Source organism: Actinokineospora xionganensis, from assembly GCF_014323725.1.
GTDB lineage: Bacteria > Actinomycetota > Actinomycetes > Mycobacteriales > Pseudonocardiaceae > Actinokineospora > Actinokineospora xionganensis.
This window is the reverse complement of the sequence record NZ_JABVED010000001.1, coordinates 1-57,671: the sequence shown is the minus strand read 5'-3', so window position 1 is coordinate 57,671 and position 57,671 is coordinate 1. Positions and strand designations below refer to the sequence as shown.

At 69.2% G+C, this 57,671-nt stretch carries 42 protein-coding genes and 3 pseudogenes; 14 read left to right on the top strand and 31 right to left on the bottom strand.

The features are described 5' to 3' along the window. The first annotated feature begins 115 nt into the window (after positions 1 to 115). Positions 116 to 745 (top strand): hypothetical protein, encoded by a 630-nt coding sequence (locus GPZ80_RS00210; protein WP_187217676.1) that lies wholly within the window; start codon positions 116 to 118, stop codon positions 743 to 745. A 151-nt stretch (positions 746 to 896) separates the two neighbouring features. Here GPZ80_RS00210 and GPZ80_RS00205 read toward each other — a convergent pair whose 3' ends face one another. Both GPZ80_RS00205 and GPZ80_RS00200 read right to left on the bottom strand, forming a co-directional pair. Continuing rightward, a complete protein-coding gene (locus GPZ80_RS00205; protein ID WP_187217675.1) occupies positions 897 to 1,676 on the bottom strand; it encodes an ATP-grasp domain-containing protein in 780 nt (259 codons plus the stop codon). 227 nt (positions 1,677 to 1,903) lie between these two features. Further along, a complete protein-coding gene (locus GPZ80_RS00200) occupies positions 1,904 to 2,698 on the bottom strand; it encodes a crotonase/enoyl-CoA hydratase family protein (RefSeq protein WP_187217674.1) in 795 nt (264 codons plus the stop codon). A gap of 103 nt (positions 2,699 to 2,801) precedes the next feature. On the opposite strand from GPZ80_RS00200, the gene GPZ80_RS00195 reads away from it, so the two are divergent. Beyond that, positions 2,802 to 3,629, top strand: a complete 828-nt coding sequence (locus GPZ80_RS00195; protein WP_312880031.1) for an SDR family oxidoreductase — start codon at positions 2,802 to 2,804, stop codon at positions 3,627 to 3,629. A 32-nt stretch (positions 3,630 to 3,661) separates the two neighbouring features. Here the strand turns inward: GPZ80_RS00195 and GPZ80_RS00190 are convergent, their stop codons facing one another. Beyond that, a complete protein-coding gene (locus GPZ80_RS00190) occupies positions 3,662 to 4,177 on the bottom strand; it encodes a MarR family winged helix-turn-helix transcriptional regulator (RefSeq protein ID WP_187217673.1) in 516 nt (171 codons plus the stop codon). A 60-nt stretch (positions 4,178 to 4,237) separates the two neighbouring features. Beyond that, positions 4,238 to 4,693, bottom strand: coding sequence for a hypothetical protein (locus GPZ80_RS00185; protein WP_187217672.1), 456 nt, complete (start codon positions 4,691 to 4,693; stop codon positions 4,238 to 4,240). A 494-nt stretch (positions 4,694 to 5,187) separates the two neighbouring features. On the opposite strand from GPZ80_RS00185, the gene GPZ80_RS31945 reads away from it, so the two are divergent. The 4 genes and pseudogenes from GPZ80_RS31945 to GPZ80_RS33945 all read left to right on the top strand — a co-directional run bounded on the left by GPZ80_RS31945 (position 5,188) and on the right by GPZ80_RS33945 (position 6,146). Next, a complete protein-coding gene (locus tag GPZ80_RS31945) occupies positions 5,188 to 5,622 on the top strand; it encodes a helix-turn-helix domain-containing protein (protein ID WP_222718727.1) in 435 nt (144 codons plus the stop codon). Beyond that, positions 5,579 to 5,900, top strand: a pseudogene (locus GPZ80_RS33560) (transposase). Before GPZ80_RS31945 ends, GPZ80_RS33560 begins: the two are co-directional and overlap by 44 nt. Beyond that, positions 5,788 to 6,015, top strand: a pseudogene (locus tag GPZ80_RS34195) (zinc ribbon domain-containing protein); the annotation flags it as partial. The pseudogenes GPZ80_RS33560 and GPZ80_RS34195, both read left to right, overlap by 113 nt. Continuing rightward, entirely contained in the window at positions 6,015 to 6,146 is a 132-nt protein-coding gene (locus GPZ80_RS33945; protein WP_222718724.1) for a zinc ribbon domain-containing protein, read from the top strand. The pseudogene GPZ80_RS34195 and the gene GPZ80_RS33945, both read left to right, overlap by 1 nt. Positions 6,147 to 6,268: 122 nt before the next feature. On the opposite strand, the gene GPZ80_RS00175 is transcribed toward GPZ80_RS33945, so the two are convergent. The 6 genes from GPZ80_RS00175 to GPZ80_RS00150 form a co-directional block, all read right to left on the bottom strand. After that, the gene (locus tag GPZ80_RS00175; RefSeq protein ID WP_187217671.1) at positions 6,269 to 6,616 is read right to left on the bottom strand and encodes an STAS domain-containing protein; all 348 of its coding nucleotides are present in this window, start codon (positions 6,614 to 6,616) and stop codon (positions 6,269 to 6,271) included. A gap of 107 nt (positions 6,617 to 6,723) precedes the next feature. Next, positions 6,724 to 9,081 carry a SpoIIE family protein phosphatase gene (locus GPZ80_RS00170; RefSeq protein WP_187217670.1) on the bottom strand — a complete coding sequence of 786 codons (2,358 nt, stop codon included), beginning with the start codon at positions 9,079 to 9,081 and terminating at the stop codon, positions 6,724 to 6,726. Between the two features lie 25 nt (positions 9,082 to 9,106). Then, positions 9,107 to 13,051: a HAMP domain-containing protein gene (locus GPZ80_RS00165; RefSeq protein ID WP_246476620.1), complete on the bottom strand. Its 3,945-nt coding sequence runs from the start codon at positions 13,049 to 13,051 to the stop codon at positions 9,107 to 9,109. A 17-nt stretch (positions 13,052 to 13,068) separates the two neighbouring features. Then, the gene (locus GPZ80_RS34190; protein ID WP_446678417.1) at positions 13,069 to 13,857 is read right to left on the bottom strand and encodes a HAMP domain-containing protein; all 789 of its coding nucleotides are present in this window, start codon (positions 13,855 to 13,857) and stop codon (positions 13,069 to 13,071) included. A gap of 196 nt (positions 13,858 to 14,053) precedes the next feature. Beyond that, positions 14,054 to 15,172, bottom strand: a complete 1,119-nt coding sequence (locus GPZ80_RS00155; protein WP_246476647.1) for an RNA-guided endonuclease InsQ/TnpB family protein — start codon at positions 15,170 to 15,172, stop codon at positions 14,054 to 14,056. Between the two features lie 131 nt (positions 15,173 to 15,303). After that, positions 15,304 to 15,978 carry a DUF6766 family protein gene (locus GPZ80_RS00150; protein ID WP_187217669.1) on the bottom strand — a complete coding sequence of 225 codons (675 nt, stop codon included), beginning with the start codon at positions 15,976 to 15,978 and terminating at the stop codon, positions 15,304 to 15,306. Positions 15,979 to 16,341: 363 nt separating this feature from the next. On the opposite strand from GPZ80_RS00150, the gene GPZ80_RS00145 reads away from it, so the two are divergent. From GPZ80_RS00145 to GPZ80_RS00130, 4 genes are all read left to right on the top strand, one after another. Then, positions 16,342 to 18,288, top strand: coding sequence for a glycosyltransferase family 2 protein (locus tag GPZ80_RS00145; protein WP_187217668.1), 1,947 nt, complete (start codon positions 16,342 to 16,344; stop codon positions 18,286 to 18,288). Further along, positions 18,285 to 19,463 carry an acyltransferase family protein gene (locus GPZ80_RS00140; RefSeq protein WP_187217667.1) on the top strand — a complete coding sequence of 393 codons (1,179 nt, stop codon included), beginning with the start codon at positions 18,285 to 18,287 and terminating at the stop codon, positions 19,461 to 19,463. The genes GPZ80_RS00145 and GPZ80_RS00140 overlap by 4 nt, the downstream gene beginning before the upstream one ends. 156 nt (positions 19,464 to 19,619) lie before the next feature. Then, complete coding sequence (locus GPZ80_RS00135; protein WP_187217666.1) at positions 19,620 to 20,564, top strand: ABC transporter ATP-binding protein; 945 nt, start codon at positions 19,620 to 19,622, stop codon at positions 20,562 to 20,564. Next, complete coding sequence (locus GPZ80_RS00130) at positions 20,561 to 21,412, top strand: ABC transporter permease (protein ID WP_187217665.1); 852 nt, start codon at positions 20,561 to 20,563, stop codon at positions 21,410 to 21,412. Before GPZ80_RS00135 ends, GPZ80_RS00130 begins: the two co-directional genes overlap by 4 nt. A 245-nt stretch (positions 21,413 to 21,657) precedes the next feature. On the opposite strand, the gene GPZ80_RS00125 is transcribed toward GPZ80_RS00130, so the two are convergent. Next, complete coding sequence (locus tag GPZ80_RS00125; protein ID WP_187217664.1) at positions 21,658 to 22,212, bottom strand: hypothetical protein; 555 nt, start codon at positions 22,210 to 22,212, stop codon at positions 21,658 to 21,660. A 444-nt stretch (positions 22,213 to 22,656) separates the two neighbouring features. Between GPZ80_RS00125 and GPZ80_RS00120 the strand changes: the two genes are divergently transcribed. Together GPZ80_RS00120 and GPZ80_RS00115 are read left to right on the top strand one after the other, a co-directional pair. Next, complete coding sequence (locus GPZ80_RS00120) at positions 22,657 to 23,895, top strand: PucR family transcriptional regulator (RefSeq protein WP_187217663.1); 1,239 nt, start codon at positions 22,657 to 22,659, stop codon at positions 23,893 to 23,895. Positions 23,896 to 24,153: 258 nt separating this feature from the next. Beyond that, positions 24,154 to 25,404, top strand: a complete 1,251-nt coding sequence (locus GPZ80_RS00115) for a PucR family transcriptional regulator (RefSeq protein ID WP_187217662.1) — start codon at positions 24,154 to 24,156, stop codon at positions 25,402 to 25,404. Positions 25,405 to 25,762: 358 nt separating this feature from the next. Here the strand turns inward: GPZ80_RS00115 and GPZ80_RS00110 are convergent, their stop codons facing one another. From GPZ80_RS00110 to GPZ80_RS00025, 18 genes are all read right to left on the bottom strand, one after another. Then, positions 25,763 to 26,455 (bottom strand): hypothetical protein, encoded by a 693-nt coding sequence (locus GPZ80_RS00110; RefSeq protein ID WP_187217661.1) that lies wholly within the window; start codon positions 26,453 to 26,455, stop codon positions 25,763 to 25,765. 10 nt (positions 26,456 to 26,465) lie between these two features. Continuing rightward, positions 26,466 to 26,978 carry an Rv1363c family protein gene (locus tag GPZ80_RS00105; RefSeq protein ID WP_187217660.1) on the bottom strand — a complete coding sequence of 171 codons (513 nt, stop codon included), beginning with the start codon at positions 26,976 to 26,978 and terminating at the stop codon, positions 26,466 to 26,468. A gap of 39 nt (positions 26,979 to 27,017) precedes the next feature. Beyond that, the gene (locus GPZ80_RS00100; protein ID WP_187217659.1) at positions 27,018 to 28,151 is read right to left on the bottom strand and encodes an MlaD family protein; all 1,134 of its coding nucleotides are present in this window, start codon (positions 28,149 to 28,151) and stop codon (positions 27,018 to 27,020) included. Further along, positions 28,151 to 29,194, bottom strand: coding sequence for an MCE family protein (locus GPZ80_RS00095; RefSeq protein WP_187217658.1), 1,044 nt, complete (start codon positions 29,192 to 29,194; stop codon positions 28,151 to 28,153). Before GPZ80_RS00095 ends, GPZ80_RS00100 begins: the two co-directional genes overlap by 1 nt. Then, positions 29,191 to 30,195 carry an MCE family protein gene (locus GPZ80_RS00090; protein ID WP_187217657.1) on the bottom strand — a complete coding sequence of 335 codons (1,005 nt, stop codon included), beginning with the start codon at positions 30,193 to 30,195 and terminating at the stop codon, positions 29,191 to 29,193. The genes GPZ80_RS00095 and GPZ80_RS00090 overlap by 4 nt, the downstream gene beginning before the upstream one ends. After that, entirely contained in the window at positions 30,195 to 31,184 is a 990-nt protein-coding gene (locus GPZ80_RS00085) for an MCE family protein (protein WP_187218273.1), read from the bottom strand. Before GPZ80_RS00085 ends, GPZ80_RS00090 begins: the two co-directional genes overlap by 1 nt. A 26-nt stretch (positions 31,185 to 31,210) precedes the next feature. Next, the gene (locus GPZ80_RS00080; protein WP_187217656.1) at positions 31,211 to 32,245 is read right to left on the bottom strand and encodes an MCE family protein; all 1,035 of its coding nucleotides are present in this window, start codon (positions 32,243 to 32,245) and stop codon (positions 31,211 to 31,213) included. Further along, complete coding sequence (locus tag GPZ80_RS00075) at positions 32,242 to 33,468, bottom strand: MCE family protein (protein ID WP_246476619.1); 1,227 nt, start codon at positions 33,466 to 33,468, stop codon at positions 32,242 to 32,244. Before GPZ80_RS00075 ends, GPZ80_RS00080 begins: the two co-directional genes overlap by 4 nt. Further along, positions 33,465 to 34,304, bottom strand: coding sequence for an MlaE family ABC transporter permease (locus tag GPZ80_RS00070; protein WP_187217655.1), 840 nt, complete (start codon positions 34,302 to 34,304; stop codon positions 33,465 to 33,467). Before GPZ80_RS00070 ends, GPZ80_RS00075 begins: the two co-directional genes overlap by 4 nt. Before the next feature lie 4 nt (positions 34,305 to 34,308). After that, positions 34,309 to 35,091: an MlaE family ABC transporter permease gene (locus GPZ80_RS00065; RefSeq protein ID WP_187218271.1), complete on the bottom strand. Its 783-nt coding sequence runs from the start codon at positions 35,089 to 35,091 to the stop codon at positions 34,309 to 34,311. Between the two features lie 8 nt (positions 35,092 to 35,099). Beyond that, entirely contained in the window at positions 35,100 to 36,290 is a 1,191-nt protein-coding gene (locus tag GPZ80_RS00060; RefSeq protein ID WP_187217654.1) for an ABC transporter ATP-binding protein, read from the bottom strand. 259 nt (positions 36,291 to 36,549) lie between these two features. Further along, positions 36,550 to 38,625 carry an AMP-binding protein gene (locus GPZ80_RS00055; protein WP_187217653.1) on the bottom strand — a complete coding sequence of 692 codons (2,076 nt, stop codon included), beginning with the start codon at positions 38,623 to 38,625 and terminating at the stop codon, positions 36,550 to 36,552. A gap of 193 nt (positions 38,626 to 38,818) precedes the next feature. Beyond that, positions 38,819 to 39,961 (bottom strand): glycosyltransferase, encoded by a 1,143-nt coding sequence (locus GPZ80_RS00050; RefSeq protein ID WP_187217652.1) that lies wholly within the window; start codon positions 39,959 to 39,961, stop codon positions 38,819 to 38,821. A 70-nt stretch (positions 39,962 to 40,031) separates the two neighbouring features. After that, positions 40,032 to 40,847: an alpha/beta fold hydrolase gene (locus tag GPZ80_RS00045; RefSeq protein ID WP_187218270.1), complete on the bottom strand. Its 816-nt coding sequence runs from the start codon at positions 40,845 to 40,847 to the stop codon at positions 40,032 to 40,034. Positions 40,848 to 40,858: 11 nt separating this feature from the next. After that, positions 40,859 to 41,206, bottom strand: a complete 348-nt coding sequence (locus GPZ80_RS00040; RefSeq protein ID WP_312880027.1) for a phosphopantetheine-binding protein — start codon at positions 41,204 to 41,206, stop codon at positions 40,859 to 40,861. Further along, a complete protein-coding gene (locus tag GPZ80_RS00035) occupies positions 41,203 to 43,902 on the bottom strand; it encodes an acyltransferase domain-containing protein (protein ID WP_187217651.1) in 2,700 nt (899 codons plus the stop codon). Before GPZ80_RS00035 ends, GPZ80_RS00040 begins: the two co-directional genes overlap by 4 nt. 4 nt (positions 43,903 to 43,906) lie before the next feature. Beyond that, positions 43,907 to 51,133, bottom strand: coding sequence for a type I polyketide synthase (locus GPZ80_RS00030; protein ID WP_187217650.1), 7,227 nt, complete (start codon positions 51,131 to 51,133; stop codon positions 43,907 to 43,909). Between the two features lie 44 nt (positions 51,134 to 51,177). Continuing rightward, positions 51,178 to 52,041: an SDR family oxidoreductase gene (locus GPZ80_RS00025; protein WP_222718722.1), complete on the bottom strand. Its 864-nt coding sequence runs from the start codon at positions 52,039 to 52,041 to the stop codon at positions 51,178 to 51,180. Positions 52,042 to 52,303: 262 nt separating this feature from the next. Between GPZ80_RS00025 and GPZ80_RS00020 the strand changes: the two genes are divergently transcribed. Both GPZ80_RS00020 and GPZ80_RS00015 read left to right on the top strand, forming a co-directional pair. Further along, positions 52,304 to 53,749, top strand: a complete 1,446-nt coding sequence (locus GPZ80_RS00020; RefSeq protein ID WP_187217648.1) for a DUF2079 domain-containing protein — start codon at positions 52,304 to 52,306, stop codon at positions 53,747 to 53,749. Between the two features lie 278 nt (positions 53,750 to 54,027). Further along, positions 54,028 to 55,248 (top strand): DUF6801 domain-containing protein, encoded by a 1,221-nt coding sequence (locus GPZ80_RS00015; RefSeq protein WP_187217647.1) that lies wholly within the window; start codon positions 54,028 to 54,030, stop codon positions 55,246 to 55,248. Between the two features lie 699 nt (positions 55,249 to 55,947). Here the strand turns inward: GPZ80_RS00015 and GPZ80_RS00010 are convergent. Both GPZ80_RS00010 and GPZ80_RS00005 read right to left on the bottom strand, forming a co-directional pair. Beyond that, the gene (locus GPZ80_RS00010; RefSeq protein WP_187218268.1) at positions 55,948 to 57,117 is read right to left on the bottom strand and encodes a lipase family protein; all 1,170 of its coding nucleotides are present in this window, start codon (positions 57,115 to 57,117) and stop codon (positions 55,948 to 55,950) included. Positions 57,118 to 57,282: 165 nt separating this feature from the next. Next, positions 57,283 to 57,671, bottom strand: a pseudogene (locus GPZ80_RS00005) (hypothetical protein); the annotation flags it as partial.

Sequence of the window (57,671 nt, the reverse complement as noted above, 5' to 3'; positions counted from 1 at the left end):
ACCCATCGAGACGAGTGGGCGTTCGAAAAAGTTGCGCGCCGACGACAGAACTTTTCCGATCGTCCAACCCGTCTTTCCCGGCGTAGGACAACCACACAGAACAGGGGAACACCACATGTCACGTGTGCACCGCCGCACGCTGGTCGCGATCGCGATCACCGTCGCGGCAGCAGCGGCGACCACCGGGGTCGCCATGGCCACCGCGGCGCCCAGCGCGGCGCAGGCGCCTGCCGCCGCCGTCCAGCCGGTCGCCAAGGCTGACGCACCCCGGGCCGACAGCTCCGAGCCCGAGCACGTCTTCCTCGGACAGCCGGTGGCCACGGGGTCAACCGGCCCCGGCGGGGAGCTTGTCTTCCGCTTCATCAAGATCGACGAGCCGCAGCACCTGCCCGACGTCCACTTCGGCCTGCTGGGCGGCCGCACCGACGCGAAGGGGGTCTTCACCGGCCACTACGCGACCAACGAGACCGTGGGCTCCGACAAGGCCCCCGGCTTCCACGGCGCCAGCGTCGCCTCCGGCAACGGCCGGATTCCCGCGTTCGGCTATTACGCGGGCCCGGCCGCGAAGATCACCGCCACCATCGGCGGCAAGACGGTCCAAGCCAAGCAGGCCGACTGGAGCGAGGACCCCACCATCAAGGTGTGGTGGTTCGACTACTCCACCAAGGAGCCGTCGAGCCTCGCCGCGTTCGACGCCGCGGGCGCCCCGCTGCCACTGGGCAACAACTCGTTCGGCCGCGGCTGACCGAGTCGGCGCCGGGGTCCCACAGCGGGGCCCCGGCGCTACAGCGCACCGCATGCGCCTCGAGGACACGTGGCTGACACATTCCAACCCTAGACCGCAACGCCAGACGCGCCTCGAGGTGCCATGTGGCAACACGAACCACCAGCGCTAGCTAGCGCAGCGCCAGGTGGGCCTCGATGTACGGCGTGGCGAACGACTCCTCGACGGGGATCGAGGTGTTGAACGCGGGATGCACGTTGACCTCGAACACGACGCCACCGTTCACCAGCGCAAGGTCCACACCGCCCAGGTTGAGCCCCAGCGACTTGGTGGCCGAGACCGCCAACTGATGAAGTTCCGGAGGTAGTTCATCAAGTGACAACCTGGTCGACACCGCACCCCGGGTCTCGTTGCACGGCGCGTCGGGTTGGGCCTGCACGTGCTCACAGGCGTAGACCACGCGCCCGTCGAGCACGACGACGCGGAACTGCTGGCGGACGCCGTCGGGGGTGAAGTTGTTCGCGTCGCGAGCCATCAGCCAGCCGAGGCCGGATTCGCCGTAGTAGCGGGTGGCGGCGTTCAGCTGCTCGTCGGTGGTGACATGGAAGACGTCGTTGCCGCCCATGCCGACGACCGGGCGGGCCCAGACGTCGCGGCCCAACCGCTCGAAGACCGCGGCCGGGTTCGCGTCCGCGGTCACGCTGATGGTCTCCATCTGCGCGATGCCGTCGCGGGTGAACCGCTCGACAGTGAGGTCCTTCTCGGTGGCCACCCGCCAGGCCTCGACGTCGGTGCCCAAGGAAGCGGCCCCGAACGCGTGCAGCTGCCGCTGGGCAGCCTCGAACCCTCGGCGTTTCTCCGGTGGTATCTCGTAGATGACCAGGGCCGAAGGTCTGACCACCAGGTTCTCGGCGGGAACCTCAATCTGGAGTCCGCCGTCGACGGCGGTCACCTTGCCGCTCCCACCTGGGAAGAAGTGTCGTGCGTCGATCGAAACCGGAGGTTTTCCGGTGAGCCTCTCGGCGGCGCGGGACAGAACCTTGCGGCTGCCCTCTCTCGAGCTGTGATCCGTCATCAGCACCAAAACGCTCGAGTCCATACCGACATGGAACAGCACTGGTGTCGACGGACCTGCGGCGGCCTGGTAAAGCGCCCATTCCGCCGCCGATTCCGCAGTGTCTACAGTGGACTTTCCGGGCCATCGAAAGTGCCATGCCGTCCGGCGCCCTCAGCGAAACGGGTCGCGCCCGCAAGGGTGTCGGCGGCCAGGGACACCAAGCCGTGGCTGAACTCGTTGGTGAGGGCCACCCGTTCGTCAAGTCCCTCCTGTTCCAACACCGACAGTCGGTCCTGCCGCATGCAGGTCTGTGGGAACGCGGCGATCCGCGCCGCCAACTCCTGCGCCTCGGCCAGCACACGGTCGTCCGGCACGACCCGGTTCACCAAGCCGATCCGCAGGGCTTCCGCCGCGTCCACCGGGCGACCGGTCAGGATCAGGTCCATCGCGACGCTGGTGCCGATCAGCCGCGGCAACCGCACCGTCCCGCCGTCGATCAGCGGCACTCCCCAGCGACGGCAGAACACCCCGAGCACGGCCGATTCCCCAGCCACCCGCAGGTCAGCCCACACCGCCAGCTCCAACCCGCCCGCCACCGCGTGCCCGTTGATCGCCGCGATGACCGGTTTGGACAGTCGCATCCGAGAGATCCCCATCGGGCCGTCGCCGTCGGGCGCGGCCCGGTTTCCCTGTCCGGTACTGATCGCCTTGAGGTCGGCGCCGGCGCAGAACGTCCCGCCTTCGCCGTAGAGGACGGCGACCGATGCCGACGGATCCGCGTCGAAGGCGCGGAAGGCTTCGGCGAGCGCCTCGGCGGTGGGGCGGTCCACGGCGTTGCGCACGTGGGGCCGGTTGATGCTGATCGTGGTCACCGCGACGTCCCGGGTGACCTGTACCGCCCCTGCCGTCTCCGCCACCGTCGCCTCCTCGTCGCGAACCGCAGACTAGCGCAAATTGACATAGCGAAACATATCATTTGTAATACGTACGATTTGGAACGCACACATCTGGAGGTCGGCCGTGGTCAGGACCCTTGCGGGCAAGACGATCGTCATGTCCGGCGGCAGCCGCGGCATCGGACTCGCCATCGCCCTGCGCGCGGCCCAGGACGGCGCCAACGTGGTCCTGCTCGCCAAGACCGCGACACCGCACCCGAAGCTGGAAGGCACCGTCTTCACCGCCGCCGAGGAGATCGAGAAGGCGGGTGGCCAGGCGCTCGCCGTGGTCGGCGACGTCCGCGAGGACGCCGACGTCAGCAGCGCGGTCGAGCAGGCCGTGGACCGCTTCGGCGGTATCGACATCGTGATCAACAACGCCAGCGCGATCGACCTCTCGGGCACCGAGAAGCTCGACCTGAAGCGCTACGACCTCATGCAGGACATCAACACCCGCGGCACGTTCGTCCTGAGCCGGGCCGCCATCCCGCACCTGCGCGCCGCGGCGAACCCGCACATCCTGACGCTGTCGCCGCCGCTGAACCTGGCCCCGCACTGGGTCGGCGCGCACCTTGGCTACACGCTCGCCAAGTACGGCATGAGCCTGTGCACGATCGGGCTGGCCGAGGAGTTCAAGGACGACGGCATCGCCGCCAACTCGCTGTGGCCGCGCACCCTGATCGACACCGCGGCCGTACGCAACCTCCTGGGCGGCGCCGACCAGTCCCGCAGCCCTCAGATCGTCGCCGACGCCGCGCACGCCATCCTGGTCCGCGATTCCCGCGAGTGCACCGGCAACCACTTCGTCGACGACGAGGTGCTCGCCGAGGAGGGCATCACCGACTTGTCGCCCTACCGCGCCGCGGGCGCCACCGGCGACCTCGCCCTCGACATCTTCCTCGACGCGTTCTGATCCGAGCCCCCGCGTCCCCGCGCGCGGAGCGGCTACGCGGACGCCTGCTGCGAACCCGACAGCTTCCGTGACCCGGGCTGGTCCCGGATCGCGTCGAAGGCGGCGGGCAGGGTGGTGCCGGAGGACAGCTTCGACAGGATCCGGTGCAGCGCTTTGCGGTCGGCCGACGACAGCTCGGCGAAAGCCTGGTCGTCCAGCTCGCCAAGGCGCTCGTTGGCGCCCGCGAGCGCCGTCCGGCCGCTCTCGGTGATCCTCACCAGGTACCGCCTGCGGTCGCCCGGGTCGCGCACCCTGGCGGCGTGGCCCGCGTTCTCCAGGTCGTCGAGGCTGCTCACCATGGTGGCCGGGTCGATCCGCAGGTACGCGCCGAGGGCGAGTTGGGGCGTGGGGCCGTTGTCGGCGAGGGCCTGCAGGATGCTGTAGTGCCGCACCCGTAGGCCGGGCAGTTCCTCCTCGGCCAGCCGGAACATGACCTGTCCCAGCTTCACCAGCAGGCAACTCGTGTGGTCGCCCACCGTCCCGGGGACCAGCGGCTGCGGCTCCGTCATCGTTCACCCTGCTCATCGTTCGGCCTGCGTACGGTCTGATCGTACGTGGCGCCGAACCCTTTACCGACGAAACCTCTGGTCGTCGTCGAGTGTCGTCGAGCAGGTGATGGGCTGCCCGGCCGCGGGCGCCCTGTTCTCGGTGAGGGTCTTCGTCTTCGGGCTGCCCAGGTCCTTGTCCAGGACGATCTTGCACCCGACGACCGCGCCTTCCGCCGGGGTGACGGTGAGCCTGGCCTGACGGCCCGCCGGGATGATCACGTCGCGGCTCCACGGCTGCGCCGTCGGGGTCTCGTCGGTGCGGGTGGTCGGGTCGGCGGTCCGGTGCTGCCCGTCGGGCACCGCCGTGTACTCGACCTTGCGGATGCCGCCCGCCCCCTCGACCGTCACCTCGTAGGTGATCGCGTAGGAGTCGATCTTGCGGGTCCGGAACGCGTCGTAGGCGAGGACGACACCGACGCCCAGCACCGCCACCCCGAGGAGGACGAGCACGGTCGTGATCACGGATTTGCGAGTCATGGTTCCCTAATCAACCGGGCATCGCCGCAGGTCACCAGCCGAGAACCGGATCGACACCCGAAGGGGTTCGAAACCGGTGGAGATTTTTTCCCGAACCACGTGTGAGATCGGGCAAGCCCGGGTACATACCCGCTGGACCTCGTCCCAACCGAACTTATTCGGCCCGCCGCCGGGCACCCCGGGCCCCGACTGACCGTCATGGTCGTCGGGGCCCGGTGTATGTCCGGGCTTGGCATCTGCCGGGGCCTTAATCGGCGATCGTCGGTGTTCATTTGACGTTCTTCATCATGGCTGTCGGATCGCGGGGGGCTGGGTTGTCCGGTCGCGTGCGCGTCGGGTCACCCATTTTGTCGGTGGGTGGTCGGAGCGTGCTTGTGGTCGCCCCGGGAGGGTGTCAGCAGCGGTGCAGAGTGATCTGGGATGGTGTGTGATCTGCGGTCTGCGCGGCGAGCGAGGGTGCGCGCACGAGTGCGTTGCCCCGGTGGGGTTCAGCGGTGAGTAAGCAGGGGTTTCGGGTGGAGTTGGCCCCGACCGAGGAGCAGCGGGTCCGGTTGGGGCAGCACGCCGGGTTGTCGCGGTTGGGGGAGAATTTCGCGTTGGAACGGGTCAAGGCGGCCCTTGATCAGCGTGCGGCGGAGCAGACCTACGGGATACCCGAGGACGAGTTGACCTTGGTGCCGTGGTCGGCTCCGGAGTTGGAGTCGGCGTGGCGTGTCGCGCACCCCGACCGGTTCCCGTGGTTTGTCGAGGCCGGGTTGTCCTCCCGGGTGCCGAAGGAGGCGTGTCGAGTGATGGCGGCCGGGTTCCGCACTTTCTTCGACTCCCGCAGGGGCAGACGCAAGGGACGCGAGGTCGGGTTCCCGTCGTGGCGTAAACGCGAGCACGGTGGACCTCGGTCTGACCACCTTCGCAACCATCGTCGACAGTGACGGCACGCTCACCGAAATCCACGCGCCGAAGCCGCTCAAAGCCGGGCTGCGGAAGCTGCGGAGGGCGAACAAGGCGCTGGCCCGGTCCCAAATGGGGCCGGCGAACCGAGCCAAACGGCGCGCGGGTAGCCCGGGTGCATCTGCGGGTCGCCAACCGGCGCACTGATTTCCTGCACAAGACCACCACGGGGCTGGCGAGAACCAAGTCGGCCATCGCGATGGAAACCCTCAACATCATCGGGATGGAGGCAACCGCAGGTTGCCCGGGCGATCTCTGATGCCGGGTGGGGCGAGTTCGCCCGCCAACTCGACTACAAGACAGCGTGCTACGGGTCGCGGATGTGGAAAGCCGACCGCTGGTTGCACAGTTCCAAAACCTGCTCCACCCCCGGATGTGGGCAGCGCCATGGTGGGCTCACCTCGCCGACCGGGCCTGGACCTGCGGTGGGTGCGGTGCGGTCCACGACCGCGACCGCAACGCCGCCACCAACCTGCTCGCGGCAATGCTCGCCAATGCCGGTTGAGCTGGTCTTCTCGCCGGGAGGTTCCCCGGAGAGACAAAACGCCTGTGGAGACCACATCAGGCTCCGGCCCGCCGGAGCAACGGTCAACGAAGCAGGAAGAATCACTGAGATTCAACGAACGGTCAGCTGATGGCCGAGTCCACCGAGTCGGCCGTGGTCAGCACCTCGAGCATCTCGGTGATCTCCAGGATTCGGCGGGCGGAGCTGTCCACACCCGGGACGACGACGAACGGCACACCAGTCTCACAGCCGCGCTCGTGCGCGGTGAGCAACACGGTCAGACCCGCGGACCCGAAGAACGTCACATCGCTGAGGTCGGCGACGAGGACGCGGGCATCGCCCAGATCGGCCGCCGCGGCGAGCACACCTTTGAGTTCCGCGGCCGTGGCGAGGTCGACTTCACCCACGACCCGCACGAGGACCGAGTCGCCTGCGCGTTCGGTGGTCGTGTTCATCGGAGCCTTGGTCATCGCGGACGCCTCCAGCGCGCTGGAACCAGCAGTCGTGCCTGTGTTCGGGACACACGATCCTGGCAAAGCGTATAGGTTCCGCCCCCGTCCGCCCCTTCAGCGGGTGATCACCGCACCTGGATGCCGACGATGCAGGCGTCGTCGTCGGTGTCGGCGTCGCAGTGCAGCAGCAGCCGGTCCAAGCGCTGGTCGAGGTCGATCGCGGAGGTGCTGACGATGTCGAGCAGATGGTCGAGCGAGTCGTCGAGGGACGCGGTGCGCCGCTCGATCAGCCCGTCGGTGTACATCACCAGGACGTCGTCCTCGCGCAGCCGCACCTCGCCCAGCTCGTACTCGGCGTCGGCCTTGACACCCAGCAGCAGCCCCTTGAGCATCGGCAGCGTGTTCGCGTGCCCGTCGCGGACCAGCACCGGCGGCAGGTGCCCGGCCCTGGCCCAGCGCAGCACGCGCGTCTCCGGGTCGTAGAGGCCGCACAGCGCGGTGGCCAGCACATGGTCGGCGAGGTTGCCCGCGACGTTGTTGAGCCAGGTCAACAGCTGGTTCGGCGCCGCCCCCGTGGCGGCGAGGCCGCGCAGGGCGTTGCGGAGCACGACCATGCCGGTGGCCGCGTCGATGCCGTGGCCCGCGATGTCGCCGACGGAGATCAGCAGCTGACCCGACGGCAGGACCACCGCGTCATACCAGTCGCCGCCGACCAGGTGGTCCTTCTCCGCGGGCCGGTACCGCACGGCGATGCGCAGGTCGGGCAGCTCGATCGGGTCGTGGGTGGACGGCATGATGGCCCGCTGCAGCTGCAGGGCCAGCCGGTTGCGCTCGGCGGACTCCTGCTCGGTGAGGACGAGCTGGTCACGGGTGGCCGCGAGCGCGACCTCGGTCCAGTGCTGCGCGGAGATGTCCTGGTAGGCGCCGCGCACGGCGACAAGCCCGGAGCTGGGATCGAGCAGCGGCTCGGCGATCACCCGGCTGTGCCGGTAGGCGCCGTCGGGCCTGCGCATCCGGAACACCGTCGACGCCGGGCGGCCGTGGTGCAGCAGCGTGCGCAGGAACCGCGTGATGGCCGCCGAGTCGTCCGGGTGGGCGTGTTCGGCCAGGTCGGCCAGCGGAATCGGCCCCTCGGTCTCGGGCAGCCCGTAGAGCGCGTACAGCTCGCTGGTCCAGGTGATCTCGCCGGTGATCTTGTCCTCGTCGAAGCCGCCGACCTGGCTGAGCCGCTGGGCGTGGCTGAGCAGGATCGTCGACTTCGCCGACTCGTCCTGGGGCCGCCAGGTGATCAGTACTCCCCCGCCGATCCGGCTGACGCTCAGCGCCTCCAGCTCGGTCAGCGGCGGCTGGTCGATCGACACGCTCAGCGCGAGCCGCTCGGCGCGGAATGGCGCGCCGGTGGCGTGGACCTCGGCGACGGTGTCGTACAGGGCCGACTTCCCCGCCGCCACCGGGTAGGCCTCCAGCAGGGTCGCGCCGACGACGGAGGCGCGCTGCCTGCCCTCCGGGTCGACGAACCGGGCGTTGGCGTGGTGGACGCGGAAGTCGATGACTGCACCCCCCTCGTCCAGTTCGGGCACCAGGACCATCGCCGGATCCAGCATCGCGTCGGCGAGCGCGGTCAGGTCTGCGCGCGGCGCCTGGACCGCGGACTCCGGCCGGGTCTCGATGGCGTGCCCGCACAGCTCGGCCAGCGCGTCGATCTGGCGGACCACCTGCGGTGGCTGCGTGGGCATCGCCGTCGGCCAGCAGATCTCCAGGACACCGCGGATGCGGCCGCCGGAGGTGGCCAGGGTCGCCACGCGCCCGCCCTCGCGGAACTGCGCGCCGCCGATGGACGGCAGGACGCCGGAGTCGCCGCCGCGGATCCAGATCGTGCGCCTGCTGGTGAGCGCGCTGCTCGCGGCGGTGGTGACCCCGGGTGGGACGTAGTGCCACCGTTCGATCTCGTCGGGGTTGAAGCCGACCGCGCCCGCCAGGGTGAGCGAGGCGTCGAGGTCGACGGTCCACACGGCGGCGGCGGTCGCGCCCAGAGGTGCGAGGGCGTGTTCGAGGATCGCCTCGGTGACGGCCTGGACGTCGCCCGCGGCCAGCACCCCGCTCTCGGCGGTGCGCAGCCGGGCGCCGACCTCGGGCGGCGGGTCGGCGATCTCGTCGATCAGCAGCTGGGCGAATCCGTCGCGCGCGGTGCGGTTGACGATGTCGGCGGCCAGTTCGGCCTGGGACAGACCGGCCTGCTCGGCCAGGGTGCTGACCTGCCGGGCCGCCTCAGCCGGCCCGATGTGCAGGCGTTCCACCAGCACACCCTTGGCCAGCTCGATCAGCCCGCGGGTGTCCGCGCCGATGCGTGCCCGCTCGACCTGCGCGCGCAGGGCGCGCACAGTCTCGGCCAGTCTCTCCAGCCCAGCAGTGGCGTTGTCGCCGTTCTCGCCCACCCGCCCCTCCACCTCGAGCGGCTGCTGCGGCTCAGTGGGCGTGTGCACGAAATCGGCTCCCCTTTGATGGTCGTCAGCCCCGCAGGCTGTCCTGGATGCGAGTGATCAGGTCATGTGCGTCGACCGGCTTGGTGACATAGTCGTTGGCGCCGGAGGCGATGGTCTTCTCCCGGTCGCCCGGCATGGCTTTCGCGGTGACCGCGATGATCGGCAGGTCGGCGTACTTCGCCATGTCGCGGATCGCCGTGGTGGCGGCGAAGCCGTCCATCTCCGGCATCATGATGTCCATCAGGATCAGGTCGACGTCGTCGTGGTCGGACAGCGTCTCGATGCCCTTACGGCCGTTCTCCGCGTGCAGCACGCGCATGCCGTGGGTCTCAAGGATGCCGGTGAGGGCGAAGACGTTGCGGGCGTCGTCGTCGATGACGAGGACGGTGCGCCCGGCCAGGTCGCCCGGGATCGGCCGTGGTGACGGGCTTTCACCGTCCCGGTCGGTTCGGGCCAGCGGCAGCACGTCGCCCGCCTCGTCGGCGTTGAGGTGCAGCGCGATCCGCTCCCGCAGCTCGTCGAGGCTGGAGAGGAACTCCAGCGGCCTGCTGCCCGCGCGCGCCTGCAGGCCGCGTTCCTGGTCGACGTCGAGCCGCCGGTTGTTGTGCGCCAGCACAGGAATGCCGCGCAGTTCCGGGTAGCTGTCCATGACCTCGAGGAACCGGAGCGCGTCGGCCAGGTCGAGTTCGAGCACGACGCAGTGGCACGGCCCGCCGGCGAGCGCGTCGGCGGCCTCGGCGGCGCTGACCGCGCTGAGCACGGTGATCGGGCCGCGTGGGTCGTTGAGGTCGTGGCTGGCGCCGAGGTCGGCGACAGCGCTCTCGGCGACGAGAGACAGCAGCCCCGGCCGGTGTTCCTCGATGACGAGAAGCCTGCGCTGGTGGGAGGCGGTGTCCTTGGAGTCGTCCTCCTCGACGCCGGTGACGGGCTGGGTCAGCGCGTCGGCCGGGATCTCCTGGAAGTCGGGGTGGGCGACCGGCAGGAACAAGGTGAACGTGCTGCCCATGCCCGGTGCGCTCGTCGCGGTGAGCGCGCCGCCGATCAGGTAGGCGATCTCGCGGCTGATCGACAGGCCGAGCCCGGTGCCGCCGTACTTGCGGCTGGTCGTGCCGTCGGCCTGCTGGAAGGCGCCGAAGATCGATTCGAGCTGCTGTTCGGCGATGCCGATGCCGGTGTCGATCACCCGGAAGGCGATTGCCGGACCGTGGACGCTGACCGACGCGGGCAGCTCGGCGGCCGAGGCGGTCTCGATCTTGAGCTCGACGCCGCCGCGCTCGGTGAACTTCACCGCGTTGGACAGCAGGTTGCGCAGGACCTGGCGCAGCCTCGCGTCGTCGGTCAACACCTCGGACGGCACGCCGGAGCCGGTGGAGATCCGGAAGTCGAGGTTCTTCTGCGTGGTCAGCGGCCGGAACGTGGCCTCGACGTAGTCGATGAGGCCCGAGAGTTCGATCCGCTCGGGGCTGACGTCCATCTTGCCCGCCTCGACCTTGGACAGGTCGAGGATGTCGTTGATCAGCTGCAGCAGGTCCGAGCCCGCCGAGTGGATGATGCCCGCGTACTCGACCTGCTTGGCGGTGAGGTTGCGGGTGGGGTTCTGGGCGAGCAGCTGGGCCAGGATGAGCAGGCTGTTGAGCGGGGTGCGCAGCTCGTGGCTCATGTTGGCCAGGAACTCCGACTTGTACTTCGAGGTCAGCGCCAGCTGGTGGGCGCGGGCCTCGAGTTCCTGGCGGGCCTGCTCGATCTCCAGGTTCTTGGTCTCGATATCGCGGTTCTGACTGGCCAGCAGAGCGGCCTTCTCCTCCAACTCCGCGTTCGACAGCTGCAGCTCCTCCTGCCGGATCTGCAGCTCGCTGGAGCGGGCCTGCAGCTCGGCCGCGAGCCGCTGGGACTCGCCGAGCAGCTCGTCGGTGCGGGCGTTGGCGACGAGGGTGTTGACGTTGACCCCGACGGTCTCCATCAGCTGTTCGAGGAAGTCGCGCTGGATCTGGGTGAAGCTGCGCACCGAGGCCAGCTCGATCACGCCGAGGACCTGCTCCTCGACCACCATCGGCAGCACGATCAGGCTCGTCGGCGGCGCCTGACCCAGGCCGGAGGAGATGGTGACGTAGCCGGGCGGGATGTCCTCCACCGCGATCGTGCGCCTGCTGCGGGCGGCCTGCCCGACCAGGGACTGGCCGAACCGGAACCGCACCGGCTCGCTGCCGTTGCCTGTCGTGCCGGGGTGCCCGTAGGAGCCGATGAGCCGCAGCTCCTGGCCGTCGGCGCCGTCCTCGGCGAGGTAGAACGCGCCGTACTGGGCTGAGACCAGCGGGGCCAGCTCGTCGACGATGAGCTCGGCGACCAGCGCGATGTCGCGGCGGCCCTGCATGAGGCCGGACATCCGGGCCAGGTTGGACTTGAGCCAGTCCTGGTCCTGGTTGGCCCGGGTGGTCTCGCGCAGCGAGCCGACCATCGAGTTGATGTTGTCCTTGAGTTCGGCGACCTCGCCGGAGGCCTCGACGGTGATCGACCGGGTCAGGTCGCCCTCGGCGACCGCGCTGGTGACCTCCGCGATGGCGCGGACCTGTCGGGTCAGGTTCCCGGCCAGCTCGTTGACGTTCTCGGTGAGCCGCTTCCAGGTGCCGGACACGCCTTCGACCTCGGCCTGCCCGCCGAGGCGGCCCTCGCTGCCGACCTCGCGGGCCACGCGGGTGACCTCGGCGGCGAACGCGGAGAGCTGGTCGACCATCGTGTTGATCGTGGTCTTGAGTTCGAGGATCTCGCCGCGCGCGTCGACGTCGATCTTGCGGGTCAGGTCGCCCTGGGCGACCGCGGTGGTGACCTGGGCGATGTTGCGGACCTGGTTGGTCAGGTTGTTCGCCATGAAGTTGACGTTGTCGGTCAGGTCCTTCCACGTGCCCGCCACGTTCGGCACGCGGGCCTGCCCGCCCAGTTGGCCCTCGGTGCCGACCTCACGGGCGACGCGGGTGACCTCGTCGGCGAACGCGGACAGCGTGTCGACCATCGTGTTGATCACCTCGGCGAGCGCGGCAACCTCGCCCTTGGCCTCGACGATGATCTTCTGCGACAGGTCGCCCCTGGCCACCGCGGTGGCGACCGTGGCGATCGAGCGCACCTGCCCGGTCAGGTTGGACGCCATCACGTTGACGTTGTCGGTCAGGTCCTTCCAGGTGCCGGACACACCGCGCACGGTGGCCTGGCCGCCGAGGTTGCCCTCGGTGCCGACCTCACGGGACACGCGGGTGACCTCGTCGGCGAAGGCGGAGAGCTGGTCGACCATCGTGTTGATGGTCTCCTTGAGCTCCAGGATCTCCCCGCGGGCGTCGACCCGGATCTTCTGCGTCAGATCGCCTCGGGCGACGGCGGTGGCGACCTCGGCGATCGAGCGGACCTGGGCGGTCAGGTTGTCGCCCATGACGTTCACCGACTCGGTGAGGTCCTTCCACGTGCCCGCCACGTTGGGCACCCGGGCCTGGCCGCCCAGCCTGCCCTCGGTGCCGACCTCCCGGGCCACGCGCGTGACCTCGTCGGCGAACGCGGAGAGCTGCTCGACCATCGTGTTGATGGTCTCCTTCAGCTCCAGGATCTCCCCGCGCGCGTCGACCTCGATCTTCTGCGACAGGTCGCCCTTCGCCACCGCGGTCGTGACCTGGGCGATGTTGCGGACCTGAGCCGTCAGGTTGCCCGCCATGAAGTTCACCGAGTCGGTCAGGTCACGCCAGGTGCCCGAGACGCCCTTGACGTCGGCCTGACCGCCGAGCAGACCTTCGGTGCCGACCTCTCGGGCCATGCGGGTGACCTCGTCGGCGAACGACGAGAGCTGGTCGACCATCGTGTTGATCGTGTTCTTCAGCTCCAGGATCTCCCCGCGGGCGTCGACGTCGATCTTCTGCGACAGGTCGCCCTTCGCCACCGCGGTCGTGACCTGGGCGATGTTGCGGACCTGAGCCGTCAGGTTGCCCGCCATGAAGTTCACCGAGTCGGTCAGGTCACGCCAGGTGCCCGAGACACCCTTGACGTCGGCCTGACCACCCAGCCTGCCCTCGCTGCCGACCTCGCGGGCGACGCGGGTGACCTCGTCGGNTCGATCTTCTGCGACAGGTCGCCCTTCGCCACCGCGGTCGTGACCTGGGCGATGTTGCGGACCTGAGCCGTCAGGTTTCCCGCCATGAAGTTCACCGAGTCGGTCAGGTCACGCCAGGTGCCCGAGACACCCTTGACGTCGGCCTGACCACCCAGCCTGCCCTCGCTGCCGACCTCGCGGGCGACGCGGGTGACCTCGTCGGCGAACGACGAGAGCTGGTCGACCATCGTGTTGACGGTGTCCTTGAGCTCCAGGATCTCGCCCCGGGCGTCGACGTCGATCTTCTGCGACAGGTCGCCGCCCGCGACGGCGGTCGCCACCTGGGCGATGTCGCGAACCTGGCGGGTCAGGTTGCCCGCCATCGCGTTCACGGAGTCGGTGAGGTCTTTCCAGGTGCCGGAGACGCCGGGCACCTCGGCCTGGCCGCCGAGCTGGCCCTCCGTGCCGACCTCGCGGGCCACGCGGGTGACCTCGGAGGTGAACAGGGAGAGCTGGTCGACCATGCCGTTGAACACCGCGGCGATCTCGCCGAGGAGACCGTCGGCGTGATCGGGCAGGCGGGTGCCGAAGTCGCCGTCGCGGACGGCGGTCAGTCCCGCCAGCAGCTGGCGCAGTTCCGACTCGCCGACCTTGCCGATGCCTCGGCTCGCCCGCGCGCGTGTCGCGGACTCGGCAGTCGTGTCACCCATGTCCCGTCCGTTCGCTCGTCCGCTCGGCGCGTGGGCGCCCGACGCCACCTTCCACGCGGTTGGCGAACGACGCTACACGCTTTGACATCCTCCCCGGCTTCAGCAAGGGATTCCAACCGTAACTACCGCACGAGGTGGAGTTCGCGTTGAGGTTCAGGGTTCGCGAGCCCACTCATCGGCGGGCCTCCCCGTGCGGTCACGCATGCCCTGCCGCGCATCGAATATTGAGGGCCGCGTTCACGTCCGCGTTGCGGGCGAAGCCACAGGACCGGCAGCGGAAGGCGGCTTGGCTCTCGCGCGCCTCCCGATCCACGACCCCACACGCCGAACAACGCTGACCGGTGAACCTCGGGTCGACCTTGATCACCCGCCCCGCAGCTTTCTGCTCCAATCGGGTCACGAGCAATCCCCACCCGTTGGCGAGCATTCCGCGGTTCAGGCCCGCCTTCTGTCGCACGCGCTGTCCCGGTGCGTTGACTGTTCCCTTCGCCGATCGGGTCATGTTGCTGATCTTTGGGTCCTCGACGGCGATCATGTCGAACGCTCGGGCCAGGCGGGTACCGGTCTTCCCGATCCAGCCCTTGCGCCGATCGGTCTCGCGGGCCTTGAGTTTCGCGATGGCGATCTTGACCTCGCCGCGCCGACTGGAGCCGCGCTGGGCCCGGGCGAGCTTGCGCTGCGACTTCCGCAGACGCACCTTTTCGCTGTCACGTGGAGCGGGCACGGAGAGCAGTTCCCCGGTGGACAACGCAGCCGAGACGACGACACCGCGATCCACACCAACCGTCGCACCCGTGCCTGGTCCGGAGATGGGCTCGGGAACTGCCGCGAACGCCACTTGCCAGCGGCCCGCCCGGTCACGGGTGACGCGGTAGGACTTCACACCCTCGGCGACCGCAGGCGACCACCGCAACCGCACCCACCCGATCTTGGGCACCCGCAGCTCGCCGACCTTGCGCGAGACCCGACGCACGTCACCGGGCTTGACACTCACGATTCGAAAGCCCTCGCTCTGGCCGCGTCGCCTCCAGGTCGGGCGCCGATGGGTTCGGCGGACGAAGTTCGACATCGCATGACCGAAATCCTTCAAGGCCTGCTGCTGCACCATCACCGAGCCGGCTGCCAACCATGGGTTCGCCGCCCGTGCTTGCGTCACCTGACGGCAATGCTCAGTGAACCCCGGCGCCGCCTTGCGACCCAACTGCCAATGGGCGTGCTGCTCCACCGCGAGGTTCCACACAAACCGGGCATGCCCGCAATGCTCCAGCAGCAACTGCTCCCGTGCGAGAGTCGGCTGAAGGCGGAAACGGGACATGCCGATCAAGCTAACGAACACCCCCGACAAAGTCGGGAGACACCAGTGAGTCACGGCAGGCGGACGGCACACTTCGGCCTTGGCTGGTCGTCCGCACCCGATTCCTCGCCAGCCCGAACGCAGGAGCATCTTCAGCCCGACTCCTCGGTGACGGTGTGCGCGGCGCCGACCGGCTTGGACTCCGGTGAGCCGCGCTGCCGCAGGTAGACGCTGAGGATGGCCATGGAACCGATGGCCAGGAACTCGGACTGCCAGTTCTGCAGCGAACGATTCCAGAAGTCCGCCGACAGCAGGTACTCCCCTGCGCCGAGCGGGTCCTGGAAGGAGGTGAGCTGCTCGCCGTTGTGGGCGGCGCGGCCCGCGACGAACTGCGCGAGCCAGCACAGCAGGAACAGCCCGGCCATGGTGAGTCCGAGTGACCGGGAGAACAGTTGAGTACGCCATCCGCCCGCCCTCGCCCACGCGGGTGAGTCGGGCCTGATGTGTTTGCCGAGTTGCTGCTTCTCGTCACTTTCCAGACCCACCTCCGACGGCTGCTTCGATTCCGGCGATCCGCGCTGAATGAGCCAGATCGTGGCCATGACGAACAGGAAGAACTGCAGATATTCGGACTGCCAGTTCTCCGCCACGTCGACGGCGAAATCGGAGGACGTGAGGTAGTCGCCGAGCCCGAGGGCGTCGAGGTCGTTGCTCAGCCGCTTGTTGTTCATGTCCGCGTGACCGGCGAACGCCTGCCCGATCAGCGCGCCCAGGAACAGGGCGCCGAACCCCAGTGTCAGGCCGTTGTCGCGAAGGAAGCGCCGCATGCTCCGCTCCTCACCGTGGGGTCACTCCTGTCGGGACTGTGGGGTCGGCGCACGGGCGAGACCGACCGGACGACGGATCGACCGTACAAGGACCGGCCGCGCTCCGCTTGACCACTCGGCGAACCGCTAGGCCGGATGGAGCAGTTGTCTGGAGTGAACAATGAACGTTACGGATGCGTGTGCCTGGTTAAGAGATTCACTCCATATAGTCGACCTACGTTGACACGTACAGCCCACTGGGATAGCTCTCTGTATGAAGCAAATCGCTCGGCTACCTTGATCGGGTGAATACATAATGACTCCCGTCACATTCTTTCTGACTAATCGAAAATTTACCTCTCGGACACTTCCAGGAATCCGGGAATGGCGATGCTGACCAACGGCCCGGTCAAGCTGGAGCCCTCCGGCGGCAGCGCCGAGCCGCGGACGCTGCGGCTCCCCCGGCACGCCGGGGCCGGGCAGTGGTACCCCCAGCGGCACCGGTGGGCCGACCGCGAGACCTGGGCGCGTGAGGTCGCCGAAGTCCTCGCCGCGGGCGAGCGCTCACGCCGGGCGCCGGTCGTGGCGGTGCTCCGCTTCGCCGAGTGCGACCGGATCATTTCCCGGTTCGGCCGCCAGGGACTCGCCCACGTCCACGACCAGGCCGCGGCGATGCTCAGCGCGGACCTGTCCCGGCACGAGCTGATCGGGCTGGACGGCGACGACGGGATCGCCGTGCTGCTCCGCGGGACCGCCGACCGCCAGGTCAGCCGCAGACTCGGCGCCATGGCCGCCCGGATCAGCCGCACCGAGATCCGGCTGGGCCGAGACAGCGTGCAGGTCACGCCCATTTGCGGCTGGACCAGCGCGCACCCGGAGACCCCGGTGCCCGCTTTGTTGAGCCAGGCCCAGGCGGCCGGTGTCGTCGCGGGCAGCCACCTCGACCTGATCCCGCGCCGCTGGCGGGCCGACGAGCCGCGGAAGTCGCCCGCGTGGCTGCCGCGGTCGGTGCGCACGACGCTGCAGGTGCTGCTGACGCTGATACTCGGCATCCTCATGCCGTTCCTGGCCCTGCTCGGGCTCTACCAGCTCGGAATAGACCTGGCGACACCCGCGTATCTGGTCGTCACCGCCGCGCTGGTCATCACCTCGGCGCTGATCTGGGCGGAGGGGCTGCACGCGCTCGACCCGCCGAAGCTGCCGCCCGCGCCGCGGCACTACCCGCCCGCCTCGGCGGTGATCGCGGCGTACCTGCCCAACGAGGCGGAGACGATCGTCGAGACGCTGCGCGCGTTCCTCGCCCAGGACTACCCGGGCAGGCTGCAGATCGTCCTGGCCTACAACACCCCGCACGACCTGCCGGTCGAGGACGAACTGCGGGACCTGGCGGCCCGTGACCGGCGGCTCGTCCTGCTGCGGGTGGACGGGTCCACCTCCAAGGCGCAGAACGTGAACGCGGCGCTGCAGGTCGTCGACGGTGTGTTCACCGGGGTCTTCGACGCCGACCACCAGCCCGACACCGACGCCTACCGCCGGGCCTGGCACTGGCTCGCGGCGGGCGCGGACGTCGTCCAGGGCCACTGCGTGATCCGCAACGGCGGCGCTTCCTGGGTGTCCCGCACGGTGGCGGTCGAGTTCGAATCCATCTACGCGGTAAGCCATTCCGGCCGAGCGCAGCTGCACCAGTTCGGCTTGTTCGGCGGGTCCAACGGCTTCTGGTCGACCGCCGTTCTGCGCGACCTGCGGATGCACGGGCACATGCTCACCGAGGACATCGACTCGTCGTTCCGCGCGCTGCTCGACGGCTATCGGCTGGTATACGACCCGCTGCTGCTCAGCCGCGAACTCGCACCGGTCACGCTGCGGGCGCTGTGGAACCAGCGGATGCGCTGGGCCCAGGGGTGGAGCCAGGTCTCCCGCAGGCATCTCACTGTGGCGCTGCGGTCGGACCGACTCAGTGGGCGCAACAAGTTCGGCACGTCGTTCCTGCTCGGCTGGCGCGAGGTCTACCCGTGGCTGTCACTGCAGATGGTTCCGGTCATCGCGTACCTGGCATGGCGCGCGGGCGGGCCTGCCAATCTCGACTGGGCCATCCCGACGTTCGTGCTGACCTCGCTGTACACGCTGACGGCCGGTCCGGTCATGGTGTTGTTCGCCTACCGGCTGGCCGCCCCCGAGATCCGGCGCAGGCGCCGCTGGTTCGTCGCGTACCTGGTGGTGTCGACGCTGTTCTACACGGAGCTGAAGAACCTGATCAGCCGCGTCGCGCACCTCAAGGAGCTGATGGGCGAACGCCAGTGGATCGTCACGCCCCGCGAGCGGTCTTCATGACGGCGCCCACGCAGCGGAAGTTCGACCTGGAGGGCTACCGGGCGCTCGCCGCGCTGGTGGTGGTCGTCTTCCATGCCTACCAGCACAACCGGTACGGCGCGGACTGGACATGGCCGCTGCAGGGCACGCTGTGGCACGACGCGCTGATGAACGCGGACATGTTGGTGGACATGTTCTTCATCCTGTCCGGGTTCCTGCTCGGCCTGCCCTACGCCAAGGCGGTGCTCGGCGTCGGGAAACCAAGGCCCGCGCGGGCTTTCCTGCTGCGGCGGGCGGTTCGGCTGATCCCGCTGTACATGATCGTCGTGCTGGTCGTGTGGTCGATCAGCAACCCGGTGCTGCCGGGTGACTGGCGGGATCTGCTGCTGCACCTGACTTTCACGCACGTGTGGAGCGACGAGAAGATCTTCTACACCGACGGTCCCGCGTGGACACTCGGCGTCGAGGCCCACTTCTATCTCCTGTTGGCCCTGCTGGGCGCCGTCGGGCAGCGGTACCTGACGCCAGTGGCGTCGCGGCGCAAGCGGATCACCGTCATGGTGGCGGTTCCGGCCTTCCTGATCGTGATCAGCCTGCTGTACAAGGTCTGGGCGGTGTACCTGCGCGGGTTCCCGATCGAGGGCTGGTCGATCTGGTTCAACCCGGTGGCGAAACTCGACATCTTCGCGGTCGGCATGCTGCTGGCCGTGGCGTCCGCCGCCGGGGTGCGGTGGCCCAACGCCGCCGTGCGCACCCTGGTCGGGCTCAGCGGCGGCGCGGTCGTCGCCGCGGGCGTGTGGCTGCGCTACGCGCACCTGCCGGACACGTTCACGCACACGTTCTTCGGCACGGGCATCATGCTGCTCATCGCGGCGACCGCGCTGAGCACGGGACCTGGCCCGTACTGGCTGCGGTGGCCGCCGATGCTCTCGTTGAGCATGGTCAGCTACAGCCTCTACATCTGGCACGAGCCGCTGCTGCGGGTGCTCGACAGCGCCGGTCTGCTGCCGACCCCGGCGGGCGGGCCGACGGCGTTCCTGGTGACCGCCGGTCTGCTGCTCGGGGCCACGATCCCGGTGTCGTACCTGAGCTACTGGATGATCGAGGTCCCGGCCCAGCGGATCATGGGGGCGTTCGACGCCGATGGCCGCTCCCGCCAGTACTACGCACCGCTGCCCGATCCCCGTTCGGCGTGAGTTGTCATTTCCGGATAAGTCTTCGCGCGGCAGTCCACCCGGCCCGCAGTAACCCCGCGGTGATCGATTTCGAAAATGCTTCGTGCGGTCTGAGCAGCGGATTCACTCGGTATGTTGGCCGTTGGGAACGGGGTGTCGAGGCGACGGGAATCAGGGATGCAACGACCGCGCATCAGTGTCGTCGGCCTGGGCAAGTCCTATGGCCCGGTGACCGCGCTGGTCGATGTCAACCTGGCCGTCGGCCCCGGCACCATCCTCGGCATCCTCGGCCACAACGGCGCGGGGAAGACAACCCTGGTCGATATCCTCGCCACCCGCACTCTCCCGACCTCCGGCACGGCCACGGTGTGCGGCTTCGACGTCGTCGAGGCCGGTCACCTGGTGCGCAAGTGCATCGGCATGTCCGGCCAGTTCGTGGCCGTCGACGAAACCCTGAGCGGGCGCGCCAACCTGATCCTCATCGCCCGCCTCCTCGGCGCGGGCGCCCGCCGGGCCGCGGCGCGGGCCGATGAGCTGATCGAGATGTTCGACCTGGCCCAGGCCGCGAACCGCAAGGCCGCCACCTATTCGGGCGGCATGAAGCGAAGACTGGACCTGGCGGCCAGCCTGCTGGGCAAGCCCGACGTGCTGTTCCTCGACGAACCCACCACCGGCCTGGACCCGATCAGCCGCAGCGAACTGTGGACGTTCGTCGAACAACTCGCCGCCAACGGCACCTCGGTCGTGCTGACCACCCAGTACCTCGACGAGGCCGACCGGCTGGCCCGCGACATCATCGTGTTGGCGGGCGGGCACATCGTCGCCCGGGGGACGCCCGCGGAACTCAAGGGCAGGGTCGGCACCCGCACCGCCAAGGTCACCTTCGCCGACCCCTTCATCACCCGCCGCGCCGCCGACGCCCTGATGTTCGCCGGAATGGCGCCGCTCGCCGACGAACCGCTGTGCGCGATCACCGTCCCCGTCGCCACCGGCCGTGAGATCTCGGCACTGGTGCGGGCGCTGGACACCTGGTCGGTCATCCCCGTCGACCTGACTGTCACCGAACCCACGCTGGACGACGTCTACATAGCCCTCCACAACGCCGCTCGGACTCCGGCATGAGCCGCCACGCCCTGCGGACCAGAGGCCGCGACGACGACACCGTCCAGCTCTACCTCGGCAGGCGAGTCGGCTGGGCGGGAAGCACCGTGTCCACCCAGATCAGGGTCCTGACCCTGCGCTCGCTGCGCACCGCCTTCGGCGACTACCGTCTGGTGTTCTTCGGTCTGCTGCAGCCGGTCGTGATGCTGCTGCTGTTCAGCCAGGTGTTCAGCGGCATCGGCAACCTGCCCGGAGTGGTGCAGTACCAGGGCTACATCAACTACCTGATGCCCGCCACCCTGGTGAACATCGCCATGACCACCGCGATGAGCTCGGGTGTCGGCATGCTGACCGAGATCTACACCGGCTTCATCGGCAGACTCAGAACCATGCCGATCAGCCTCTTCTCGGTCCTGGTGGCGAGAACGCTGTCGGACGCGGTGCGGCTGGCCGTGCAGGTGGTGGTGGCGATCGCGGTCGCGGTCGCGGTACTGGACTTCACCCCGGCGGGGATCGGCGGAGTGGTCGCGGCGGTGGCGCTGACCATCGTCTTCGGATGGGGCATGGGCTGGGTCTTCGTCGCCTTGGCGACGTGGCAGGGGAAGCCGGAGACCATGCAGGCCATCTCGTTCATCGTGATGTTCCCCCTGATGTTCGCCTCCAGCGCCTACATGCCGGTGGAAGCGATGCCCGGGTGGATCAGGGTGGTCTCGACGGTGAACCCGGTGACCTACGCGATCGACGCGATCAGGGCGCTGTGCCTGGGAAAGCCAGTGGGTTGGGCACTCGCCGCCGCGATCGGTCTGGTGGCGGCCACGGCCACGGCGGGCGCGGTCATCGCCGCCCGCAACTTCCGGCGCACCCGGTAGAAGATCCACCCTTCGTCACGCACGCGGCTCGCGGTCCTGAACGCGGAAGTCGGCTGTCGCGAACGCCGAACTCGCTGTCGCGAACGCCGAACTCGCTGTCGCGAACGCCGAACTCGCTGTCGCGAACGTGGGACTCGCGGGTGGGGCGTGGGGTGCGGGTGGGAGTTGGGGGTGGGTAACGGAAAACGCGGCCGGTGAGCCACCGGGCGTCGTGGCTCACCGACCGCGGCCGAACACAGCCAGAGCTATGCCGGCGCCTGCGCCCCCTCGACCTTCTGACAAGTCGGCGCGGCCTTGAAGGCCGCCGCCAACTCCGGGTTCTCCTTGAAGTCCTTGGCGGGGCCCTCGGCGTTCGTCAGTGTCGCCATCACCTTGGAGATGTCCGAGATCGCCGCCTGGAACGTCGCCTGATCCGTCACCGCCGCCGCCTGCAGCTTCGTCTTCGCGGTGTCGATCGTCGATTTCGTCGTGGTCAAGGTCGTCATCGCCTTGTCCAAAGTGGCCTGTCCGTCCTTGACCGGCGGCGAGCCGGCGGACTTGAGCCCGTCGGAGACTCCGACCAGTGCCTCCGAGAGGTGGCCGAGGTAGACGACGAGGCTGTCCTTCGCGGCCTGCGGGTTGCTCGGGTCGACCGCGGGCAGCTGCTGCAGCTTCCCCGCACCCGCCTCGATCGTCTTGCAGACGCTGTCGGACCAGGCGATCGCGGGATCGTTGGCCTTGTCATCATCCGAGCCGCACCCGGCGAGCGCGGTACAGGCGGACGCGGTCACCGCGACAGCGGCGACAAAACGTCGAATCATGGTCGGCTTCCTTAGGGGACGTCGGCAAGATCGGAAACGGGCGCCGCCCGGCCGGAAAGAATTCCGCCGATCGCGCCGTTGCCGGGGAAACGGACGTTACTGGCGGGTTGCGATCGGCGGCAAGCATCACACCGGGCGCCTGACGGGATTTATCAACAACCAACAGAAAGACGCCCGCGGCTTGTCCGGCGCGGCTACCCGCCGGGAAGCGACCCGTTCGACGTCGACAACAATCGTTGTTGTTCGGATCGCACGACTCCGGCGGCACCTGCATCACTATCGCTCAAGAAAGCGCGGAGTTGCTTCACCCGATAGGACGCAGCTTCGGAAAAGGGCCATCGCAGTTTGACACAAACCGGCCGCCGAACCTACCGTCGTGCACAGCCGACTTCCGGCCATTCGGCCGACCGATATGTTTCGTTAAATGACCTCCAGGGGGCGATGATGGCCGCTGATCGGGTTACGCGGACCCAGGAGCGGGCCACCGCGTTGTGGGCTTCACTGCCGCGCGAGTTGGTGGTGAAGTTCCATCCGATGGTCGGCAGGCTGACCCAGGACATGATTCGCGAGATCCAGCACGCGGTGCCCGAATACGCACGTCCGCTCAAGGGGCATTTCGGCGCGATCATGACCGCCGGGGTGGAGCAGGCGGTGCTGCGCATCCTCGACACCGTCGGCGTCGGCGGGTCGCAGAACGAGAAGTGGGCGGCCATGTTCCGCCAGCTCGGGCGGGTCGAGTTCGCCGAGGGCCGCAGCCTGGACTGCCTGCAGACCGCCTACCGGGTGGGCGGCCGGGTCGCGTGGCGCCACGTCGCGGCCTGGGGTCAGCAGCAGCGGCTGCCGACGGCGATGTTCACCGTCGCCGCGGAGGCCATCTTCGCCTACGTCGACGAGATCTCCGGCCTGTCGATCGAGGGGTACACCGCCGCCCAGGCGGAGTCCGCCGGGGTGGTCGAACGGCGCAGGCAGCGGCTGGTGGACCTGCTGCTGGCCGACGAACCCGCGTCGCCGAAGGCCGTGGCCGCGCTCGGCAGCCAGGTGGGTTGGCAGGTTCCCGAGGAGGTCTCGGTGATCGTCGTCGAACACGCCGACCTGCCCGATGGCGACTGGGGCGCACCGACGCCACCCGAGGTGCTGATGGACCTCGACGGCGACGTCCCCTGCGTGATCAGCGCCGACCCGGACGCGCACCTGCCGCTGCTCACCGAGCGGTTGCGGGGCAGGCGGGTGTGCGTGGGCCCGGTCGTCCCGCTGGCCACGGCGCCGTCCTCGCTGCGATGGGCGCGGCGGGCAATGGACCTGGTCGACCGCGGGGTGCTCCCGGACCGCGAGGTCATCTGGTGCCGCGACCACTTGTCCACGCTGTGGCTGCTCGGTGACGAGTTCCTGATCGAACAGCTCTACGAGCGCGCCCTGGCGCCGTTGACCGGGCTGACCGACAAGCAGCGCACGCGGGCATCGGAGACGATGCTGGCCTGGCTGGAGACCCGTGGCAGCGCCCCGGAAATGGCCGACCGGCTCAACATCCACCCACAAACCGTGCGTTACCGCATGAAATTGGTGGAGAAACTCTTCGGCGACCAGTTGGACGACTCGACATCGCGACTGGACCTGGAGATCGCACTGCGCGCGGGCAGGCTGCTGCGCGCCAAGCAGGACAAACAATTGAAAGTGCTGCGCTGACCCTGCGGGAGGAAAGTCCGGTCGCGATCTGTGTCGGAATGACAATGTTCTCGACGCTATTCTCGAAAACCGGATGGATCATCACGCTCGGTATTCCCCGGCGACCGGCCCGCCGGTATGTTCGAACAGCACTCGTGAATGTCACGTCCGGTGTGATCGATTCCTTTCCTGGCCGTCGTGCGCGGCGAAACACACTGATGGAGGTCGAGGGTGGCGAATACGCGATCCGACTCGAATGGTGTCCAGTCGGGTCGGCCGGTGCGGATCGCCTTCGACTCCCTGTTGGCGGCCACCCAGCCCGGCGGCGGTGGGACCGCCCTGGTCGACCTGTGGTCGCAGTTGCCCCGCGGCCTGGCCCCACTGTTCCGCCCCGGTGTGCCCGACCTGGTCCGCGAGATCCTCGCCGAGATCAACACGACCATCCCGGCGCTGGCCAAACCGGCCGAGAGCGCCATCGGCAAATCGATCCTCGAAGGCATCCACCGCGCGATCCTGCAGTTCCTCGACCGCCTGGCCGACCCATCGACCCCGCAGGACCACCACGCGCAGCTGTTCCGCGACCTGGGCCTGCATGAGATCTATGAGGACCCGATCCTCGACGTCCTGCAGACCGCGTACCGCGTCGGCGCCCGGGTGGCCTGGCGGCACATGGCCAAGATCGGCGAACGCGCCGGTGTCTCCACCGCGACACTCTGTCTGCTGGCCGAGGCGATCTTCGCCTACATCGACGAGCTGTCCGCGCTGTCGGTGGAAGGCCACGCCTCCGCGCGCGCCAACGCCCTGGGCACCCTGGAACGCAGACGCAGGCAACTGCTCGACGGCCTCCTGTCCGCCGACGGCGACCCGAAGCGGCTGCCCCTCCCCCGGCTGGCCGAGTCGGCCCGCTGGCCGGTCCCCCACCAGGTGGTCGCCGTGGCGCTCAAGCCCGCGGAGGACGTCACGGACTTTCCCAGCCCGTCGCTGGACCCACGTTTCCTCGTCGACCTCGACAGCGCGGAGCCGTGTCTGCTCACCGCTGAGGACGACCAGTTCCTCCTCAAGCAACTGGCCGACGAACTCCCCGGATGGCGCGTGGCCGTCGGCCCGGCCGTGACCCCGGCCGAGGCGGGCAACTCACTGCGCTGGGCCCGGCGCATGCTGACCCTCATCGACAGCGGCGAACTCCCGGACGCATCGGTCACCTGGTTCGAACACCACATGTCGGCACTGTGGCTGCTCAACGACCCGTTCCTGGTGGGCGAGATCTCCGAGCGGGCGCTGGCACCGATGACCGGGCTGACCGTCAAGCAGCGCGGCAAGCTGAGCGAGACACTGCTGATCTGGTTGGAGACAAAGGGAAGCGCCCCGGAGATCGCCGCCATGCTCGACATCCACCCGCAGACCGTGCGATACCGCCTACGCCAACTCGAACGCCTCTTCGGCGACCGTCTGGCCAATCCCGATTCGCGCTTCGCCCTTGAGGTGGCCCTGCGCTCCCGCCGCACCGTCCCGGTCGATGAGGACGACTAGACAACGGAATCCGGCAGTGGATCAAGACAATCCGCCGATGTGAGCATGATCAGAACGCCGGCTTGGTCGCTGTCGAAACCGCGTTCGAAATCGGTGTGCGACTTCGCCGAAACAAAGGTCACGTTTCCGGTGAACTCGTTTGGGTCCATCACGATCGGCAGCGACCGAGACCAACCCGGCCAGCGACACGGTCGGGAGCGACTGGTTCACCGCGTACAACGCTTCCCAGGCGAACTCGACCCCTCGTTTCAGGAGTGGCTCGATACGGTCTCGGCCCGGCGCTTCGATGTCCAGGTCAGCGATGACCGGCCGTTGACCGCGGGCGCTGGTGTGCCTCTGTCGCCGCGACTGATACCGGTCAGACGGTGTGCAACTCGGTGATCCGCCACCGGCCGTCGGACAGCGAAGCCGACACGCGTAGTTGCGCCGCCCCGGACGAGCCTGCGTTGGTGTCCCCGCGGGTGGCGCTCTGGTCGATGAAGACCAGCAGAGTCGCGTTGTCGCCCGACAGCATCGTCACGCCTGACAGTGCCACCTTCGACCGCAGCTCCAGCTTCTGTGCCGGTGCCTGCTGCCGAACCTGCTCGAACAGCTTGGCGTACTGGTCCTTCGCCGCTCCCACCAGGACATCCTCCGCCGCCTTCTCGGTCTTGGCGGTGTCGTCGAACTTGTAGGAGAAGATCTGTTCCAGGGCCTCGTTGACCTGTCCGAGCACCTGGGCGGTGGTCGAGTTGTCCACGACCGCGGTGTTGGCCTCCACTCGCGCCCGCTGGGACGCGGCGGCGATCGTCAGCCAGGTTCCGGCGGCGGCGACCACGAGGGCCACCACGATCAACACCACCGACACGCGCTTGCTCGGCGGCGAAACGGTTTCCGCATGGGTCTCGTCAGCGACCTCGACGGGTTCCTCGACAGCGGGCTCGACACCCGAGTCCACCAGGTCCTCGTCGATCCCGAGGTCCGGGGTGGCGAGTGCCGTCCCAGTGCGCCTGCGGGTGCCCGCGACCACGGGCCTGCGGCGGTTGGGGTGGGTCTTGCGGTCGGTACGCATGAAAGTCCTCTCACACCGGGATGTACGGGACCTGGGCGAGACCGCCCACCTTCCACCCGGCGGGTGTCCGGACCAGCTCGGCCTGGAAGCGGTTCCGCTTGGTGGCGGGCTCCCCGGTCTCGGGCTGGACGACGATCTCCACCGCGGCGATGAGCTTCGCCGTGCCGCGGGGCTCGTCGAGCTCCGTCACGGCCAGGTCGAGCACCGTCCCGGTGGTCGTCGCCTTCGCCTGCTCGATCTGCTGTTTGCTGCCCTCGAGCGACGCCTTCAGCTCCTCGTGCAGCGCTCCGGTCGAGGTGTCGAGCCAGCGGGCGAGGCCTGCGTCGACACTGCGGTAGTCCAGCGACGTCATGGTGGCCACCGCGGCGCGGCCCGCGGTCAGGGCGTCGTCGCGGGCCGCCGCGGCGGCGATCGTGTCCGAGGTCGTCGCCTGCCGGTAGGAGAAACCACCCCAGGCGGCGAACGCGGTGGCCAGGACGACCGCGGCGATGCCGACGCGGCGAAGTATCGTGGTCGACGCCATCTCGCCTCACTCTCTTGTGGACTATCCGAAAAGGACCGCTCAGCCGCCGGGCTTTGACGCGGGCGGCACGGCGCCCGAGCCGGGGGCGTTCTGCGAGCCGCGCACGTTGACACCCGTGCCTGGCGCCAAAGCGCAGCGGGCCTGGGTGTTGAACTGCGCGGGCCCGGTGTCGAGTCCGTTGCGGTACTTGGTGCCGTAGCCGGTGACGCATGGCAGCGGCGCGAAGAACGTCGACGCCAACCCGAAGTGGGCGCCGTCCGACCGGATGACCTGGCGGCCCGCGGCGACCGCCTGCGGAGTGATCACCAGCAGCTGCTCCAGGTTGCCCTGCCGGGTCTGCAGCACGTTCGACGTCGTCAGCAGGTTCGCCAGCAGGATCCCGGTCGCCCCGCCGATCTCCTTGATCAGCTCACTGACCTGGAGCGCGGCGGCGGGCGCGGAGCCCAGCAGGGTCCGGATGTCGCCGTCGGAGGCCTTGAGCTGTTCGGCGATCAGCTTCATGTTGACGCTGAAGGATTTGATCGACTCGCCGTTCTCCACCTGCCTGGCCAGCATGACCCCGGCGTCGGTGATCAGCGTGGTGGTCTGCGGCAGGTGCGTGACGGCCTTGTCGGTGAAGCTCGCGGCGGAGTCGAGCAGCGCCTGCAGGTGCGGGCCGGTCTCGAGCGTCGCGTCGTAGAGTTCGTCGACCACGTTGCGCAGGTCGTCGGTGGGCACCGACGTGACCAGCTTGTCGAGGTTGAGCAGCAGCGTCTCGGTGGGCAGCGGCAGCGCCGTGTTGCGCTGCTGGACGACCGACCCGTCGGCGAGGAACGGCGCTCCGTCGCGGCGCGGGCGCAGGTCGACGTACTGCTCGCCGACCGCCGACCGGTTGGCCACCACGGCGTCGACCTCCTCGGGCACCGAGGGCGCGTCCGGCCGGATCAGCAGTTCGACCTCGACTCCCGCGTCGGTGAGCTGCAGCTGACCGACCCGGCCGATCCCGACGCCGCGGTAGGTGACCTCGGCGTGGGTGAAGATGCCGCCGGAGTCGGCGAGCCGGACGGTGACCGTGTAGCCGGAGTTGCCGAACATGCCGCCGAGACCGGCGTACCGCGCGCCGACATAGCTCACGCCGACCAGCGCGATGAGCACGAAGGCCACCACTTGGACCCGGACTTTCCTGGTCAGCATCAGCGACCTCCCTGCTCGTTGGAGGGCAGCGGAAGGCTGGGCGCGCCCGCGATCGTCTGCGGCGGCGCGACCTTCGCGTCAAGCTTCAGATAGGTGTTGAGGTAGTCGCCCTTGATCGCGTCGAGAGCGGAGTCGGGGAAGGGGAACGTCAGGAGCATCTCCATCGCCCTGGGAATGTCCGCCCCGGCTTCGGCGAGCTTGCGCAGCGTCGGTTCGAGCGCGCGCAGGTCGGCGATGATGTCGTCCTTGCTCCGCTTGACGGTGTCGACCGCGACGTCGGAGAGCATGTCGAGCGCGCCGAGCATGCCGACTAGCTTCTCCCGCTGCTGGCTGAGGGTCTCGATGCCGGGGGTCAGGTTGTCGATCATGTTGGCGATCTGCTCCTTGCGCGAGCCAAGGGATTCCGCCAGCTTGCCCATGCCGTCCAGGGCCCGGGTGATCTCGTTCTTGCGCGCGTCGAGGCCGCTGACGAACGTGTTCATGTTCTTCAGCAGGGAGCGGATCGCATCCTCGTTGCCGCCGTACGCCGCGTTGAGTTCCTTGGTGATCTGCTGGATCTGGCCGACGCCACCGCCGTTGAGCAGCAGTGAGAGCGCGCCGAAGACCTCTTCGATCTGCGGGTTGCGGTCGGTGCGCTCCAACGGGATCTCGTCTCCCTCGCTGAGCTTGCCGTCCGGGCTCTCGTTGGGCGGCGCGTCGAGTTCGATGAACTTCTCGCCGAGGACACTGGACATCCGCAGCCGGGCCACGGAGTTCGCGGGCAGCGAGACCGAGCCGTTGACCACGACGGTGACCAGCGCCGTACGCCCGTCGGGTGCGAGTTCGATCGTCTCGACCCGGCCGACCGACACGTCGCCGACCTTGACGCCGGACTGGGGCACGAGGTCGAGGACGTCGCGGAACTGCGCGGTCACCCGGAACGGGTGGTCACCGAGGTCGGCGCCGCCGGGCAGCGGCATGTCGTAGAGCCCGCCCACCGAGCCGCAACCGGCGGCGAGGGGGACCACGAGGACGGCGGCGGCCAGCCGCAGCCGGGTCCTCACTGTCCCACCAGGGGCAGGACCGGGTTGGCGCTGGAGAACTCGGTGAGGTTGCCGCGGCCGTCGATGGTTCCGGTGGCCGGGTCGTAGGCGTTCATGACGTTGGTCAGCGCGAGTGGCGCGGTGTCGAACGCCTCGGCGAGCGCGGCGCGCTGGTCGGCGAGCAGTTGCACGGTGCCCTGCAGCTTGTCGAGGCTCACCTTGATCTTGCCGCGGTTGTCCTTGATGAACGACTCCACTTGCGACAACGCGCCCGCGAGTTCGTGCATGGCGCCGCCGAAGGTCTCGCGCTCCTCGGCGAGGAACTGGGACACCTGGGCGAGTTGGTCGTTGAACTTGCCGACGATCTCGTCGTTCGTCGCCAGCATGGTGGTGAACTTCTGGATGTTGTCGATGCTGCTGAACAGGTGGTCCTGGGAACCACTGAGCGTGCGCGCGGACTGGCCGAGCGCCTTGAGCATGTTGTTGATTTCCTTGCCGTTGCCGTCGAGGAACTTCGAGCCGCTGGTGATGAAGTCCGACAGCGCGCCCGCCTTGTTCGCCCCGTCCGGGCCGAGCGCGGTGTTGAGCTTGTCGAGGCTGGTGAACAGCTCGTCGAGCTCGACCGGCACAAGTGTGCTGCTGACCGGGATGATCGCGTTCTCCGCGATCTCCGGGCCGCTGGAGTAGGCGGGCGCGAGTTGCACGTACCGGTCGCTGACCAGGCTGGGCGCGATCACCACGGCGACCGCCCCCGCCGGGATCGGGATCCCCGGTTCGAGGGTCATGCTGACCTTGACCGTGGCGCCCTGCGGCTCGACGGTGTCGACCGTGCCGACCTTGACCCCGAGGACGCGGACGTCGGACTCGGGGTAGACGCCGACGGCGGCGGTGAAGTACGCGGTGACCTTCTTGCCCGACTCGAGCATCGGCAGCACCCAGAGGACGCCTGCCGCGACGATCGCGATGACGGTGACGGTCGCGATAAGTCCCCGCACCACCGCCCACTTCCTGGTGGCCGCCATCAGCGACCCCCTCCCTTCGACGGCATGCAGCCGCCCCCGCTCGCGGGCACCAGCCCGCAGATGTAGGTGTCGATCCAGCGGCCATTGCCGACCGCGTTGCCGACCAGGCGGTAGAACGGTCCGGCCAGCCGCAGCGACCGCTCCAGGTGCTGCTGGTTGCGCTGCAGCACGTCGGAGACCCGGTTGAGCTGGTCGAGCGCCGGGCCGATCTGGGCCTGGTTGTCCTTGACCAGCCCGGCGAGTTCGCGGCCGAGGTCCTGGGTTCCCTTGAGCAGTGCGGTGATCGCGTCCTTGCGCTTGTTGAACTCCTGCAGAAGGGTCGCGCCGTCCTTGAGCAGCAGTTCGAACTGGGCGTTGCGGTCGGCGATGGTCTTGGTGAACGTCGCGCTGTGTTCGAGGAGCTTCTTGAGTTCCTGGTCTCGGGTGGAGATGCTCTGCGACAGCGCTGAGAGGCCGGTCAGGGCCGAGCGGACCTCTTCCGGCGTCGCGGCGGTGAACGTCTCCGCGAGGGTGGTGAAGCTCTTCGCGAGCAGCGTGGTGTCGATCTGCCCGGTCGTCTCCGCCAGGTCGGCGAAGGCGTCGGTCACGTCGTACGGCGTGACCGTGCGGTTCACCGGGATGGGTGTGCCGGGGTCCTGTTCCTCGGTGCCCTTCGGTTCGAGGTTCAGGTTCTTTTGACCGAGCAGGGTCTTGATCTTGATGTGGGCGACGGTCTGATCACCGACCCACACGTTCTTGATCCGGAAGCTGATCAGCACCACCTGGCCCGTGAGTTCGACCTTGGTGATCTTGCCGACCTTGACCCCGGCCACGCGCACCTCGTCATCGGGCTTGAGCCCGGCGGCCTCGCGGAACTGCGCGGTGTACGTGGTGCCGCCGCCGATCAGCGGCAGTTCCGGCGCGAAGTAGATCAGTGCGGTGATGATGGCCATGACCACGCCGCCGACCACGCCGACCTTGGCCTGGTTGCGTTCGCTGAACGGCTTCATCTGCCACGACTTCAGGTTCTTCAGCTTCACCGTCCGCACCTCGCGTCCGTGACGGGGATCCCGACCGGGACCGGCGGGGTTCCGGGCAGCGAGGGGCCGGGCTTGGCGTCCGTGGTGGCCCCGCAGAGGTAGAGGTTCATCCACGAGCCGTAGGACACCGTCCGGCCGATCGTCTCGTACTTGGTCGGCAACATCGCGATGAACTTGTCGAACGCGGGCGAGTTGTCCGCCAGCGTCTTCGACAGCGCGCCAAGGGCCTCGATGTCGCGGCGCAGCGGTTCACGGCCGCCCTTAAGGAGGTCGGCGGTGTGCGTGGACAGGGAGGACAGGCTGTCGAGTGCTTCGCCGATCGGCTTGGCGTCCGACGCCAGGCCCGTCACCAGCTGCTGCGTCGTGGTGATCAGGGTGCCCAGCTTGTCGCCGCGGCCGTTGATCTGCTCCAGGACGTTGTTGAGGTTGCTGATGACCTTGCCGATGACCTCGTCCTTGTCCGCCAGCGTGTTCGTCAGCGAGGCGGTGTGCTGGATCAGGCTCTGCACCGTGCCGCCCTCGCCCTGGAGCACCTGCACGATCTCGAAGGAGAGCTGGTTGACGTCCTGCGGCGTCAGCGCCTGGAACAGCGGCTTGAACCCGTTGAACATCGCGGTCAGGTCGAGGGCGGGCCGGGTGCGCTCCAGCGGGATCAGCTGGCCCTCGGCCATCGTCACCGTGGCGTCGCCGGTCCCCTGGTCCAACGAGATGTAGCGCTGGCCGATCAGGTTGCGGAACTTGATCGCCGCCGTGGCCTCCAGGGTGAGCCGCCAGCGCCGGTCGACGGAGAACTCGACCTCGGCGACGGTGTTGTCCACGATCTCGATGTGGTCGACCTGCCCGACCCGCACCCCGGACATGCGTACGTCGTCACCCGGGTTGAGCGAGGTGACATCGGTGAACCGCGCCTTGTAGGTCGCCGTGTCGCCGCTGCCGCGGTTGGCGATGGTGATCGCCAGGATCGTGGTCGCGAGCAAGGTGACGAGAGTGAAGATCAGGCCCTTGACCAGCGGGCCGGTCAGGCTCCTCATCGCAGGGTCACCTCGGCTCCGCGCAGCAGGGGCCCGACGAGCAGGCCGCTCCAGTCGGGGACCTCCTCGGGCGTCACGCCCCACGCCGCACCGAGCAGTTCACCGACGAACCGGCTCTCCGCGGGCGAGTTGGGGCCCACCGAGGACGGCACCGTCATGCCTTGCGCCCCACTGGACTGGTAGCAGCGCGGTCCGCCGCCCGCGGTGTAGCGGGGGGTGTCGCGGCCGGGCAGGTACGGGCCGCGGGAGTCTTTCACCGTGATCGTCACGTGCAGTCCTGGCTGGTTGGTGCCGACGCCGAGCGCCTTGTCCACGTCGGGCTTGAGCGCGTTCACCGCCTTGAACAGGCACGGGAACTCCGGCGAGTACCGGGCGAGCAGCTCCAGCGAGGGCCTGCTGGCCGCGGAGAGGCCGATCAGGTTGTCCCCATTGGACTTGAGGAATCCCGCGAGGTGTCCGGACGCGTCGGTCACCGTGGTGACCATGTCGGTGATGTTCTGCCGGTTGTCGGCGATCGTCTTCGCCGTGGCGCTCATCTCCGAGAGCGCGTCGACGATCGCCGGGCCCGCGTCCTGGTACGTCTCAAGGGTTTCGGCGAGTTTGACCAGGTCGGTCTCGATCTGCGGCATCTGCGGGTTGATGGCGGCCAGGTAGCCGTTGAGCTTGGCCATGGTCTCTCCCAGCGGTTTCCCGCGGCCGTCCAAGGCCTGGGAGATCGCGCCGAGGGTGCTCGCCAGCTTCTGCGGCTGCACCGCCTGCAGCACCGGCATCAGGTCGCGCAGCGCCTTCTCGACCTCGATCGCCTTGCCGCTGGTGTCCTGGTCGATCGTGTCGCCCTCGGCGAGTCGGGTGGCGTCCGCGGACTCCGGGATGATCAGGCTGACGTAGCGCTGGCCGAACAGGGTCTTGGGCAGCAGCCGCGCGGTCACGTTGCGCGGCAGCTGCTTGAGCTTGTTCGGGTCCATCGCCAGGCCGATGTCCACCCCGCCGTTGACGACGTCGATGGTGCGGACCGTGCCCACGGTCATGCCGCGGACCTTGACGTCGGCGTTGACCTTGAGCTGGTTGCCGACCCGATCGGCGCGCAGCCGCACCGGCACGTCCGAGCTGAACTGGTGCTGGTAGATGGCCACGGTCAGCCAACCCGAGGCGAGGATCAGGATGATGAACACCAGACCCAGGCCCTGGTTGCGCAGCCGCGCCTTCCGCATGTCCATGCTCATCCCGCCACCCGCACGGTCGTCGTCGCGCCCCAGATCGCCAGGCTGAGGAAGAAGTCCAGGATGCTGACCAGCACGATCGAGGTCCGCACGGAGCGGCCGACCGCGACGCCGACACCGGCCGGGCCACCGGTGGCGCGGTAGCCGTAGAAGCAGTGCGTCAGGATGATCGCCACGCTGAAGATCAGCACCTTGACGAACGACCAGAGCACGTCCTCCGGTGGCAGGAACAGGCTGAAGTAGTGGTCATAGGTGCCCGCCGACTGCCCGTAGACCTCCACCGTGATGGTGCGCGCGGCGATGTAGGAGGTGAGCAGGCCGATCACGTACAGCGGGATGATCGCGCAGAACCCGGCGATGATCCGGGTCGTCACCAGGTACGGCAGGCTGCGCACCGCCATGACCTCCAGCGCGTCGATCTCCTCGGAGATCCGCATCGCGCCGAGTTGGGCGGTGAAACCGGACCCGACCGTCGACGACAGCGCGAGACCGGCGACGAGCGGCGCGATCTCACGGGTGTTGAGGTAGGCGGAGAGGAAGCCCGCGAACGCCGAGGTGCCGATCTGGTTCAGGGCGGAGAAGCCCTGCAGGCCGACGACCGTGCCGGTGAACACGCTCAGGCCGACCATCACGCCGATGGTGCCGCCGATGACGGCGAGCGCGCCGCTGCCGAAGCTCACCTCGGCGAGCAGCCGGACACATTCCCGGGAGTACCGGGTGACCGTGAGCGGGATCCAGGCCAGGGCCCGGAAGTAGAACCACAGCTGGTCGCCGAGGCGTTCCAGGCCGTTCGTCGAACGCAGCACCGCGCGGCGGCGTCGCTCATTGATGTTGATCACCGACTCACGCTCCCTTCGCGGGGACGATTTGCAGGTAGATCACGCTGATCACGAAGTTGACGAAGAAGAGCAGCAGGAACGTGATGACCACGGACTGGTTCACCACGTCGCCGACGCCCTTCGGGCCGCCCTTGGGGTTGAGGCCGCGGTAGGCGGCGACCAACCCGGCGAGGAAGCCGAAGATCAGGGCCTTGAGCTCGCTGACCCACAGGTCGGGCAGCTGGGCCAGGGCGGAGAAGCTGGCGAGGAAGGCACCGGGGGTGCCGTCCTGCATGATCACGTTGAAGAAGTAGCCACCGGCGACCCCGACGACGCTGACCATGCCGTTGAGCAGCACACCGGCGAGCATCGCGGCCAGCACCCTCGGCACGACAAGGCGCTGCACCGGCGAGACGCCGAGCACCTTCATCGCGTCGATCTCCTCGCGGATGGTGCGGGAGCCGAGGTCGGCGCAGATGGCCGAGCCGCCCGCCCCCGCGATGATCAGCGTGGTCACGATCGGACTCGCCTGCTGGATCACCGCCAGCACGCTCGCCGCGCCGTTGAACGACTCCGCGCCGATCTGGCTGGTCAGCGACCCGAGTTGCAGGGTGATGACCGCGCCGAACGGGATCGCGACGAACGCGGCGGGCAGGATCGAGACGCTCGCGATGAACCAGAACTGCTGGATGAACTCACGGGCCTGGAATGGCCTGCGGAACATGTTCACGACGACGTCGAGGCCGAGGGAGAACAGGCTGCCGAACTCGTTGAGCGCTGCGACGACCGCGGACCGGGACTTGTCCATCAGGGTGGTCACGGGCGCGCCTCCGGTCGGGGGCGCTGGCGGTGCTCGTCACCGGGACGTGCGCCCCGGTGCGGAAGTGGGGGCGGCGGCGCGTGCATCCTGCCGGTCGCGTCCGGGTCCAGTGTGGACACACCGGGGATCGTCGCGACCGGACCGGCGTGCCTGGTGTTCATCCGACCCTGCGCGGCGCGGCGGGCCCAGTCGTCGTAGCGGCCGAGGTCCTCGGCGCTGAGCGAGGCGAGCACGCCGTGCTGGGCGCTCTCGGGCAGCGTGTCGAGGATCTTCAGCACCCGGTTGCGGCGCCTGCGCACCGCGTCGCGGGCGGGCATCCCCGGCGTCGGCTCGATCTGCGGCACCACGCCGCGGACGTCCTCATTGGACCCGTCGGAGTGGCCCGCCTCCTGGTGCGCGGCCTCGGCGGCCATGGTCGCCTGGTCCTTCTCCTCGGACATCCCGATCGGACCGAACCGCCTGCCGTTGAGGAACTGCTCCACGACCGGCTCGTCGCTGGTCAGCAGCACCTCACGGGGGCCGAACATGATCAATTCCTTGCGGAAGAGCATGCCGATGTTGTCCGGAACCGTCCGGGCGAGGTTGATGTTGTGGGTGACGATGAGGATCGTCGCGTCGATCTGCGCGTTCAGGTCGATGAGCAGCTGCGAGAGGTATGCGGTGCGGACGGGGTCGAGACCGGAGTCCGGCTCGTCGCACAGGATGATCTCGGGGTCGAGCACCAGCGCCCGGGCCAGGCCCGCGCGCTTGCGCATGCCGCCGGAGATCTCGCCGGGGAGCTTGGTCTCGGCGCCCTGCAGGCCGGTCAGCTCGAGCTTCTCGAAGACGATGCGCTTGATCTCGGCCTCGGACTTCCTCGTGTGCTCACGCAGCGGGAACGCCACGTTGTCGAAGAGGTTCATCGAGCCGAACAGGGCGCCGTCCTGAAACAGCACCCCGAAGAGCTTGCGGATCTCGTACATCTCCCGCTCACTGCACGTGCACAGGTTGACCCCGTTGATGATCACGCTGCCGCGCTCGGGTTTGAGCAGCCCGATCAGGCACTTCAGGAAGACCGACTTGCCGGTGCCCGAAGGGCCGAGCAGCGCCGACACCTCACCCGGGGGCAGGGTGAGGGTGACGTCGCGCCAGATGGACTGGCGACCGAAGGACTTGCTCAATCCCTCGACGGCGACCTCGACACCCATCGCATCTCCCAATGATTTCGTCTTCGCCGAAGGACAAACACAATCCAGGCGCCGGTCATTTCTTTCCGACCCGGCCAATAATAGCGGGACCGCATTCACGCAAATGGTCGCGAATCGGCTACTCAGCGGTACATTACCGACGTGTCACACGGCTGACAACATGTGCCCGAAATGGCTTCCATAATGGCCCGAAATGTGGGCTGGATTGTCACTCTGGACAGAGTTCGCCCCCAGAGTTTGTGGAACGGACAGCAAGGGTTCAGTCCAGCTGCTGAACGAGCGGGTGCTCGTCGGTCAGCAGCCGCTTGAGGACCTTTCCGGTGGGGTTGCGCGGCAACTCGTCGACGAAGAGGACATCGCGTGGCACGGAGAACCGGGCCAGCCGCTGGTGGACATAGGAACGCACGAGTTCCGCGTCGAGCCGGGCGCCGGCGCGCAGTACGAGATAGGCGGCAAGGCGCTGGCCGTATTCGTCGTCGGGCACGCCGACCACGGCGACGTCGTCGACCTGCGGCAGCGCGGACAGCACCTCCTCGACCGGCCGGGGGAAGACGTTCTCGCCCCCGGAGACGATCATCTCGTCGTCGCGGCCGGAGACGAACAGCCGCCCGTCGGCGTCGAAGTAGCCGCGGTCGCCGGTGTCCATCAGCTGGTGTCTGATCTCGCGGGCGACGCCGTCGGTGTAACCGTCGAAGAGCATGTCGTTGCCGACGAAGATTCGCCCGACCGATCCCGGCGGGACCTGCTCGCCGTCGGGCCCGAGGATGCCGAGGGTGGACCCCAGCGGCGAGCGGCCCGCGGTGGTCGGCGCGGCGCGCAGGTCGGCCGGGGTGGCGATGGCGCCCGCGGAAACCTCGGTGGAGCCGTAGAAGTTGTAGAGGATGTCACCGAAGACGTCCATGAAGCCGGTGACCACGGTGCCGGGGATCGCCGAGCCGCTGCTGGCGACGATGCGCAGGCTGGAGGTGTCATAGCGCTCGCGCACGTGGTCGGGAAGGGCGAGCATGCGCTGCAGCATGATCGGCACCACGAACAGCGTGGTGATCCGGTGCTTCTCGATCGCCCGCAGCGTGGCCTCCGCGTCGAAGGTGCGCTGCAGCGACAGGGTGGCCCGCAGGACCATGCCGATCTGGACGCCTACCAAGCCCCAGCTGTGGAAGATCGGCGCGGCGATGAGGACGCTGTCGCCGACCTTCATCGGGATGCGGGAGAGCACCATCGCCGCGCTGCCCAGTCCGGGTGGCGTCGGTCTGCGTGCGCCCTTCGGCGTGCCGGAGGTGCCGGAGGTCATCACGATGAGCCTGCCCGGCTCCTTGGGCGGGGTGAACGTGCCCGGCTCGTTCTCGGCGATCACGCTCTCGAGCGTGGGCGACTTCGAGCCGGTCCAGAGCCGGGTGACGGTCACCGGCAGGTAATCGACCTTGCCCGCGAACTCGTCGTCGACCACAAGCACCTTGACCCGGTGGCGGCGCACGACCTCCACGACCTGCTCGGCGGACAGGGCGGTGTTGAGCATGACGACGTCGGCGCCGAGTTTGCCGAACGCCACCAGCGACTCGATGAACATCGCGTGGTTGCGGGCCAGGATGCCGACCTTGCTCCCGGCGCGCACACCGAGCTCGCGCAGTCCCTCGGCGAGTCTGCCGGAGCGGTCGGCGATCTCGCCGAAGGTGCGTCTGCCGGTGGGGTCGATGACCGCGGTCTTGCCCGGTTCACGGGCCGCGGCCGCGGTGTACCCGGCGACCATGGTCCCGCCCCACGTGGCGACGGCCTTGAGCTGCTTGAACATCTTGTCCGGCCGCGCGGGGGCCAGGATCCCGGCCTTGGCCAGGGTCGAGACCATCCGCATCGGGGACGAGCTGACGTCCTTGCGCTTGAGCACCGCGCGCGGGTCGGATATGCCCGCGAGGTGCCCGTCGACGCGCCGCACGGCGTCGCGGACCCAGTTCTTGATGTCGGACTCGGTCCAGTCGATGCCCTGCGGGTGGCGCAGCATCGGCTGGAAGAACACGAACTTGAGGATCGTCCTGCCCGGTCCGCCGTCTTCGAGCCGGATCGAGACCCAGCTGCCGTTGTCCGGCTTGCCCGCCAGGACGAGTTGCTCGTCGGGCCGGGCGATCCTGGTCTCGATCTCGTGGTGCAGCAACGCCCCCGGCCCCAGGGAGGCGCGCAGCAGGAAGCGGGCGGGGGTGCCATATCCCCGAGCGGCTATCTGCTCGAATGAGGTGATTCCGCGGAAGAATCGCGAATACCGCGGAAGGTCGCCGATCACGCTCCACACACGCTCGCGCGGATGATCGATGTTGATGTCGAAGACAACACAATCGGCTGACATGGCACACGATCCTGTCTTTGCTTAAAAACAACCCCCGAATTTTGTGGAGCGCACCCTCTCTGCTAGGTGTCACAGCTCGACAATCAGGATCGCAGCGCGAATCCGCGCTGGTCAAGGCTATTTTGTCGAGCGGCGAAATATCGCTTCGCCCGACAAGTTCTCGCTCATCTTCTGTCAGTTCGCCACAGGCCGATCAGGTCGAACGCGCAAGAAATTCAAGTTCGGTCGCGGCCTCGGCGGCACCGCCCGCGGCGGCGAACGACTCCTGGACCCGCTTGGCGGCGTCACGGTAGCCGGGCTCGGCCAGGACATCGTCGATCGCCTTGCCGATCCGCTCGGCTCCGGCGTGCGCGAACCGGAGCCTGACCCCCGCCCCGGCGCGCACGACCTGATCGGCGATCACGGGCTGGTCGTCCCGGATCGGGGCGACCACCAGCGGAACGGCCCGGTCGAGCGCCTCGCAGACTGTGTTGTGCCCGGCGTGGCAGACCACGAGCGCGGCCCGGTCGAGCAGTTCGGGTTGGGGCACCTCGGTGCGGCACAGGACGTTCGCGGGGACGTCGGCCAGTGCCCCCGCGGGGTCGACGACCACGGCTTGCAGGCCGGGCCGGTCGCGCAGGGCGGTGAGGCTGTCGGCGAGGAACTTGGCGCCGGCGTCGTCGTTGGCGGTGCCGAGGGTGACCAGGACGAGCGGCCGGTCGTCGAGCCATTCCCAGGGAAACCCGATGGGCCGGGCGGGCCTGCGCGACGGTCCGACGAACCGCACGGGCACGGCCACCGCGGGGTCCCCGGCGAGGACGATGGTGGTGAACGCGAGCACCAGGTGCGGGGAGAAACGCAGGTCGTGGCCGTCGAGCGGGTCACCGAAGCGCAGGCGGAGGTCGGCGAGCAGCCCCCGGACCCAACCGCCGATCGCGGGCATCGCCGCCAGCGGGTCGGTGATCTCGGAGGAGGTGGTGGCCGAGGTGGCCCACGGGAGCCCGACGCTGCCCGCGACGAGCGCGCCCGCAAGAGCCTGCTGGTCGACCAGGAGCGCGTCCGGCCGCCACTGTTCGACCGCGTCCCGCACGCCGGGAAGCATCGTGTGGGCGAGCGGGACCAGCATGGATTCCCAGAGGAACTTCCAGGCGGCGAACCCGCGCACGTCGGCGGGCCGTTCGGGAATGGGACACGCCACGGAGAAGACGGTGGAGCCTGCCGGGAGCAACCGGTCGAGCAGCTCCTGGTCCCCCGCCCACGCCACGTCGTGCCCACGCCCCGTCAACTCGGCCGCGACCCCGGCGACCGGGTTGACGTGACCCACGAAGGGCGGCACCACAATCAAGAATCGGCTCACGCGGCCACCTCACAAGTTCGGTGGCTCCACTCGCGAAGGCACTGTGTCGATGATTCGCTCGCAAGCTCACTCATGCCGCGCCGACCTCCACCTCCGCGGGGATCGCCTCGATCTCGTCGACCCAGTCGAGCAGCAGCGAGCGCACGGTGCGGTGGCGCTCGACGAGCACCGAGTGGTTCTGGCCGTCGATCACCTCCGTGCGGCAGTCCGGCAGTGAGGACTGCACGGCAAGCAGGTTGTCGCTCTGAAACCCCTCACTGCCCACAATGGACAGAACCGGGCAGCGGATGCCGCGCAGGGCCTCGGCGTCGAGCAACGGGCCCTGGGGGACCTCCTCGACGATCGTCGTCGCCCGGATGACCGCGCTGGCGACCTTCGACAGGCGCGCGTGGTGCGCGCCGTAGGTGTCCTCCAGCCACGCGAGGATCTCCGGGTCCTCCATCCAGTCGACCACGTTCGTCAGCGTGCCGCCGATCTTGCGGGACCACTCGTGGGTCGCCGGTTCGGCTTCGATCGCGACGATGCTGCGCACCCGCGAGGGGTAGCGCTCGGCGAAGCTGAACGCGATGGTGCCGCCGAAACTGTTGCCCACCAGGTAAACCGGGCCTTCGACGTCGGTCTCGTCCAGCAGCGCGCGCAGGTCCTCGACGAAGTCGGCGACCCGGTAGCCGCTCACCGGGCGGTCGCTGCGGCCGTGGGCGCGCAGGTCATAGGTGATCACGTTGATCCCGGCCTGCGACACCGGCGCGGCCAGCGTCAGGTAGAAGCTGGCGAGGCTGTCGTAGCCGAGGCCATGGATGAACACCACCGTCGGCGGCTCCGGTGTGGCCGGGTTCTTCGCGGGCATCAGCTGGTAGTGCGTGCGGATGCCGTTCGCCTGGATCATGCCCACCGGTGTCAGCTCCCCGCCAGGCGCGGCCTGCTCAGGGCCGTGCGCACGAAATCCACGAGCAGGCCGACGCGCATGCCGATCACGTCGTCGATGTCGAGGTCGGCGAGGAACGCCGCGAGGTTGACCTGCTCGCCGTAGCGGTCGGTCAGCATCGACCCGACGGTGACCAGGTCGATGCTCTCCAAGCCGAGTTCGTCATGGAACGTGGTGTCTAGAGTGATTTTGCCAGCGATCTCGCCTGTATCGTCAAAGCCATCGAGACCGTACTGATCCAGGACTCTCAGGAGCATCGAGCTGATCTCCTCTAGCACTGCCTCCTGCGACGGCACCTCGGTGATCGGTGTGGTCGTCACGATGTCTCCTCCTTCTGCGTTGTGGACTGGCCCGGGACCCAGGCCACGACGTACTGGCGAACCGGCAGGCCATCGGGATTGGCCACCAGTTCGATGCGGGCGCCGCCCGCGTTGACGATCAGCTCGGAGGCGGCCGACGCGGCCGCCATCAGCCGCGGATCGCGGTTGCGGGCGGGCGGCCATTCGAGCTCGGCGATCGCGATCTGGCCCTCGACCATCGCCACTCCGAACTCGTGGCTGCTGTCGACGTTCACGGTCAGGTCGGGGATCTCAAGCCCGCCCACACCGGTGACAGCGCACCGGCCGGACGCGTCTTCGCGCACGCGCAACTCGGCGGGGAACAGCGGGCCATAGCCGTCGTCCCAGAGCCTGCCGCGCACGGCGTCCTTGACCACGATCCGGCGCAGCAGCCAGCGCCGCCGCTCGGTCGGGTCACAGGCCTCGTACTCCGCGATCTCCGCCGCGCCAAGGTATTTGCGCAGGTAGAACTCGCGGGATGCCAGGCTCGGCCAGCGTTCCGCGGCGGCCCACCAGCCGCCATCGGCCCGCCAGGACAGGGTGCTGGTCTCCGGGAACCGGTGCACGGAGCCGATCGCGGCGTCGCTGTCGAACCGGGTGTCGGTCCACCCCTCGATGGACACCGCCACCTCACCGCCCGCGGTCACCTGGGCGTCGGCGCGCACGGTGGCGAGCTCGATCCCGGTGACCCGCATCGAGCAGTCCACAGTGGACCCGATGCCGGGAGCCGGGCGGTGGAACCGGATCCGGTTGATCGCGATGGGGAACGCGATCCAACGCTGCGGGTGGTTCTCCACCAGCCAGTGGCCGATGACCTGGCCGACGTTGTCGAGCAGGGCGCCCGGCGCTTCGGGCACGGTGATCTCCGCGCGGGCGTCGTCGTCGGACACCGCTAGAGTGCGGCTGATCCCCTGGTAGGACGGGCCGTGGAACAGCCAGCGCTGGGCATAGAGGTCCGCGGCCGACAGACTCGGCGCCCGCTCCCCCGCCTTGGGCGTCCACGGCCGGGGGGCTTGCGGGTAGCTGTCGCCCAGTACGACCGTTCCGTCGGCGTAGTCCCCGAGCCGCACCTCGACCCGGTCGCTGTCCAAGGGCCGCACCGAGACGGCGACCTCGGTCGCGGGCGCGGCGACGAGCCAGCGGCGGAAGCGAAGGTTGTCGACGCCGACGACGACCCGTCCGGGCGCGGCGGAGCGGGCGGCGTCGATGAGGTGCTGCACGACGGTCGTCGCCGGGACGACGGGCCGCAGGTCGGTCTCGTCGGGCCAGCCATCGCGCTGCCGGGCGAAGCAGTGGTCGGCCAGGTAGGGCATGTCCGAGGTGGACACCGTCAGGCTGAACTCGCGCGGTGTCATGGCGGGGCGGCCTGCCGCGGTGAGGACGGCGGCGACGGCGTCGGTGGTCTCGTCGATGAGCGCGGTCAGCTCGCGCAGCGCGGGGAACCGCACAGCCAGTTCGCTCAGCCGCGACAGACTCGGCTCGACCGGTTCCTCGGCCTTGCGCGGGGCGAGCGCGGTGAAGTCGGGATTGCCGCCCTCGGCCCACAGGGCGGCGGCGACCCGGCGAAGCTGGTCGACACCGCAGCGCTGCCCGGAGTTGGCGGCGACGGTGAGGTGGACGGCGTCGCGGAGCGTGTCATCGATCAGCGATCCGAGTTGGCCGGGGCCCGCTTGGACGAAGACGCGGACGCCGGAGTCGTAGAGGGCCTGGATGGTGGCGCGGAACCGGACGGGCTCGACCAGGTGGCGCACGCACAGCTCACGGGCCAGCGCCGGGTCGTCCGGGAACGGGCTCGCGGTGTTCGCCGACCAGACCGGGATGGCGGCCGGGTGCATCCGCAGGCTGGGCACGCCCTGCTCGAACTCGCCGAGGAACGGCGCGAGCATGGGGGTGTGGAAGCCGGAGCGGAACGGCAGCACCTGGCAGATCACCGCCGCCGCGCGCATCCGCTCGACCAGTTCGGCGATGCGGTCGGCGGGACCGCATACGACGGTCTGGTTGGTGGAGTTCTCGTGGGAGATCACCAGCTCCGGGCTGTGCGCGATGGCTTCGGCGGCCCGGGCCGCGGGGCAACCGAGCACCGCGAACTCGACGCCGGGCACGCGCAGCGCGTCGAGGTCGGTGCGGGCGAGCATGGCGTCGAAGTCGGCGCCGGAGACGACACCGCCCGCGATCATGGCCGTCCACTCGCCGACGCTGTGCCCGGCGACGGCGTCCGGCACGATCGCCATCCGACGCAGCGCCGCGTCCAGCAGCCTGCCGACGGCGAGGACCGCCCCGCCGTGCCTGCCGACGGTCTGGGTGCCCAGGTCCGGCACCGGCACGCCGAGCAACTCGGCGAGGTCGTCGACCCGCGGCGCGAAGTCGGCTTCCAGGCCGGGGAAGACAAACGCCGTCCGACCACCGCGGAGCAGCTGGTCCGGGCTGAACCACACGTCGTCACGACCCCGCAGGGCACGCCCCCGGGCGACGACTTTGCGGGCCAGGGCGAGCCTGCGCGGGGTCGGGTCGACGATGCCGAGCCGGGCGCCGATCGCCGTGCCGGGTGGCAGGGCGAGGACGTCGGTGTCGGCGCGGTCGAGCAGCGCGGACAGCTCGGCCGGGCTGGCGGCGGCCAGCAGCAGCACCCGTTCCGGCTCGGTGACCGTCCTGGGTCCGAGGATGTCGATGGCCGTCATCGCCTCACCACTCCGATGCCGAGTACACGACGGCGTGCTGGGCGGGGTCGCCCCAGGCCAGTTCGCGCAGCAGGCTGGCCACGCCGTCGGCCGGGTCGAGCAGCTTGATCCCGCGCTCGGCGTAGGATCGGCCGAGTTCCGCGCTGACCATGCCGCTGTGCGCGCCGACCGGCGCCCACGGTCCCCAGTGGACAGTGAGCGCGCGGTTTCCGGTGCGCCGCGACCAGTCCGCCGCCATGCTGTCGAGGGCGTCGTTGGCGGCGGCGTAGTCGGCCTGCCCCCGGTTGCCCAGGGCGGCGGCGATGCTGCCGAAGAAGACGACGAACTTCGTGTCCACCGCCAAGTCGCCCAGTTCGGCGAGCACCGCGTTCGCACCGTCGACCTTGGTGCCGTAGACCCGCTCGAACGACTTCGGGTCCTTCTCGGCGACCAGCCGGTCCTCGATGACGCCCGCGGCGTAGACGACGCCGTCGAGCCTGCCGTGCTCGGTGTGCACCTGCTTGATCAGCTGCCGGACCGCGTCGCCGTCGCGCACGTCGAGGGTGTGGTACTCGGCGGTCGCGCCGGTTCCTCTGATCTCCCGCAGGGTCGCGGTGACCTCTCTGCGCGCCAGGATCTCGCGGGCTTCCCGTTCGATCTGCGCGAGGTCGCGCCCGCCGAGCCCGGCCAGCGCCGACCGCAGCCCGGCGAGGTCGCGGGCGACCAGGACGGCCGGGTGCTCCGGTTCGGCGTCGAGCACGGTGCGGCCCGCGAGTTCGATGTGACAGCCGGCGGCCTCGCCGATCGCCACGGCCACCTGGGCGGTGATCCCGCGCGCTCCCCCGATGAGCAGCACGACGGAGTCGCGGGTCAGACCGACCGCTTCGGCCTCGGCGGCGCCGATGCCCGCCGGTCCCGCGCCCGAGGTGGCGAGGGAGCCGAGCGGCTTGGGCACCATGCGGTACGCCTGCCTGCCCTCGGCGGTGACGATCACGGCGGGCTCGTCGCGGCCGGTGAGGATCTCGGTGACGATGAGCTCGGCGGTCTGCTCGTGGGCCATGGCCGGGTCCAGTTCGACGTGCCTGGCCACCAGGTCGGGGTATTCGCGGTGCAGGGAACGGAAAAGTCCCCGCAGGCCCGCGGCCACCGGCGTCGCGGCCGAGGCCGCCAGCACCCACTTCGGCCCGCGGGCGAGCGCGGACTTCAGCAGCCCGAACGTGCCGGGGAGCACGGCGTCCTCGTCGTGCAGCGCGTGCAGCGAGATGAGGCCGTCGACTCGGTCGACGTCGGCGGCCAGCTCCGGCCTGCCCTGGAAGGGGATGGCCAGCGCGCCGCGGGCGGAGAGCTGGTCGGCCAGTTCGGTGGCCAGTGCCGGGTCGCCGCCCGCGATCAGGATGTGCTTGCCCGCCAGCGCCATCATGTCGGCGCTCGGCTCGGCTGCGGCGGCCACCAACTCCAGCACGTAGCGCTGTGCGGGCGAACCCTCGACGCCCAATGGCGACGCCTTGTCCGCCACGGAGTCCGCCATCGCGGCCGCGGTGCGGGCCCTGACCAGCACGTCGACCTGGTCCTGGCCCAGCCCGAGCCGCGCGGCGACCTCGCCCGCGATCTCGCTCCGCTTGATCGAGTCGATGCTCAGGTCGGCTTCCAGGTCGATGGTCGGGAGGATCATCTCCGCCGGGTAGCCGGTGCGGGCGGAGATCACCTCGATCACGACACCGATCGGACCGGCCGGGGAACCCGGTGCCACGGCGGCGGGCTCGGTCCCGGTCGCCGGTGCCACGACAGGAGCTTCCGTCCCGGTCGCCCGCGCCATCGCGGCGGCGGTACGAGCTTTGACCAGCACATCGACCTGGCCATGGGCCAATCCAAGCCGCGAGGCCACCTCACCGGCGATCTCCGTGCGCTTGATCGAGTCCACGCTCAGATCCGCTTCCAGATCCACCGTCGGACTGATCATCTCCACCGGGTAGCCGGTGCGGGCCGCGATCACCTCGATCACCACGGCGAGCGAGTCGACCGACGACACCTGTCCTACCGCGGCGGGCGCCCGCCCACCCGCGGCCTGAGCCATCGCCCCAGCCGTTCGCGCCTTGACCAGCCCGTCGATCGCGTTCTGACCGGACAGGCCCAATCGCGAGGCCACCTCACCGGCGATTTCCGTGCGCTTGATCGAGTCCACGCTCAGGTCGGCTTCGAGATCCACGGCCGGGTCGATCATCTCGACCGGGTATCCCGTCCGGGCGGCGATCACCTCGACCACCACCGACAGCGCGTCCGGCGCCGCCGCTACCACCTCAGGGCGGGCAGCCGCGGGTGCGGCCATCGGCTCCGCGGTCTGCTTCGGTGTCTGGCTCACGAGCGGCGTCGCCACCGGCGCCGAACCCAGGTAACCCAACAGGACGTCCCGCTGCGCGGCGATGAGTTCCCGGCTGGTGCGCAGGAAGTCGCTCACCATCTCGTCGCGGTCCGACGCGGCGGGCATGGCGACCGCGGGGCCCGCCAACGTGACCTTGCGGGCGGGCGCCAGGCCCACATACCCGCCTGCCACCGTCCGGACGAAGCTGCCGTCGATCGTCCACCCCGCACGCGCGGGCGGCGTAAGGGTGCTGACGTCCTTGGCGTCGCGGCCGCTGAACAGCCAGCCCGTGCGGACGTCGACACCGGCGACGGCCAGCCGGGCCACCGCGTCGAGCAGACCGGTGATGCCACCGTTGTCGACGGCGATCACGGTGTGCGGCCGGTCGCCGAGGATGCGGCCGACGAGTCCACTGAGGACCCGACCGGCCCCTGCCTCAAGGAAGATCCGCACGCCGTCGGCGTACATCGCCTCGATCTGGTCGGCGAAGCGCACCGGGGAGCCGATTTGGGCGGCCAGTTCGGCGCGGACGCCGTCGGGGTCGGTCGGGTACGCGCTCGCCGTCCGGTTGGACCACACGGGCACCTCGGGCGTGCTGACCGGCACCCCGGCCAGCACCTCGGCGAAGGTCTCGCCCGCACCCGCCACCAGCGGGCTGTGGAACGCGCACGCCACCGGGATGCGCTGAGCCGACAAGCCGGCCGCGCGCAAGGCTTCCAGTGCGGCCAAGACGTCTGTGGTCGGCCCGGAGACCACGACCTGGCGCGGACCGTTGTCGTTGGCGATGACCACGGACCCGGACAGCCCGTCGAGCACGGCCGCGGTCTCGGCACGGCCAGCGGAGACCGCTGCCATCGTGCCGGGGTCGTCGCCCGCCGCACCGAGGATGGCCTCGGCACGGGCGGTGCTCAGGTTCATCAGGGTGCCCGCGTCGAGCGCGCCCGCGGCGGCGAGCGCGACGAGTTCGCCGTAGCTGTGCCCGCCGAAGGCTTCGGCGGTGACGCCGAGCCGGGTCAGCAGGTGGTGGACGGCAAGCCCGGTCAGACCGAGCGCGGGCTGCGCGACCCTCGTGTCACGCAGCGCGTCGGCCTGCGCGGCCGTGGCGTTCTCGTCGAACGCGGACGGCGGGAAGATCACGCCGGTGTCCATGCCGACCGCGCGGGCCAGCCTCCCCAGTTCGGGGAAAGCGACGAACAGGTCGGCGAGCATGCCCGGGCGCTGGCTGCCCTGGCCGGGGAACAGCACGCCGAGCTTGCCGGAGGGCCCGCCCTCGACGTGCAGTCCGGGCACCGAGTGACCGGCGACGGCGGCCCGGAGCTGAGTGGCCAGCTCATCCAGATCCTTGGCCACCACGGCGATGTGAGCCGGTGTGCGGTCGCGGTCGGCGCGCTCGGCGGCGGTCCGCGCCAGATCGCGCAGCGTCCACGGCCTGCCGTGCGCGTCGTTGGTGGTGACGAGCGTCAACAGCCGCTCGACCTGTCTGCGCGCGGTCGCCTCATCGGCGCCGCGGAACACGAGCAGCTCGGCGGGCCACTCGCGCAGGCCGTGGCGCACCGCGTCGGAGCGCTGGTGCCCGCGCAGCACGACGTGGAAGTTGGTGCCGCCGAAGCCGAACGCGCTGACCCCGGCGACCCGGCGATCGGGCCGCTCGGTCCAGGGCGCGGCCTTGCCGTGGAAGACGAACGGGCTGGTCCGCGGGTCCCACGCCGGGTTGGGCTCGGTGACGTGCAACGTCGGCGGCTTGACCCCGGTGTGCACCGCCAGCGCGGCCTTGATCAGGCCGGCGAGCCCGGCCGCGCACTTGGTGTGCCCGATCTGCGACTTGACCGACCCGATGACACAGCTGCCCGGCGCGGCGCCCGCGTCGGTGAAAACGGCGTCCAAAGTGGACAGCTCGGTGCGGTCGCCGACAACGGTGCCGGTGCCGTGCGCCTCGACCAGGCCGATCTCGGTCGGCGACACCCGGGCGGTGCGGTAGGCCCGCTCGATCGCGCGGCGCTGGCCGTCGGGACGGGGAGCGGTCAGGCCCAGCGCCTTGCCGTCGCTGCCGCTGCCGACGCCGCGGATCACCGCGTACACCCGGTCGCCGTCGCGCTCGGCGTCGGCCAGGCGCTTGAGGACCACGACAGCCACGCCCTCACCGAGGGCGATGCCGTCGGCCGAGGAGTCGAAAGTCGCGCAGCGTCCCGTCTTCGACAGCGCGCCGACCGAGGAGAACAGGAGGTAGTCGTCGACCGCGTTGTGCAGGTCGGCGCCGCCGCACAGAACCATGTCGCTGGTGCCGCCTGCGAGTTCCTTGCAGCCGATGTCGACCGCGGCCAACGACGACGCGCAGGCCGCGTCGACTGTGTAGTTGGCGCCGCCCAGGTCGAGCCGGTTGGCGATGCGCCCGGAGATGACGTTGGCCAGCCTGCCGGGGAAGGTGTCCTCGCTCAGCTCCGGCAGCTGGTCGGCCAACTGCTCCGGCACCGCGCCGAGGTACTCGGGCAGGGCCATGCGTAGGGTCTGCGCGGTGGCCAGGTCGCTGCCCGCCTCGGCGCCGAACACCACGCTCGTGCGGTCGCGTCCAGGGCCGCCGTCGGGGTAGCCGGCGTCGGCGAGCGCGCGGCGGGCCGCTTCGAGGGCCAGCAGCTGCACCGGCTCGATGGCGGCCAGGGTCGACGGCGGGATGCCGTAGCTCAGCGGGTCGAACGGGATCTCGGGCAGGAAGCCGCCCCACTTCGACGGGGTGCGGCCGGGGCCGCCTCCCTCGGCGTAGTAGGTGTCGACGTCCCAGCGGCCCGCGGGCACCTCGGTGACCTGGTCGGCGCCACCGACCACAGTCGACCAGAAGGCGGCGAGCGTGTCGGCGCCGGGGAACATCGCGGACATGCCGACGATGGCGATGTCGAGCGGCGGCAGCTCAGGGGCGCCCGCCGGAAGGTCCATGGTGGACCGCAGCACAGCGGACCGCTTGTTCCACAACGCGACCGCGCCGGAGGTGACCTCGGCGTGCAGGGCGGCGATGGTGGTCGGCTGGGACCGCAGCACGGCGACGTCGCCCGCCATGAACAGACCCTGGTCGAGCTGGTCGTCGTCGCTGACGGCGACCAGCTCGTCGCCCTCGCGGCGCACGCCCTTGCTGGCGATGCGCAGCCTGCCGGTGTTGAGCGACTCCAGCCGCTCCCACACCTCCCGCTCGGGCACACCCTGGTCGAGCAGTTCACGGCCCAGCGAGTGGAAGGCCTCGGTGAACGGGCTGCTCACGCAGCGGGTCGCGTGGCCGGGGGCGGTGCGCAGCAGCTCGGTGTGGGTCGCGGCCAGGACCTGGCGCTGGAACACCGGCTGCACGGCGCCACAGGTGACGGCTTCCTCGGTGAACAGGTAGCCGGTGCCCATCAGGACACCGACCCCGGCGCCCTTGCGCACCAGCGGATCGGCGACCGCGGCGACGGTCGCCGCCGAGCGGGCGTCGTGGATGCCGCCCGCGAAGAGCAGGTGCAGTTCGCCTGCGGGCAGACCGGCGTCGACGGCCTCGACCAGGACGGCGACCTGCGCCTCCCAGAGGGCGAAGCTCGACAGCGGTCCGACGTGGCCGCCGCACTCGGCGCCCTCGAAGACGAACCGGCGCGCGCCCGCGGCGAGGAACTGGCTCAGCAGACCGGAGGACGGCACGTGCAGGAACGTGGCGATGCCCTCGTCCTCCAGCGCGCGGGCCTGGTCGGGCCGACCGCCGGCGATGAGCGCGGTGGCGGGTCGCATCTCCTTGATGACCGCGAGCTGCGCGGCGCGGATCCCCTCGGGGGCGAACCCGAGGACGCCGACGCCCCAGGGCCGCTCCCCCAGGGTTTCCCGGGTCTCGGCGAGCAGGGCACGGGTCTGGTCCTCTGTGGACAGGGCGAGCGCGACGAACGGCAGCGCTCCATGTCCGGCCACTGCGGCGGCGAACGCCGCCTGGTCACTGACCCGGGTCATCGGACCCTGCGCGACCGGCAGCCTGGTACCGAGAGCGCGGGCCAGCGCGGATCCCTCGGCCAGCGCGGCGATGCCCGGGGCGAGAGCGGAACGGACGGCCGTGAGCACGGCGCGCACCACGCGGGCGACACTGCCGTGGTCCCGGGCGAAGCGCTGCGCCAGGAAGACATCCTGCCCGGCGGCGACCAGCTCGCCCGCGGCGACGCGGGAGGCCACTGTGGACTCGTCGAGATCGGTGGGCAGCGGTTCGGCCGTGCGGTCGGGCAGCACACGGTGTCCGCCGACGACGACCGTCGCCGACCCGTCGCCCGCGGCCACCAGCGCGCGGGCGCGCGCGGGAAGTTCCGCTTCGGGAAGCAGGGACAGCTGCGTTTCCAGGACGACACCGGCGGCGCCCGCGACGACGGCGCCCGCGGCGGTGTTCGGGCCGATTCCCCCACACACCCACACCGGCACGGTGAGATCGGACTCCCGGAGCACCTGCTGCAGCAGCACGAACGAGCCGAGCGAGCCGACCCGCCCACCCGCTTCGCTCCCCCGCAGGATGACACCGTCGGCGCCGTTCTCCGCGGCGCCGAGCGCCTCGGCCGCCGAGGTGGCCTCGACGAGCACGAAGAAGTGATCCGGGATGTCGGCGAGCTGCCACGGCGAACCCCAGCCGAGGACGATCGCGGCGATCCGGCTGGAGTGATCTCCCAACAGGGCGACGAAGTCGTCGACGGTCAGCGCGCACGAGTGCGGCACGCGCACACCGACGGGCGCGTCGTCGGCCCCGCGCACGACCGAGACCACGGCCTCCCGGGCCGCCCGGTCGCCGCTGCCGAGGTCGAGGACACCCAGCCCGCCCGCGCCGCTGACCGCCGCGCACAGGGCGGCGTCGGCCGCACCGGGCGCGGTGATCCCGATGACGAGATCGGGCCGTTCGACTCTCGCTGGCATGTCGCCTCCGCTGTTCGTGTTCCGCGATCGGGCGCGGGCCCAGGTCACGCCTTGATCCGCGGGCGTGCGGCGGCCTGCTGGTTGGTCACCCACGCCTGCGGGTCCGAGGCCTTGCTCGCATAGAGGTCCGCGATCTCCGGGTGGGGAAGGATGAGGAACCGGTCGTCGATCACGCCTTGGGCCGCGGCTTCGGCGACCTCTTCGGCGGTGATGATCGGCGCGACGGCGGCGACCGCGCGCGCGGCGGGGTGGCCCGCTTCCAGACCCGCCATGAGCAGTTCGGTGCGCACGCCCATCGGGCACAGCGCGCTGACCGTCACACCGAGGCCGCCGTAGGTGAACGCCAGCCACTCCGCGAGTCCGACAGCGGCGTGCTTGGTCACCGAGTACGGGGCGTCGCCGGGCAGGCCGAGCAGGCCGACGGCGCTGGCGGTGATCATGAGGTGCCCGCTGTGCCTGCGCGCCATCGCGGGCAGCACGGCCTGAGCCAGGTGCACATGCGCGAGCACGTTGATCGACCACGAGCGGGCCCAGTCGCCGTCACCGGCGTGGATTCCCATTCCGGTGGCGATACCGGCGTTGGAGCAGACGATGTCGACGCCGTCGTATTCCTTCTCGGCCAGCTTGACCAACCCGGTGATCTGATCCCGGTCGCCGACGTCGACGCGCACGCCGATGGACGGGACCCCTAGAGAGCGGACCTGGCCCGCGACCCGCTGGGCGCCGACTTCGTCGATATCGGTGACAAGAACACCGCGCGGCCGTTCGTGGGCGAAACGCAACGCCATCGCGGCACCGATTCCACGGCCCGCACCGGTGATAACCAGTGATTTATCCTGAATTTCCACGAGGCTCCTCACCGGCCAGACCGGACCGTATCGACACCCGACCAAACGAGTGACACCCATCCGGCGCTGTTGAGCGAAGTTAGAAGGCGCGTGTGATGGGCGTCAAGCCGGCTCGGACAACCTCGTGCACCACACAACAAGGGTCTCGCAAACCTTGTTCGAATGTGAGTGACACCGCTCGGACCAGGCGCTCGACCCCGCCGATGTTTGCCCGCCTGCGGCGGCCGGAATTACATTGACGGCTTCCGGGCTTTGCGGAAACACTCAGCTCCGCCATCATTCTTATTTCACCGTGAGCAAGATGGGCGCCAAAACTGTGCAGATGAGCGAAACGTCACCGAGGGTGATCAAGGGGCCGTGGTTACTGGCGGGGGCGATCTTCGTCGGCTACGCGGTGATGTCCCTGGCCCGGTTCCAGCGCATCGCGCACGGCTCCTTCGACCTGGCCCTGTTCACCCAGGCCGTGGCCGGGTACGCCAAGTTCGAGCCGCCCATCTCGAACGTGCGCGAAGCCGGGTACAACGTGCTCGGGGAGCACTTCCACCCGATCCTCGCCCTGCTCGGCCCCCTTTACCGACTGTGGCCGAGCCCGATGACCCTGCTGGTGGCGCAGGCCCTGCTCGTGGCCGTGTCGGTCGTGCCGATCACCCGGTTGGCCATCGAGCGGCTCGGCACCGGCTCGGGCTACGCCGTCGGTGCCGCCTACGGGCTGTCCTGGGGGTTGCAGGCCGCGGTCGACTTCGACTTCCACGAGATCGCGTTCGCCGTCCCACTCATCGCGTTCTCGCTGGTGGCGGTCGTCGAGCAGCGGTTCCGGCACGCGATCATGTGGGCGTTGCCGCTGGTGCTGGTCAAGGAGGACCTCGGGTTCATCGTCGCGGGGATCGGCCTGGTCATCGCGATTCGAGGGAAGCGGCTCGCGGGCGCGCTTCTCGGCGTGTTCGGCATCGCGGCGACGCTGATCGAGATCGGAATACTCATCCCCGCGATAAACCCCGAGGGCAAATACCCGTTCTGGAAGCAGGCGGGCGGCGCCGATCCGACCGCGGAACAAGGCCCGTTCGGCATGGTCTCCGCATTGGGTGAGCAGCTGTTGACGTCGGGCGACGTCAAGGTGCACACCTTGTTCCTGCTGTTGCTCGCGACCGCTTTCCTCGCGGCGCGGTCACCGATCACCTTGATCGCCGTCGTCCCGCTCGGCCTGCGGTTCATCTCGCCCAACGAGTTCTACTGGGGCACCACCTTCCACTACAGCGCGCCGCTGATGCCGATCCTGTTCGTCGCGGCCATTGACGCGCTGATCCGCCTTCGCACCACGGAATCCACAGGTCAGGGCCTGCGCGACCGGGCGCGCAAGGCGTGGGCGACCCATGGTGCGGTCGCCATGCTGGCCATCGCCATCGCCCTGACGGACAAGTTCCCGCTGTCGCAGTACTGGGACCCGAAGACGATGTTCTCGCAGGAAGAGCGGGTCGAGGCGGCCTGGACGGCGATGGCGCTGGTACCCGACGGCGCCACGGTGGAGACCACGCTCAACCTGCTCGCACCGCTGTCCGGGCGCACCGACACGTACTGGGTGGGGCATGCGAACAACCCGGTGCCGCAGTACGTCGTGTTCGACCAGAAGAACAGCGGTGCCCCGGTCCCGCCGCAGGACCCGCTGCGCTGGATTTCGGAGCGGCACGGCGGCGCCCAGTTCGAGACCATCTACGCCGACCGTCACGGGTTGTACGTCTTCGTGTCCTTAGGCGATGCTCCATCCCGGTGAGAGTTGTCCCACACAGTCCAACCGGTCGGTCGAAAATATTGGCCCATGACAAAGGTTGAACCGATTTCACGATGGGCTCCGAGAAAGCTTGCGTGGCCAAAGTCGCAAAGCTAGTTTCCTTAAAGGTAGCGAGCCTGTTACAGAACCCCTCGCTACCTTCCCGGCCACTCTTGCCAGATCGGTCTCCGCTGACGACTGCGCACCGGAGCCCGCGGTATTCGTATCACCGTTGATACCACGAAAGGATGATTGTGAATCATCGCAGAGGTTCAAAGAAATTGACCGCGGTATTGGCCTCGGTCACCACTGCCGGGCTGGTGGGCGCCGGCCTTTTCATCGGTGCGGGCACGAGCGCGGCCGCCTCCCTTGATCTGAACTACGGCTGCACCTTCCCCCTGATCGACGTTCAGCCGGTCAAGATCCAGATCAACGCCAGCATCCCCGACACGATCACCGCGGGTGTGCCGACCGGCGAGTTCCAGATCGAGGCGATTTCGACGCTGAACGAGGACACCACGACCGGCCTCAAGCTGGTCAAGGTCGCCACGATCGAGGGCACCGCGATCTCCACCGCGCACATCAGCGCGCCGGACTTCGACACCGACCTCGAGGTTCCGGTCACGGTGGAGAAGACCGCGATCCCCGCGTCCGGCGGCTTCACCGTCAAGGCCACGGGAAAGACCCCGTCGCTGAAGTTCCCGAAGGCCGGCCCGATCAAGATCACGGTCCACGACATCGTTCTGAACATCACCGCCAAGAAGGCTGACGGCACGCTCGCGAGCATCCCGCCGTCCAACCCCTTCGAGGCTCCCTGTGCTCAGGACCCGGGCCAGAACAACGTGCTGAAGGAAGGCGAAATCCTTCCGGGCGGCGGCGGCACCACCAACCCGACCACCCCGCCCAGCACCACCAACCCGACCACGACGACCCAGCCGCCGGTCACCACGACCACCACGAAGCCGCCGGTCACCACGACGCCCGGCGGTGGCGGCACGGTCAAGTACGGCTACAACCTGGCGGGTAAGTCGAACCTGAAGAACATGTCCGGTGATGTCCCGCTGAAGGGCACCATCGACGCCAACCTGACACTCGCGACCAAGAAGTTCACCGCTGACCTGGTCCTGAACCCGGCCACGGCCAACCTCAGCATCATGGGCTTCCTGCCCGTCGTGTCCAGGGTCGAGTTCGTCAACGAGGCTCAGACCACCGGTTCCATCGAGGCTGATGGAGCGCTCAAGTCCAACTCGCTGCTGACCATCAAGCTGCCGCAGGTCAGCCTGTTCGGCTTCCCGATCAGCCAGAGCGCGGACTGCAAGACCGTCACCCCGTCCGACATCAACCTGGCCTCGGCGCCCGACTTCGATGTCATCGCCGGCGGTCAGCTGACCGGCAGCTACACCATCGCCCCGCTCAAGGGCTGTGGCTCCTTCAACGACTACATCAGCGGCTTCGCTGCTTCGTCGGGCAACACCATCGCGGTCAACCTGACCTCGAAGTAAGTAGTACCGCTCCACAGGGATAGCATTACCGCTCCCCACCGGAGGGCCCCACCGCGATGATGCGGTGGGGCCCTCCTTTTTGCGTGGTGCCATGGATCAGGACGGCACTGCTTCCCCACGCTCCCACTGGTGCCCTACTCCCCTGCCCCACCTCGTCTTTCCGCCGCGCTGACTCGCAGCTGACCTGACTTGCACTGTCCCGACTTGCACTGTCCCGACTTGCGCTGCCTCGCCTACTGCTTCCCTGCCCTGCCCTGCCCTGGAATCGGCATCCCGCCGCCCCACCACTGACGGCGGCCCCGGGGGTCCCCGTACCCGCGGACGAGCAAACCTCCAGGAATGGCTCTTGATCCCTGCTCTTCCCCTGCACCGTGGTCCTGGCCGCGCTTGTTGATCAGAAACGCTTTGCTGTCCGCCTCTTTCCGCCCGGTACCCGTTGTGTTGCTGTGCAATAGGTACCGGGCGGGCGTGCACGCCAGGAATGCCCGTCCCATCAAGTAACCATGGCCAGGACGAGGGAAGGGGAACTACGGGGGGTGAAGCGTCGTCCCTGCACGTTCGCTCGTCGGAGGTAGAAGACAAAGCCACCCCAGAAGGTGACCATGTCCGCGGGTGCAGGGATGCAGGAGACTCGTTGGGACGAAGACAACGAAGGAGGCCGGGAGCGATCGCTCCCGGCCTCCTTCGTTGTGTGTCTGGCTACGGGCAGTTGGGAGTGGCCGGAGTTCCCGCCACCCGATCCTTGAGGAACGTCATAGCGTCAGCGTTCCCGTCGAAGATCCCCGTGACGTGGTCGGTCGGGTACGCCTTCCACGTCAGGTTCACCCCCGCCCGGCAGTACGTCTTGTGCAACGTGTCCGCCTGTCCGAAGGGGACGATGTCATCGCTGGACCCGTGGTACTGGAAGACCGGGACCTTGACCGGCATGGTGCCGAGCTTGTTCTTCGCGACAGCGGCCAGAAGAGCGTCCTGGACCGGGGTGTCGGTGGTGTACTCGGACAGGGCCTTGTTCTTGTACTTCAGCAGCAGTTCCAGCGTGCACGACTCGTTCTGGACGTCGGCGACCGCGGCCCGGCCCGCGTCGTTCAGGTAGGACTCGAGCTTGATCTCCGGGTAGGCGTTGTCAAGGCCCACCAGGGCGTACAGCAGGAAACCGAAGCCGCGGCTGCCGTCGAGCTTGAGGGTGACCTGAACCAAATCACCCGGGACACCACCGGCGACGACGCCCGCCAGTTTGACGTCCTGGCCGTACTCTGGCTGCAGCTGGCCCGCCCAGAGTGCGGCGCCGCCGCCCTGGGAGTAGCCGCGGAAGAACACCGGCGCGGTCGTGGACAGCTTGGCCGCGGGCAGTTTCTGGCCCGCCCGGACCATGTCGATCACCGCGCGGCCCTCGGACAGGCCGGTGATGTAGGTGGTCTTCGGGTTGACGTGATAGCCGGCGTAGTCGGTCATGACGACCGCGTAGCCGCTCTTGAGCATGTCGGCGATCGCCGGTCGCTCGTACCCGGCGCCGACGGCCAGCATCGACGACGGTGTGCAGCGGAAAGCCCCGCCGTGGGTGCCGGAGGCGAAGCTGACGATGGGGGCGGTGGCCGGGTTCGCGGTCTTGGGCACCAGGATCGTCCCGGTGACCGCGTTCGGCGCGCCGTCCTCGTCGGTGGACAGGTACATGACCTGCCACGAGTTCACCGTGCCGGTGAACTGCGGCGCCGGACTCGGCCGCCAGCGGATGACATCGCCGGGCGCGCCCGCGGGAAGCGGCGACGGTGGGGTGTAGAACGAGTCGTCGGTCGGGCCGGGGTCGGCGGGGGCCGGGCCCGCGGCCGCGGACGGGGTGCTCACGAGCGCCACGGCCGAAGCCGCGACCATGAGCGCCGTGGCGACAGCGGAGAGCCGGGTTCTGCGCCGCGCCGCCTTTTGCGAGGAGTGAGTGAAGAGAGAGCGCACCGCTCGACCTCCGAGTCAGTAGTGGCAGTGGGTGGATGGGGACGCCCGGTGAGGGTCAGACGCGCACCGGGCGTCCCCTGTGGACTGTCAGCGACGGCGGGCGCGCAGGCGCATCACCAAGAGCGCGTTGGCGCCCAGTGCGATCAGCAGCAGGCCGATGCCGAGCGGCCACGCCAGCGAGACACCGGTGTTTGCGAGTTCGCCGTTCGAGTTGTTGCTGGTGGGGACGTACCCGCCCACACCCCCGGACGGGATCTGGGTGTTGACCACCGGCAGCGTCGTGACCGTGGTGGTCGTCGGCTCGGTGGTGGTCGGCTCAGTCGTGGGCGGCTGAGTGGTCGGCTGCGTCGAGCTCGTGGTCGCGGTCGTCGTCGGCTGCGTCGAACTGGTCGGCGCGGTCGTGGTGGGCTTGGTCGTCGGCTGCGTCGAGCTCGTCGGCTGAGTCGTTGTGGGCTCAGTGGTCGGCTGCGTCGAAC

Coding starts and splice junctions, on each gene's coding strand:
- GPZ80_RS00140 (WP_187217667.1), top strand. CDS start 18,285: ATGACGGCGCCCACGCAGCGGAAGTTCGACCTGGAGGGCTACCGGGCG.
- GPZ80_RS00130 (WP_187217665.1), top strand. CDS start 20,561: ATGAGCCGCCACGCCCTGCGGACCAGAGGCCGCGACGACGACACCGTC.
- GPZ80_RS00065 (WP_187218271.1), bottom strand. CDS start 35,091: ATGGACAAGTCCCGGTCCGCGGTCGTCGCAGCGCTCAACGAGTTCGGC.
- GPZ80_RS00135 (WP_187217666.1), top strand. CDS start 19,620: ATGCAACGACCGCGCATCAGTGTCGTCGGCCTGGGCAAGTCCTATGGC.
- GPZ80_RS00105 (WP_187217660.1), bottom strand. CDS start 26,978: ATGGCGTCGACCACGATACTTCGCCGCGTCGGCATCGCCGCGGTCGTC.
- GPZ80_RS00085 (WP_187218273.1), bottom strand. CDS start 31,184: ATGAAGCCGTTCAGCGAACGCAACCAGGCCAAGGTCGGCGTGGTCGGC.
- GPZ80_RS00125 (WP_187217664.1), bottom strand. CDS start 22,212: ATGATTCGACGTTTTGTCGCCGCTGTCGCGGTGACCGCGTCCGCCTGT.
- GPZ80_RS00155 (WP_246476647.1), bottom strand. CDS start 15,172: ATGTCCCGTTTCCGCCTTCAGCCGACTCTCGCACGGGAGCAGTTGCTG.
- GPZ80_RS00110 (WP_187217661.1), bottom strand. CDS start 26,455: ATGCGTACCGACCGCAAGACCCACCCCAACCGCCGCAGGCCCGTGGTC.
- GPZ80_RS00165 (WP_246476620.1), bottom strand. CDS start 13,051: ATGGCGGGCAACCTGACGGCTCAGGTCCGCAACATCGCCCAGGTCACG.
- GPZ80_RS00055 (WP_187217653.1), bottom strand. CDS start 38,625: ATGTCAGCCGATTGTGTTGTCTTCGACATCAACATCGATCATCCGCGC.
- GPZ80_RS00100 (WP_187217659.1), bottom strand. CDS start 28,151: ATGCTGACCAGGAAAGTCCGGGTCCAAGTGGTGGCCTTCGTGCTCATC.
- GPZ80_RS00025 (WP_222718722.1), bottom strand. CDS start 52,041: ATGGGTGTCACTCGTTTGGTCGGGTGTCGATACGGTCCGGTCTGGCCG.
- GPZ80_RS00080 (WP_187217656.1), bottom strand. CDS start 32,245: ATGAGGAGCCTGACCGGCCCGCTGGTCAAGGGCCTGATCTTCACTCTC.
- GPZ80_RS00190 (WP_187217673.1), bottom strand. CDS start 4,177: ATGACGGAGCCGCAGCCGCTGGTCCCCGGGACGGTGGGCGACCACACG.
- GPZ80_RS00075 (WP_246476619.1), bottom strand. CDS start 33,468: ATGAGCATGGACATGCGGAAGGCGCGGCTGCGCAACCAGGGCCTGGGT.
- GPZ80_RS00120 (WP_187217663.1), top strand. CDS start 22,657: ATGGCCGCTGATCGGGTTACGCGGACCCAGGAGCGGGCCACCGCGTTG.
- GPZ80_RS00090 (WP_187217657.1), bottom strand. CDS start 30,195: ATGGCGGCCACCAGGAAGTGGGCGGTGGTGCGGGGACTTATCGCGACC.
- GPZ80_RS00175 (WP_187217671.1), bottom strand. CDS start 6,616: ATGACCAAGGCTCCGATGAACACGACCACCGAACGCGCAGGCGACTCG.
- GPZ80_RS00035 (WP_187217651.1), bottom strand. CDS start 43,902: ATGACGGCCATCGACATCCTCGGACCCAGGACGGTCACCGAGCCGGAA.
- GPZ80_RS00010 (WP_187218268.1), bottom strand. CDS start 57,117: ATGGTCGCGGCTTCGGCCGTGGCGCTCGTGAGCACCCCGTCCGCGGCC.
- GPZ80_RS00210 (WP_187217676.1), top strand. CDS start 116: ATGTCACGTGTGCACCGCCGCACGCTGGTCGCGATCGCGATCACCGTC.
- GPZ80_RS00020 (WP_187217648.1), top strand. CDS start 52,304: ATGAGCGAAACGTCACCGAGGGTGATCAAGGGGCCGTGGTTACTGGCG.
- GPZ80_RS33945 (WP_222718724.1), top strand. CDS start 6,015: ATGTGGGCAGCGCCATGGTGGGCTCACCTCGCCGACCGGGCCTGGACC.
- GPZ80_RS00045 (WP_187218270.1), bottom strand. CDS start 40,847: ATGATCCAGGCGAACGGCATCCGCACGCACTACCAGCTGATGCCCGCG.
- GPZ80_RS00145 (WP_187217668.1), top strand. CDS start 16,342: ATGGCGATGCTGACCAACGGCCCGGTCAAGCTGGAGCCCTCCGGCGGC.
- GPZ80_RS00060 (WP_187217654.1), bottom strand. CDS start 36,290: ATGGGTGTCGAGGTCGCCGTCGAGGGATTGAGCAAGTCCTTCGGTCGC.
- GPZ80_RS00185 (WP_187217672.1), bottom strand. CDS start 4,693: ATGACTCGCAAATCCGTGATCACGACCGTGCTCGTCCTCCTCGGGGTG.
- GPZ80_RS00150 (WP_187217669.1), bottom strand. CDS start 15,978: ATGCGGCGCTTCCTTCGCGACAACGGCCTGACACTGGGGTTCGGCGCC.
- GPZ80_RS00030 (WP_187217650.1), bottom strand. CDS start 51,133: ATGCCAGCGAGAGTCGAACGGCCCGATCTCGTCATCGGGATCACCGCG.